General features: G+C 40.3%; 52 protein-coding genes and 1 pseudogene (1 of these 53 running past the window's edge). 46 read left to right on the forward strand and 7 right to left on the reverse strand.

Going from position 1 to position 57671, the window contains the following annotated elements; all coding sequences use genetic code 11:
• Positions 1-879, reverse strand: an 879-nt coding sequence (locus AC2YHV_RS19860) for a hypothetical protein (protein ID WP_487373898.1), incomplete at its 3' end; no start/stop codon positions are given.
• A gap of 644 nt (positions 880-1523) precedes the next feature.
• Between AC2YHV_RS19860 and AC2YHV_RS19865 the strand changes: the two genes are divergently transcribed.
• Together AC2YHV_RS19865 and AC2YHV_RS19870 are read left to right on the forward strand one after the other, a co-directional pair.
• Positions 1524-2765: a hypothetical protein gene (locus AC2YHV_RS19865; RefSeq protein WP_487373899.1), complete on the forward strand. Its 1242-nt coding sequence runs from the start codon at positions 1524-1526 to the stop codon at positions 2763-2765.
• A 43-nt stretch (positions 2766-2808) separates the two neighbouring features.
• On the forward strand, positions 2809-3537 hold the full coding sequence (locus AC2YHV_RS19870) for a GT-D fold domain-containing protein (RefSeq protein ID WP_487373900.1): 729 nt from the start codon (positions 2809-2811) through the stop codon (positions 3535-3537).
• Between the two features lie 112 nt (positions 3538-3649).
• Here the strand turns inward: AC2YHV_RS19870 and AC2YHV_RS19875 are convergent, their stop codons facing one another.
• A complete protein-coding gene (locus AC2YHV_RS19875) occupies positions 3650-4084 on the reverse strand; it encodes a M67 family metallopeptidase (protein WP_487373901.1) in 435 nt (144 codons plus the stop codon).
• 315 nt (positions 4085-4399) lie between these two features.
• A complete protein-coding gene (locus AC2YHV_RS19880) occupies positions 4400-5509 on the reverse strand; it encodes a BMQ_0737 family morphogenetic spore coat protein (protein WP_413022207.1) in 1110 nt (369 codons plus the stop codon).
• Positions 5510-5728: 219 nt separating this feature from the next.
• Between AC2YHV_RS19880 and AC2YHV_RS19885 the strand changes: the two genes are divergently transcribed.
• The 9 genes and pseudogenes from AC2YHV_RS19885 to AC2YHV_RS19925 form a co-directional block, all read left to right on the forward strand.
• Complete coding sequence (locus AC2YHV_RS19885; protein WP_063576068.1) at positions 5729-6067, forward strand: DUF1360 domain-containing protein; 339 nt, start codon at positions 5729-5731, stop codon at positions 6065-6067.
• Positions 6068-6852: 785 nt separating this feature from the next.
• Positions 6853-7839, forward strand: a complete 987-nt coding sequence (locus AC2YHV_RS19890) for an NAD(P)-dependent alcohol dehydrogenase (RefSeq protein ID WP_063576069.1) — start codon at positions 6853-6855, stop codon at positions 7837-7839.
• A gap of 143 nt (positions 7840-7982) precedes the next feature.
• Complete coding sequence (locus AC2YHV_RS19895) at positions 7983-8507, forward strand: GNAT family N-acetyltransferase (protein ID WP_063576070.1); 525 nt, start codon at positions 7983-7985, stop codon at positions 8505-8507.
• Positions 8508-8700: 193 nt separating this feature from the next.
• A complete protein-coding gene (locus AC2YHV_RS19900) occupies positions 8701-9261 on the forward strand; it encodes an HPP family protein (protein ID WP_057277470.1) in 561 nt (186 codons plus the stop codon).
• Between the two features lie 168 nt (positions 9262-9429).
• Positions 9430-10113: an L-serine ammonia-lyase, iron-sulfur-dependent subunit beta gene (gene sdaAB, locus AC2YHV_RS19905; protein WP_487373975.1), complete on the forward strand. Its 684-nt coding sequence runs from the start codon at positions 9430-9432 to the stop codon at positions 10111-10113.
• A gap of 1279 nt (positions 10114-11392) precedes the next feature.
• The gene (locus AC2YHV_RS19910; RefSeq protein ID WP_487373902.1) at positions 11393-13651 is read left to right on the forward strand and encodes a metallophosphoesterase; all 2259 of its coding nucleotides are present in this window, start codon (positions 11393-11395) and stop codon (positions 13649-13651) included.
• Positions 13652-14411: 760 nt separating this feature from the next.
• Complete coding sequence (locus tag AC2YHV_RS19915; protein WP_487373903.1) at positions 14412-15860, forward strand: sensor histidine kinase; 1449 nt, start codon at positions 14412-14414, stop codon at positions 15858-15860.
• On the forward strand, positions 15857-16543 hold the full coding sequence (locus AC2YHV_RS19920; protein ID WP_487373904.1) for a response regulator transcription factor: 687 nt from the start codon (positions 15857-15859) through the stop codon (positions 16541-16543). Before AC2YHV_RS19915 ends, AC2YHV_RS19920 begins: the two co-directional genes overlap by 4 nt.
• A gap of 270 nt (positions 16544-16813) precedes the next feature.
• A pseudogene (locus tag AC2YHV_RS19925) lies at positions 16814-17287 on the forward strand (ankyrin repeat domain-containing protein); the annotation flags it as partial.
• On the opposite strand, the gene AC2YHV_RS19930 reads toward AC2YHV_RS19925, so the two are convergent.
• Positions 17279-17500 carry a hypothetical protein gene (locus AC2YHV_RS19930; protein WP_487373905.1) on the reverse strand — a complete coding sequence of 74 codons (222 nt, stop codon included), beginning with the start codon at positions 17498-17500 and terminating at the stop codon, positions 17279-17281. The pseudogene AC2YHV_RS19925 and the gene AC2YHV_RS19930 overlap by 9 nt on opposite strands.
• Positions 17501-18083: 583 nt before the next feature.
• Between AC2YHV_RS19930 and AC2YHV_RS19935 the strand changes: the two genes are divergently transcribed.
• From AC2YHV_RS19935 to AC2YHV_RS20045, 23 genes are all read left to right on the forward strand, one after another.
• On the forward strand, positions 18084-19112 hold the full coding sequence (locus AC2YHV_RS19935) for a TRAP transporter substrate-binding protein (protein ID WP_487373906.1): 1029 nt from the start codon (positions 18084-18086) through the stop codon (positions 19110-19112).
• A 37-nt stretch (positions 19113-19149) separates the two neighbouring features.
• Positions 19150-19722: a TRAP transporter small permease gene (locus AC2YHV_RS19940; protein WP_487373907.1), complete on the forward strand. Its 573-nt coding sequence runs from the start codon at positions 19150-19152 to the stop codon at positions 19720-19722.
• Positions 19719-20996: a TRAP transporter large permease gene (locus tag AC2YHV_RS19945; RefSeq protein WP_098185428.1), complete on the forward strand. Its 1278-nt coding sequence runs from the start codon at positions 19719-19721 to the stop codon at positions 20994-20996. Before AC2YHV_RS19940 ends, AC2YHV_RS19945 begins: the two co-directional genes overlap by 4 nt.
• Positions 20997-21056: 60 nt before the next feature.
• Positions 21057-22103: a TRAP transporter substrate-binding protein gene (locus tag AC2YHV_RS19950; RefSeq protein ID WP_487373908.1), complete on the forward strand. Its 1047-nt coding sequence runs from the start codon at positions 21057-21059 to the stop codon at positions 22101-22103.
• Positions 22104-22127: 24 nt separating this feature from the next.
• On the forward strand, positions 22128-23378 hold the full coding sequence (locus AC2YHV_RS19955) for a nickel pincer cofactor-dependent isomerase, group 22 (protein ID WP_487373909.1): 1251 nt from the start codon (positions 22128-22130) through the stop codon (positions 23376-23378).
• Between the two features lie 64 nt (positions 23379-23442).
• A complete protein-coding gene (locus tag AC2YHV_RS19960) occupies positions 23443-25647 on the forward strand; it encodes a dihydroxy-acid dehydratase domain-containing protein (RefSeq protein WP_487373910.1) in 2205 nt (734 codons plus the stop codon).
• A gap of 61 nt (positions 25648-25708) precedes the next feature.
• The gene (locus tag AC2YHV_RS19965; protein WP_063576083.1) at positions 25709-26476 is read left to right on the forward strand and encodes an IclR family transcriptional regulator; all 768 of its coding nucleotides are present in this window, start codon (positions 25709-25711) and stop codon (positions 26474-26476) included.
• A 31-nt stretch (positions 26477-26507) separates the two neighbouring features.
• Positions 26508-27395: a fumarylacetoacetate hydrolase family protein gene (locus AC2YHV_RS19970; protein ID WP_487373911.1), complete on the forward strand. Its 888-nt coding sequence runs from the start codon at positions 26508-26510 to the stop codon at positions 27393-27395.
• 11 nt (positions 27396-27406) lie between these two features.
• Positions 27407-27706, forward strand: coding sequence for a UxaA family hydrolase (locus AC2YHV_RS19975; RefSeq protein WP_098936600.1), 300 nt, complete (start codon positions 27407-27409; stop codon positions 27704-27706).
• A gap of 4 nt (positions 27707-27710) precedes the next feature.
• Entirely contained in the window at positions 27711-28868 is a 1158-nt protein-coding gene (locus tag AC2YHV_RS19980) for a UxaA family hydrolase (RefSeq protein ID WP_487373976.1), read from the forward strand.
• 22 nt (positions 28869-28890) lie between these two features.
• Entirely contained in the window at positions 28891-30360 is a 1470-nt protein-coding gene (gene gucD, locus AC2YHV_RS19985) for an alpha-ketoglutaric semialdehyde dehydrogenase GucD (protein WP_487373912.1), read from the forward strand.
• A gap of 66 nt (positions 30361-30426) precedes the next feature.
• The gene (gene dgoD / locus AC2YHV_RS19990) at positions 30427-31575 is read left to right on the forward strand and encodes a galactonate dehydratase (RefSeq protein WP_487373913.1); all 1149 of its coding nucleotides are present in this window, start codon (positions 30427-30429) and stop codon (positions 31573-31575) included.
• 17 nt (positions 31576-31592) lie between these two features.
• Complete coding sequence (locus AC2YHV_RS19995; protein WP_487373914.1) at positions 31593-32504, forward strand: dihydrodipicolinate synthase family protein; 912 nt, start codon at positions 31593-31595, stop codon at positions 32502-32504.
• Positions 32501-33448 (forward strand): hypothetical protein, encoded by a 948-nt coding sequence (locus AC2YHV_RS20000; protein WP_487373915.1) that lies wholly within the window; start codon positions 32501-32503, stop codon positions 33446-33448. The genes AC2YHV_RS19995 and AC2YHV_RS20000 overlap by 4 nt, the downstream gene beginning before the upstream one ends.
• Before the next feature lie 34 nt (positions 33449-33482).
• The gene (locus tag AC2YHV_RS20005; RefSeq protein WP_487373916.1) at positions 33483-34442 is read left to right on the forward strand and encodes a C-terminal binding protein; all 960 of its coding nucleotides are present in this window, start codon (positions 33483-33485) and stop codon (positions 34440-34442) included.
• A 14-nt stretch (positions 34443-34456) separates the two neighbouring features.
• The gene (locus AC2YHV_RS20010; RefSeq protein WP_487373917.1) at positions 34457-35320 is read left to right on the forward strand and encodes a fumarylacetoacetate hydrolase family protein; all 864 of its coding nucleotides are present in this window, start codon (positions 34457-34459) and stop codon (positions 35318-35320) included.
• A gap of 21 nt (positions 35321-35341) precedes the next feature.
• Complete coding sequence (locus tag AC2YHV_RS20015) at positions 35342-36298, forward strand: sugar kinase (RefSeq protein WP_487373918.1); 957 nt, start codon at positions 35342-35344, stop codon at positions 36296-36298.
• A gap of 13 nt (positions 36299-36311) precedes the next feature.
• On the forward strand, positions 36312-36944 hold the full coding sequence (locus AC2YHV_RS20020) for a bifunctional 4-hydroxy-2-oxoglutarate aldolase/2-dehydro-3-deoxy-phosphogluconate aldolase (protein WP_098185453.1): 633 nt from the start codon (positions 36312-36314) through the stop codon (positions 36942-36944).
• A gap of 161 nt (positions 36945-37105) precedes the next feature.
• A complete protein-coding gene (gene larE / locus AC2YHV_RS20025) occupies positions 37106-37921 on the forward strand; it encodes an ATP-dependent sacrificial sulfur transferase LarE (RefSeq protein WP_430755749.1) in 816 nt (271 codons plus the stop codon).
• On the forward strand, positions 37918-38688 hold the full coding sequence (gene larB, locus AC2YHV_RS20030) for a nickel pincer cofactor biosynthesis protein LarB (protein ID WP_487373919.1): 771 nt from the start codon (positions 37918-37920) through the stop codon (positions 38686-38688). The genes larE and larB overlap by 4 nt, the downstream gene beginning before the upstream one ends.
• Positions 38669-39661, forward strand: a complete 993-nt coding sequence (larC, locus tag AC2YHV_RS20035) for a nickel pincer cofactor biosynthesis protein LarC (RefSeq protein WP_487373920.1) — start codon at positions 38669-38671, stop codon at positions 39659-39661. Before larB ends, larC begins: the two co-directional genes overlap by 20 nt.
• Positions 39658-40134 (forward strand): nickel pincer cofactor biosynthesis protein LarC2, encoded by a 477-nt coding sequence (gene larC2 / locus AC2YHV_RS20040; protein ID WP_098864364.1) that lies wholly within the window; start codon positions 39658-39660, stop codon positions 40132-40134. Before larC ends, larC2 begins: the two co-directional genes overlap by 4 nt.
• Entirely contained in the window at positions 40131-40769 is a 639-nt protein-coding gene (locus tag AC2YHV_RS20045; protein ID WP_487373921.1) for an urease accessory protein UreH, read from the forward strand. Before larC2 ends, AC2YHV_RS20045 begins: the two co-directional genes overlap by 4 nt.
• Positions 40770-41115: 346 nt before the next feature.
• Here AC2YHV_RS20045 and AC2YHV_RS20050 read toward each other — a convergent pair whose 3' ends face one another.
• Positions 41116-42033, reverse strand: a complete 918-nt coding sequence (locus AC2YHV_RS20050) for a DMT family transporter (protein WP_098864366.1) — start codon at positions 42031-42033, stop codon at positions 41116-41118.
• 387 nt (positions 42034-42420) lie between these two features.
• On the opposite strand from AC2YHV_RS20050, the gene AC2YHV_RS20055 reads away from it, so the two are divergent.
• The 8 genes from AC2YHV_RS20055 to AC2YHV_RS20090 all read left to right on the forward strand — a co-directional run bounded on the left by AC2YHV_RS20055 (position 42421) and on the right by AC2YHV_RS20090 (position 50563).
• Positions 42421-43377: a sugar kinase gene (locus AC2YHV_RS20055; RefSeq protein WP_063590996.1), complete on the forward strand. Its 957-nt coding sequence runs from the start codon at positions 42421-42423 to the stop codon at positions 43375-43377.
• A 26-nt stretch (positions 43378-43403) separates the two neighbouring features.
• Positions 43404-44414: an ureidoglycolate dehydrogenase gene (gene allD / locus AC2YHV_RS20060; protein WP_487373922.1), complete on the forward strand. Its 1011-nt coding sequence runs from the start codon at positions 43404-43406 to the stop codon at positions 44412-44414.
• Positions 44415-44423: 9 nt separating this feature from the next.
• Positions 44424-45443, forward strand: a complete 1020-nt coding sequence (locus AC2YHV_RS20065) for a zinc-binding alcohol dehydrogenase family protein (RefSeq protein WP_063576100.1) — start codon at positions 44424-44426, stop codon at positions 45441-45443.
• Between the two features lie 15 nt (positions 45444-45458).
• Positions 45459-46079, forward strand: a complete 621-nt coding sequence (locus AC2YHV_RS20070; RefSeq protein ID WP_034307107.1) for a bifunctional 2-keto-4-hydroxyglutarate aldolase/2-keto-3-deoxy-6-phosphogluconate aldolase — start codon at positions 45459-45461, stop codon at positions 46077-46079.
• A 12-nt stretch (positions 46080-46091) separates the two neighbouring features.
• The gene (uxuA, locus tag AC2YHV_RS20075; protein WP_487373923.1) at positions 46092-47168 is read left to right on the forward strand and encodes a mannonate dehydratase; all 1077 of its coding nucleotides are present in this window, start codon (positions 46092-46094) and stop codon (positions 47166-47168) included.
• Positions 47165-48001: an SDR family oxidoreductase gene (locus AC2YHV_RS20080; protein WP_057277500.1), complete on the forward strand. Its 837-nt coding sequence runs from the start codon at positions 47165-47167 to the stop codon at positions 47999-48001. The genes uxuA and AC2YHV_RS20080 overlap by 4 nt, the downstream gene beginning before the upstream one ends.
• A gap of 159 nt (positions 48002-48160) precedes the next feature.
• Positions 48161-49162: a LacI family DNA-binding transcriptional regulator gene (locus AC2YHV_RS20085; protein WP_487373924.1), complete on the forward strand. Its 1002-nt coding sequence runs from the start codon at positions 48161-48163 to the stop codon at positions 49160-49162.
• Positions 49163-49321: 159 nt separating this feature from the next.
• Positions 49322-50563: an MFS transporter gene (locus tag AC2YHV_RS20090; RefSeq protein WP_487373925.1), complete on the forward strand. Its 1242-nt coding sequence runs from the start codon at positions 49322-49324 to the stop codon at positions 50561-50563.
• Positions 50564-50632: 69 nt separating this feature from the next.
• Here AC2YHV_RS20090 and AC2YHV_RS20095 read toward each other — a convergent pair whose 3' ends face one another.
• Positions 50633-51502: an AraC family transcriptional regulator gene (locus AC2YHV_RS20095; RefSeq protein WP_487373926.1), complete on the reverse strand. Its 870-nt coding sequence runs from the start codon at positions 51500-51502 to the stop codon at positions 50633-50635.
• Positions 51503-51700: 198 nt separating this feature from the next.
• On the opposite strand from AC2YHV_RS20095, the gene AC2YHV_RS20100 reads away from it, so the two are divergent.
• The 4 genes from AC2YHV_RS20100 to AC2YHV_RS20115 all read left to right on the forward strand — a co-directional run bounded on the left by AC2YHV_RS20100 (position 51701) and on the right by AC2YHV_RS20115 (position 56840).
• Positions 51701-53206 carry a UxaA family hydrolase gene (locus AC2YHV_RS20100; RefSeq protein WP_487373927.1) on the forward strand — a complete coding sequence of 502 codons (1506 nt, stop codon included), beginning with the start codon at positions 51701-51703 and terminating at the stop codon, positions 53204-53206.
• 44 nt (positions 53207-53250) lie between these two features.
• The gene (locus tag AC2YHV_RS20105) at positions 53251-54264 is read left to right on the forward strand and encodes a zinc-binding alcohol dehydrogenase family protein (protein WP_487373928.1); all 1014 of its coding nucleotides are present in this window, start codon (positions 53251-53253) and stop codon (positions 54262-54264) included.
• A gap of 277 nt (positions 54265-54541) precedes the next feature.
• Positions 54542-55813, forward strand: a complete 1272-nt coding sequence (locus AC2YHV_RS20110; protein ID WP_487373977.1) for a tagaturonate reductase — start codon at positions 54542-54544, stop codon at positions 55811-55813.
• A 322-nt stretch (positions 55814-56135) separates the two neighbouring features.
• Complete coding sequence (locus tag AC2YHV_RS20115) at positions 56136-56840, forward strand: TerC family protein (RefSeq protein ID WP_057277507.1); 705 nt, start codon at positions 56136-56138, stop codon at positions 56838-56840.
• A gap of 194 nt (positions 56841-57034) precedes the next feature.
• Here the strand turns inward: AC2YHV_RS20115 and AC2YHV_RS20120 are convergent, their stop codons facing one another.
• Positions 57035-57671, reverse strand: the 3' portion of a protein-coding gene (locus tag AC2YHV_RS20120) for an aldehyde dehydrogenase family protein (protein ID WP_487373929.1). Its footprint extends 845 nt past the window's final position; 637 of the gene's 1482 nt are visible here — the last part of the coding sequence; its start codon lies beyond the right edge, outside the window; the stop codon is at positions 57035-57037.

Genomic DNA, 57671 nt, shown 5'->3' on the forward strand with positions numbered 1-57671 from the left:
TTGGCTAATCTTTGAAATGTAATGATCAATTTCTTTCTTATATTTTTTTATATCTTTTTTATGATGCTCTTCCTTATCTGAAAGTGCTTTTTCTAAATGATTCATCTCCACTTTATATTGCTTTTCTTGATCGTATAAAAGATCAATGGTTTTAGTAAGCTGATTCATTTCATTTTTATAATTCATTTCTTTTTCGTTGAGAGATTGAATGGTTCCTCTTAACTCTTGAATTTCATTTTTGAAAATATTTTGCTCGTGAAAATAAAACATAACTTTCTCAACTAATTTCTCAATCTCTAAATTTATGCTTTGTACATCTAAGTTAGTTATTTTTTTATTGACTGGGGCAAGAAGGGATTCCACCTCTGTAAGCCCATCCGCCATTTTTTGAAAACCATCGTGGCTTTTATATTCCTCATTTTTAACATATTGTTTTTGAGCAGACTCATAATCTTTAACTTTCTTTTGAAGAGAAGCAATTTCACTTTGTAATAATTTATTCTTATCTCCAAGAGTTTTTATGTCGTTATTTTTCTTTTCGTCGTTTGATTTGGATTCTTTAAAGTACTGTAGTTCAGCCTTATATTTCTTAATTTCTTCTTCCAACTTCTGAACCTTGGTTTCTGCACTCTTCCTTTCATGTTCCTTCCGATTAATTAGATCTTGATATGTTCTTTGTTCATTTATCATTTCTTCATTGTGTTTTATTAGTTTTCTTATTTTCTTTTTACTATAATCGACTTCGTATTCATTAACTTTTGATTTGTATAGGGAAAGTTCAGATCTAAGATGAATGATCATTTGCTGAAGTTGAACTGGAGTTATTTTATTCAATTTACTTTTTTGAATTTCATTGGCTTTTTCATCATCTGTGTACAAAATAACCACTCCTTATTTTTGATCACGTGTGAACAGGCGCAATCTCCAGCCATTACTAATAAGGAATCAATTAGACAGGTTGAGATTGAGCGACTGTAAATGACCAAGAAGTTCCTATGCGGAGATGTTTATCAAGATTTTTATGGGTGTGGAGTACCGTTCGTCAGAGTGTTGGTGTTGCTTCATGATTAGGAACACTGCGACATCCAAATCATTGTAGAGTAATGGTAAACAAAAGAAAATTCCTCCTCATAAAATGATCATCTTGACCGAAAAATCTTTGATTTCAATTTTTCAATATTCATGTGACTGGTTTTAATCAAATACTGATCCCTTTATAAATGATTCCATAATAGTTATATGTACCGTATTTCAAAAAGGTGATTATATTTATCACCTTTTGATTCCCCTCATAAAATTCATTTACATGGATGGAGGCACTACATTTCCTTTTAATATGGTATACACAAAATTACACAAGGAATTAGAGTTTGCCGAGTGTATTCTTTATCATTTCTTCATTCCTCTTACATATTATAAATATTGGGTGATATAAGGGTTGTGGGAAAAGAGCCGTACGGTATTAATTAATCCTATTAAATAGTAAAGCTGCTACCAGGATTAACAAAAAGGGGGATACATAAATGGACATTAAAGTAGAAGTGGGAGATAAGGGGGCAGGAACCATCCCCTATGAGTCTCTCCCGGCATTTACTTATCTTTTTAGGGAATTGGGTTTTGAAGTGCAGCCAGATACTGAAAATCAGAAAGTACAATTATGTTCTGCATTGCATGGTAAAAGGATTGTCATTTCATCCGACTATGATGTTAAATATAACACCTTTAGAAAGCACCTTCTAGAAAGGAAGGTGTTGGAGTATATTCAAACATTCCTATCTGCCTGCGGGGCAAAGGTGATTATTATGGATGAAAAGAATGAATCAGAAAGGGCTGATTTTCATGTATACTTTTCACTCTTTGAAATTCCAGGAATAAAAGAGCCCATTCTTGAATTAGTTCATAATTCAAAATCTGCTAATAAAAAGTTATTGGATATTTTTCAATATGAATGTAAAAGGACTGGAACAAAATTTAAATCTAATGAGGTAGTCAGAAACGCAAATAACCCTTTTATTAATATACAGATTATGTATCCTGTTTTTACGGATGAAGATTTTTGGGGGAAACTTGGTGAGAAATATGCGATGTCCATAACTATAGGAATATTGGCTAGATTTCACGAAAGCTCACCTTTATCTGTTTTGTCATTAGTTCCAATTGAAATTTTCTCAAACTTGTTTATTCGTTCTGAAAAAACTGGGATAAATTTAGAGCCTGCCATGCAAAAAGAAAAAAGTTTACCAGAAAAGAAAAAGTTTTTATTAAAGAAACCAACTATTACTAAAAGAAAAGAAGCAGAAGTGTTTTTAGATTATCATATTTTTATTGAAAAACTTGAAGAACGTAACAAAATCAAGCTTATTGGAAATCTTCATATTAAAAATATAGGTACGGAGGTTTTGCGGAATCCAGTTATCTGTCTGCGTTCCAGACCTTCAGAAAGTATAAAAATATCTGGGCAAATATTGCCGCCCAATGTTGCCGAAACTTTGGGGGTCATGAAAAATGAAGAAACAAAAGGTTGGCAATATATGAATGAGGATTGGTTTGAAGAAATGGAGAAGGGTGAAACCTGGATATGTCCAATTCAATCTAAACATATAAACCCTAGGCAAACAGAATCTTTAACTAACTTACAAATAAGCGTCCTTCAACCTGAAGAAAACAGCAATATTCGTGTAGAGGCTTTTGTATTTTTTAAAGAACAAGATCTGGAAATCAGTTCAAGCAATCAAATTTCCTTATTATTAACGAAGAAACAATAAGGTGATAGATTTAATGGCATAGGAAACCGGGGGTGGGAGTGGGGTGATTGAAGGAAATTATCACTTTGAGAAATACTTATTAGATAATAGGAAAGTGATAAAATTATTGGACCAAGCGATAAAACAGAATAGAGGCTTTTCCCTTGCTCGTTTTGGAATCGGTGAAATAAGCTATTTAAGCTATCCAGCCAATGAATTACTTGTACAGGAATTTAAACGGTATGAATCTTATGCGGGCGTATCCAATGTACCAGAGATAATCAGGAGGGAGTTGGTCAGGTCATTGCGGGATGCCGATATTGCTGGGTTGATAGCTCCTTGGCGGCTGGATCCTTGGGCAAAACAAACACGAACTGTACTTGAACAACTTAAGTTCATGCCTTCAAAAGTATGTTGTGCTTGGATCATGCAGAGCCTCTTGGAAGAGGGGATATTATGGTCATGGCTGAGTAATAAGAAGGTATTCCTTGTTGGACGCCGTTCAAAAGAAGCAGAAAACGTCTTTAAAGAACAAGGCGTACAAATTACTGGCAGTATAGGTTTAAATGGATATGACGAGTTAATTAGAGTACAAAATGAGCTCCAGTCTAATCAGGAGTGGGAAATAGCATTAATTTCCGCTGGGATCCCGGCAACCATTTTAGCTCCAAGAATTGCAAAATTGACCCAGAAGGTTGCCATTGATTTCGGGCATGCCCTTGATATGATTCTTGATGGAGAAGAATATAAACTTTCCGACTTAGTAAAAAAGTGGAATGATCAGATTTCCTAAATTGGAAAACAAAAATTAATTTAACATTGTAGGGAAATAAAGAAAAAATAATACTCGCAAATTCAACCTTGAATTCATAAAGGAAGAGGTGCGAGTATCTTATTCACTAAATTCAGTTTACGAATTTTAATTGTATCGGAAAGACTTTTTTTCCTGTTAGTTGGAAACATTTTAATTCAGGGGTCGAGTTTGCAAACGAAATAATAAGGTGACCTACCTCTGGGTAGTTATTTAAAGTAATATCTCCTTCAGACGGATAAGCACTATCTGTTGGGTGGGAATGGTAGATACCGATAAAATCTTCATTCCTCCTATCGATAAGTTCAAATACATGACGCATTTGATCTAAATCCATCGAGAAGGAAAAGGAGCTCCTATTTACATTTTCCATTGGCCAAATTGTTTCTGCAATCCCATTTCCCCCTGAAAGCAGTCCACAGGCTTCATAAGGAAGTTCTCGTTTACAATGAGAAATCAATTTTTGCCTAACATGATTGGTCATGTAAAAAGTACCGGATATTACACCTTGATCATTTGTTTTTTCCACAACAACCTTTTGCCCGTACTGGCCGAACCTGGAGGGCTGAGGGAGTGAATTGTTGATGTTGTTGAGCGGGCTGCGGGTTAGGCATTCCTAATTTTCTTCTTACTTTACGTCTTAGCTTATCAGATGCCATTTTTTTCTCTCCTTTTATAGGTATGCTCTATAAATATGAAAACATGAATCTATATGTAACCTAATAATTAATAAATGGGTGGCCTAAAATGCGGGATACATTTATTAAGTGTTGAAGTAAATGATGGAATTAGACTTACTTTACAAAAAAAAACCGAGAGATTAATATCCCTCGGGTTTTTAGTATTATACAGGGAAACGATCGCAATCTCCTACTTCAACCTCTAAACCTGGGTTAGCTACTTCTGTCAGAGCAATAGTAACACTTGTAGTTGCACCAGTTATTACAAGTGTAGCAGTATCTCCTAGTGGATCAATATCACCAAGAGTTAGTGTGAATGTTGCGTTTTCTGGTGCACCTCCGGCAGGTGTTATAACACCGGTGCCAGTTGCAGTAAGCCCAGTTACAACTCCAGCAGCATTTGTAGCACATGTAGGCTGAGCAAAATCATTGGCTGTAAACGTGAAGCTTTGGTCAATATCTGCATCAGGTGTTCCAGTTGGAGTAGGGGTAGGTCCTAATGTATCAATGTAGGTAACTTGAATCCTGCTACCAGCAAGGGTACATTGGTCGCAAACCAAGGCAGTCAAATCTAAGTTTCCTGTTGTTGGACCACCTAGACCGTCCTCAAATACAAGGATGGATGCTTCGCCAGTAAAGTCTGCTGAACCTTGACAGTCGCAGTTCAATGTCGGGAAGAAGGTTGGGCATTGTTGCGGGAATCGTGGTGTTGGGCACACGAAGCCTTCTTCTTCAATTGGAATGACAGGACGCGGTCCACAGAACTTAGCCTCGACCTCAAGCTTAACTTCAGCCTCAACTTGAACATCTTTACACATGGTCACATCAAGTACAACCATATCTCCAAGCATTTGATTTAAAACAACTGTACATTGAACATCGAAAATATTACAGTTGATTTCTGTTCCCTCTGGGAAACATAGGATTACTTCATCCATGAAACTAACAGGCACTACGAAATTACAACCTGGTAGTGGTTCTCCATTGCAAAAGAATTGAACGCGGATATGGACATGGAAGGCAAGGGAAACAATTTGGGCACCTGGGACACTAGGAATGTTAGCTGGAGTGGCTCCGATAAAATCACAGCTTCGTGTACCAACTACTTCCGAACAAGTAGCTGTTATAGTGTTACCTTCATGACGTGCATCTTCAATTGCTGCAAAGCATTCCTCAGGTATTTGAACTTTATTGCGATCACGATTTGTTAGAACAACCCAGTCATATACTTTTGTAACACGAATACATTCAGGTCCGATGGGGTTCGGTACCACTTGTCGGCCCTGAATAGATTTGACGTTCCTTTTTTTCATCAAACATCTTTCCCTTCAGTATCAGGTTTTGAACACATTAACATACTATGGGGATATCTTTTTATGGGTACATTTTTCTTAGAAAATGGGCTAATAAAATATTATGAATGTATAAATGTATATTTATATAATCAAAATTCTAATCATAAAATCTTAAAAGAAAGATTAGGAGGTGAATAGGTGTTGGCTATTGAATGGCTTGATTTTTTTATTTTAATATTGGCTACCTTCCGGTTAACTCATTTAATTGTATTTGACGATATCACTTCATTCATCAGAAAACCTTTTTTGACTGCCACCATCCAAGAAAATGCCTCTGGACAACTGGAGGAAATCATTGAAATAAAAGGATCGGGGCTTCGTTATTTCATAGGTTCGCTTTTAAGTTGCTATTGGTGTGTAGGGTTTTGGTGTTCCGTCATTACTGTACTTATTTATTATTATTTACCTGCCGCTTTTCCACTCCTATTGGTCTTTGCTGTTGCGGGAGCTGCTGCTTTTATTGAATCTAAATCATGAAAGTATAATCGTGTAGGGTAAGACAATTAAAAGCATAATGAACTTTATGTATCGATATTCAGACTAATAGTATATGCTGAACATCATATAAATGCTTAATGGACAGAGAGGCTTATATATTCTTGGGTTTTAGATCAAAATCAATCCAAAACTGTTGTAGATTGATAGCAAGTACGAGGGCCATTACATTTTAATTTTAAGCATCAGGGAGCAAGCGATTGATTAAAATCCATTCAGAAACGAATGGATTTTTTCTTATAATAATAGGAATTGAAATGGAAATATAAATTGGAGTAAAACTTCATTAAATACATGTAAGTCGAGATGATGGGGGTGAGCCGATTATTAGGCATATGATGCCGAAGAAATCTTTAGCCAGTTCGATCCGCTGAAAATAGGAATAAAACCATATTCTTAGAACACAGTTTCTCCTGCGGAAAATGTTAGAACTCCCCATACAAAAGATGAAGATAGATTAATATGTATGGGATTAAGCCAGGAAATGCTCAGGGAGGTACTTATCGCGACTTTTTAGTTAACTCGACCTAAGGTGGCTGAGTTCTTATTAGAGGCATGAAGATAAATGAAGGCGAGTAAGCTAATGTGAACGCGTTTAAAGAGATTATTCAAAAGTTGATAGCTTTTGGAGAGTATGTATCCGGAATAATCATTTTCCATTTCGACAATTCGGTATTCTTTATTCAACGAATGGAGCAGGATAGTTCAAGTACAGTTATTGAAGGTTAGTAAATTTTAAGTGAATATAACGAATTGGAGGAGGATTAATGAAAGCAATCGTGTACACCAAGTACGGTCCCCCTGACGTTCTTCATTTGAAAGAGGTAGAAAAACCGGATCCTAACGAGAATGAAATACTGATAAAAGTAAAAGCGGCAACGGTAACAATGGGGGATATTCGGTCACGGAGCTTTACAGTTCCCCTCTCTGTTTGGCTGCCAGCTCGGTTTATTATGGGATTAAGACGTCCCAAGAAAACCATATTGGGCTTGGAGTTATCTGGAGAAGTTGAGTCAGTGGGCAAAGATGTCAAGCTGTTTAAAGCAGGTGACCAGATTTTTGCCGCTTCCCAAGCGAGTTATGGTGCTTATGCCGAGTATAAGTGCTTGCGTGAAGACGGGCCCGTTTCCATAAAACCTAATAATTTATCTTTTGAGGAAGCCGCAGCCATTCCAATCGGGGCACGTACAGCATTGTTTTATCTTAGAAAAGCTAACGTTCAGAGTGGTCAAAAGGTTCTTGTCTATGGTGCTTCAGGGAGTGTAGGAAGTTATGCAGTACAAATTGCCAAGTATTTCGGAGCAAAAGTTACAGGGGTTTGCAGTACCGCGAATGTAGAATTGGTAAAATCTCTTGGAGCCGATAAGGTCATCGATTACACTTTAGAGGATTTTTCCAGAGATGGTGAGACCTATGATGTTATCTTTGAAGCGGTAAACAAGAGTACGTTTTCAGCTTGTATGAAATCGTTGAAGAAGGACGGAACCTATCTAAATGTCACTGTACCGGTACCTGGTGTTCGAATGCTATGGACTAAATTGACAACCGGCAAGAAGCTGATATTGAGTCAAAATTCACCAGAAACTCCCGAAGCTCTAAACTTCCTCAAGGAGCTTGTTGAAGCAGGGAAGTTAAAAGTGATCATTGACAGATGTTATGCGTTTGAAGAATTAGTTCAAGCCCATAGGTATGTTGAGAAAGGACACAAGAAGGGAAATGTCGTAATAACTATGGAACATAATGAGGAATCCTGATGGGTAAAACAACGAAGCCCTTAAAAAGATAAGGGTGTGTTCTAAATTATAAGGCAGGCGGTTTAGGAAGTATTGGGTACGGGTGTTATTGAGGTGCGCCGCTGGTACGATATAGATCTAATTATAGCAAAGGGAGTGAAAAAATGTTTCCGATTTTAGAAACAAAGCGGTTGGTCTTGAGAGAATTGGTTGAAGGTGATGCAGCAGATCTTTTAAAATGTTTTTCCAATCCAGATGTATTAAGATATTATGGGCAAACTCCATTAACAAATACAGATCAGGTGAAGCAAATCATTAGGAATTTTTCAAAGAGTTACGAAGAAAAACATGGAATTAAATGGGGAATTGAATGGAAAGGAAAGGAGGGCATTATTGGAACGATTGGATTTCAAGAATGGTCTCATGAACATAAAAGAGCAGAACTGAGCTATGCACTTTTTCCGAATTATTGGGGTAATGGTTATGCAACAGAAGCTGTCAGTAAAGTGATTTCTTATGGTTTTAAAGAGCTTGAACTAACGCGTATTGGAGCAATTGTTTTTATTGAAAATAAAGCATCCAACAAATTGTTGATCAATTTAGGTTTCAAAAAGGAAGGGATATTAAGAAATTATATGTACCAAAATGATGTTTCATTTGATACTAATCTATACTCTCTTTTACTGTAAATCCTTAATGGTATGCCAATGAATATTGAAAGGTTCACAGACAAAAAAGTGGGGGATGATAACTGTTTTACGGGAATCAATAAATGAATATTCAGATATATATTTAAAAATTCATTGTTTTCCTGTAAGATAACAATATATAAAAAACCTGTGACTTGTCGATTACTTAGAAAACGTGAGGAAAATAGAAATTATGGAATTCGAAAAAAGTGTTGAAAAAAGTTGGAGCAATCAACAAAACATAGCTCTAACAGCATATTTAAAGAAAATGAAGGGTGAAGCTAGGGAAAAGGATAGAATTGATTATATCGATTCCTTTGTTTCAGCTATGGGTGGGCTCATTGCTATAATCATTATTAGTTTTATAGCTGTCTATTTAGGGTATCCGATGGCATTAGCTCCTCTTGGGGCGAGCTGTGTCATTGTTTTTGGTGCGCATAAAAGTCTCTTGTCACAACCCCGTAATGTTATTGGAGGACATATTATCTCTACAACAATAGCTCTTATCATTTGGAGCATCTTTGGTAAAAGCTTATTCATTATCGGTCTCGTATTGGCAATTGTATTAATTATAATGACTTTTACAAAAACTGTTCACCCGCCCGCAGCAGCTAGTGCCCTTGTTTCGATCAATTCTCAAGCTGGTTGGGGATTCCTGACTTCAATTGTAATAGGCACTTTATTATTAGTTTTTATATCGATGATATATAATAATTTATTTCAAACAAGACAATATCCAAAACACTGGTTATGAAAATTTATATCACATGCTTTTATGTGACTGTTTTGGCTCATCCTTTATTGTTCTAACTGCCTTAATTCAATAAGCGGGGAGCTGCTTTTTCTTACTCTAAGAGTTAAAAACCTTACTTACCATCTTATTACATAAAAGTAACGTATGATAATGATTTACTAAAGCTTGATGGGCAGTGGGCCGGCAAAATACCAAAGTGCGTATGAAATCATCGGGCCCGTAATGGTTGGCCCTTCGAGTTCTCATACAGCCGGGGCTGTTCGGATCGGGAATATTGCCCGCCAGCTTTTAAATGAAAATCCAATATATGTAAAGTTCTCGCTGATGGGCTCTTTTGCCGAAACCTATCAAGGCCATGGTACAGACCTAGCTTTATTGGCCGGTGTTCTTGGGCTATCTACCATGGATGATGGCATTCCAAATGCAAAAAAAATTGCTGAGGAAAATGGCTTACAATATGAATTCACGAAAAGGGTGCTTGGAAGCTATCATCCGAATACCGTTCTCGTAGAATTGACAGGGGGCGCACGTACTGTAAAGGTTTTGGCCAGCTCTTTAGGCGGTGGAAAAGTGGAGATTCAGGAATTCGATGAATATCCATTTAAATTTTCAGGAGAACGGCCAACACTTGTGATTCGTCATTCCGATCAAAAAGGGGTTATTGCAGAATTATCGGATATTCTTTATCAAAAAGGGATCAATATAGCACGTATGGCCAATGAACGTTCCAAAATCAATGGTGCTGCCATAACGGTTTGTGAAATCGACAATATAATCGAAGACACTTTCTTATCTTTATTAAAAAGAGAGATTCCGATTATTGACGAAATTGTCTTGGTTCAAACTAAGTAGTTACCTGCAATCGTATTTTCGCTGATTCAAAAAAGCATGGTATGCGATTAAACTTTCCGAACCCCTTTTGAAATTCCTTTGAAATTCCTTTGAAATTTTGACCAAAAGTTAAGTGATTTGGGCTCTTCGAGCCACAATGTTAAGCCATTTTAGGACCTTGCCATGTCCAAGTGGCCATCTTTTTTAAATTAATGGCAGCCTCCATTTTACGAACCAAATGGTTCGGTGCACCAGTTGATCTAAAGTAATCATTTCAAGTTGATCTCGCTGAATAGAATCATGTTTAGAAAGCATCCTCATCACCTCAAGTTTTAATACTTCAATTTCAAAACAAAAATGACTCCGGGCAAAAGTGTTCTATCTAAAAGGTAAGATAAAGTTGATTGGAACGGAAGGTACGAGACTCCTGCGGGAAAAGCGCGTCTAGGGGAGACCCCACAGGCGAAAGCCGAGGAGGCTCCCCGACCGCCCGCGGAAAGCGAGTGCCTGGAGTGGAAATCAACGTCTAAATTGTACAGGCCATAAAAATAGACAAACTCGATTTTCATCGAGTTTGTCTACAGTCTGGGCATTCGGAATTCATTCCGAATGCCTTTTTTCAATAAACTGAAGCAATAGGGAATCGACTGTATAGAAGCTTTTTCTGCTGTAGGGCCCCTTTTATAACCTATTAATAACGACCAGTGTTCGCAGAAATAATGAGAGCACCAATTGAAGAATAAATACCTGCTTTGGCCAAAGCATTATAAGGATTTAAATTCCATAATTGTGCAGTATATCAGAACGTCTGACCTTTCATGATCCAACCGTTACCACCGGAACTGGCACAACTTGTAAATGCTCTCTTTGTTGTGCCATTAAAACTATCCACCCAAACATTTGCATAATAATCATACGGAGCAGCCGAATAAAACTTTAGGTATCCCCAAGCGGTATGACAATACGCACTTCCTTTTAGCTGCACATAACCAATTTTCACACCGTTTTTATAAATATATTCTGTTTCATAGGTGATTGGACTTTTATTCACACAGCATGTCGAATAGTTATGTAGTATAGGAATAGTACTCCATTCCCATTAATGGAACGAATACTGGCCATAGGCCTTTTTTTGATTTATTAATATATAAATTACATTGTTCTTATATTTTATTAATAATGCAAAGGTAGTATTTTAATTGGTAATTACCTAAAAATTATAAATTGAGGAGGATATTTGTCTATTTTCAAAATGATTACATAATGTAAGTGGCTAAACGATAAATAGGAGGAATTGATTTTGAAAGCGAAAAATAAAATTGCTGCAATGTTGACAGTTGTAACGGTAGGAGTAACAACTTCTTTATCAAGTGTACAAGCATTCTCGGAATCTTCAAATTCAGAAAATAAACGTAAACCGGAGCTCGTTTTTCCTGTAATCAGTGATGTACATATTGATGATGGATCAACTGCTGATATGAACAAGTTTAGAACAGCCATGGATCAATTAAACAAAGCTGCGCCTAAACAGGATGCTTTTGTGGTCGTTGGGGATTTAACGGACTATGGATACGCTACTGAATATGATAAGTTCTTCTCCATTTATAATGAGAAGAAACAAGCTGATGTCCAATCCATGTTTACAATGGGAAACCATGATTATTGGAATGGACTTTCCGTTGAAAAAGCACAAGATCGTTTTCTCGAGAAATCAGGAATGGATTCCCTTTACTATCATAAAAAAGTAAATGGATATGATTTTATTTCGTTAAGTCCAGAAAATGGTAATACGCATGGTCTATATTCTGTTAATCAAATTAACTGGCTAGGTGAAAAGTTAGCTGCAGCAGAAAAAGAGAATCCGGACCAACCAATCTTTGTTTTTCTTCATCAACACATTAAAGACACTGTATATGGAAGTGACTTGTGGGGGACTCAGGAAAACAAAGAACTTTTATATGATACGTTAAAGAAACATCCACAGGTTATTACATTTTCAGGCCATTCTCATTATCCACTTGAGGACCCGAGAACGATTCATCAAAAAGACTTTACGTCTGTTGGCACGTCTTCTGTGAGTTATTTGGAATTAGAACCGGGTAAACTTCAAGGGTTTCATCCAGAAGGATATCGGGATATTAGTCAAGGAATGATTGTAGAAGTATATAATAATGAAGTTATCATTAAAAAACGTGACTTTCATAAAGACGATTGGACAGGAAAACCATGGGTAATAAAAAATCCTTCTAAAAAAAATAAATTTAAATATACAGACGACCGAGATCAGTTGTCACCGTCTTTTGCAGGTAAAGACAAGGCTTCGATTGTAAAAGAAAAATCGACACTAAGAAGTTTAAATGTGACATTTCCCCAGGCGAAAGATAACGTGCTCGTACATTCTTATCACATAACGGCCAAAAACAAGGAATCAGGGGAGCTAGACGCAGATTTCACCGCATTTTCTGAATTCTATCTTGATCCTGTGCCAAAGAATTTAGAGTTCCCTGTAACCGGACTTAAGCCAGGAACAGATTATGAAATTAAGGTACAAGCACTGGATTCATTTAATAATAGCAGTAAAAAGGTGTTACTGGCTGATGGTCAGACAAAAGCACTGGAAATGGTCTCTGCGCAAGCTTCTCCATCATTGGTAACGACAGGTGAATCGACTACACTCCAAGTAAAGATGAAAAACTTTGGAAATGATAGTGTAAAAGGAAAAATTAAAGTTGATGCACCTGAAGGGTGGAGTGTGGAGCACAATGAACTTGAATATGAGCTTTCAGGATCTGAAGAAAAGAATTTGCCAATAAAAGCTATACCTAGTAAAGAAAGTTCCGGTTCTTCACAATTCACGATTACTGCTTACGAGGGAGGCCAAATAATTGGTTCCAAGAATATAAATATATTCGTCAACATGATGCTTGGAGAAAGTTTTGACCAATTGGACTCTGCATTAAAGCCAGCAGTGAATGAAAACATTCCAAGTTCCATTCTAGGTTGGAGCCATACAGCTCCTAACGGATGGTCGGTTACAAATAGCTCGAATATGCCAGCTGGTACAGAGGAGTGGCAAGGGTGGAGCTTCACAACAAAGGAATTTTGGACAAAAGCGGAAGACCAAGATCGTAGCAAATTTGAACTTGGACAAGGTGTTATAGCAGTAGCGGATCCTGATGAATGGGATGATAACGGTTCACCAGCATCAAAAGGCTTTTTTGATAGTACATTAACTTCCCCTTCTGTAAAAGTTGAGGGTGCAAAAGATCTATTCGTAGGATTTGCTTCTCACTATAAACAAGAAGGAACACAAACAGCTGAAGTAACTGCTGTCTTTGATAATGGGGAAAAACAACAAGTTCTCGTTTATGACAATAAAGCAGCTTCGGATAATAAAAATGGACATGTTTTGAATAAGTATGAAGTTAAATCGATTAAGGTTCCTGAAGATGCATCTTCTATGAAATTACAATGGAGAATGCATAATGCGAAAAATAATTGGTTTTGGTCGATTGACGATATTAGATTGGATGACCAAATGATCATCTTGCCAAATTAATAAGAAGAACAGGTGAACTTTTCTTGAAATTTATAAAAAGCGGACTTTCCTTAAGGGGAAGTTCGCTTTTTTCTATGTCTTACAAACTCGGGACAAATAGTAAACTCATAAACCTTCATGATCTTTTTCGTGTGCTTGATAAAGGTTTCGCCTAATTAATTTCGTATTTTTAATGAAAATACTGAAGTGCATCTATATATAATTCTTGGATGATTTATAAATAATATCATTATTATAAAAGGTGTTTAAAAAAATTTTTAACAAAAAATAAGCTTAGCCGGGACCCGGCTAGATGCTTGCGTCGAGGAAGCTTGATAAACAGTCGGCGAAAAGGCGCTGATTTCGGAAATCATCTGAAACTTTCATAAATTAAAAAACCACAGGTACACTAAATAAAGACTTGGTTATACAGCATGATTTTTAATTGTTTAATACTGAAAACCCAATGGATTGAAGAAAATATGGGTCACCCCTGCCTAATAATTGGCTATTCGATACCCCGATAGATGTTTGCGGCGGGGAGGTTGACAGACAGTAGGCGGTAAGGAAGGCGGATTTTAGCATGTAGTTTTTCAAATAAAAAAATATAGATCTAAAATAGAATAGGATTTTTTCCAAGTATTTTAGAAAATTTTAAGATTTGTGTGATATTTTTTTTTAAGTTCTAAGAAAATTATTCATGGAAATGCAGGAACCGCAGATAAACGGTGAACTCTTCTATAAAAGAGAAAACGAGAGACCGATACGGGGTGAAAAATATTTGTCAATTAAAATGAGGTTTCTGTTGTCCTATGTTGGCGTAATTCTTATTTCCATCACTTTATTTTTAGCAGCTGGATTTTTACTTATTTTTGCAATAACAGGTGATGTAAAATCAATAGAGCATCTATATAAAAACTCTTATCTCCAAAAACCTTTGACTGCAGCAGAAGAAAGTGTGTTTCTCGATTTAAAGCTTTTGGCAAAAAATAACCCTGAACAGCTTCTGAACGAAGAGCAGCTGAAGAAGCTTGAACATGGTGATATTGAGATTGTCGTTAGAAAAGTTAATGACATTGAGTATGCGTCCCCCGCACTTGATAAGCTAGGCTTGGTTCAATCACTTCCCATGTTCGAAGAAACGAACATCAATACACGGGACACAATCAAAATGAAAGACTCTTTTTTCACTTATGTGAAGTTTGATTTTTATTTTTCGGATAAAAGTGAAGGAAGCATTTTTGTCATGAGAAAGGCAAGTTCCTATGCCGAGCTGATTCGGGAGTCATTTCCCATTTTATTCTTCCTATTGTTATTATTGTTTGTAATGATTATTGGACTTTTAAATTATTTAGTTTCAAGAAGCATCATCAAACCTATCTCAATACTTAAAGAGGGAGCGGAGCGGATAAAATCAGGAGATTTAAACTTTGAAATCGAAGCGACTTCGAATGATGAAATCGGACAATTGAATAGGGAATTTGAGGAAATGAGAAAAAAGTTAAAAGAGTCCATAAACCTCCAGCTTCAGTATGAGGAAAATCGCAAAGAACTTCTTTCCAATATTTCTCATGATTTGAAGACACCCATCACTTCGATTGTGGGTTATGTTGAGGGGATAAAAGACGGGGTAGCGAACACCCCGCAGAAAATGGATAAGTATTTATCGACGGTATACCTGAAAGCAAGGGATATGGATTCATTGATAGATGAATTGTTTTTATTTTCAAAGTTGGATTTGAAAAAGGAACTATTCACTTTTGAAACGATCAGAATGGATAAATATTTGAAAGACTACGTAGAAGAGCTTCAACTGGATTTACTTCAACAAGGAATCCAAATTGAACTTCAACAGCTGTATAAACCGATATACGTGTCAGCGGATAGAGAGAAACTGAAACGCGTATTGGCCAACCTGATCAGCAATTGTGTAAAGTATATGAATAAAGATGAAAAACACATTTCCATTTCTCTGCATGAAGGACTATATGATGTAGTTGTACAAGTAACAGATAATGGTTATGGAATAGAATCTTCCGCTTTGCCTTATATTTTTAACCGCTTTTATCGGGCTGAGCAATCTAGGAATTCCCTGACAGGTGGAAGTGGTTTAGGACTTGCAATCGCAAAAAAAATTATCGACGAGCATGGAGGAGATATCTGGGCTACCAGTGAGATAGGAAAAGGTACAAGTGTTTTCTCTTCCATAAAGAAAGGTGAGGAAATGTGAAAAAGATATTACTTATTGAAGACGAAGTCAGTATTGCAGAATTGCAAAGGGACTATTTGGAAATTAGTGATTTTAGTGTCGATATTCAACATACTGGTGATTCAGGTCTCCAACAGGCCCTTCAAGGAAATTATCATTTAATCATTTTGGACATCATGCTTCCGGGGTTAAATGGCTTTGAGATATGCAAACAAATACGTGCTGTCAAAAAAATCCCGATTTTGCTTGTATCTGCGAAAAAGGAAGATATTGATAAAATTCGGGGGCTTGGACTAGGAGCGGATGATTATATTACAAAGCCCTTTAGTCCAAGTGAACTAGTTGCAAGAGTGAAAGCGCACTTAGCGCGTTATGAACGTTTATCAGGAAGTCACCCCAAATCTAATTCAATCTATGTTCATGGAATTTCAATAGATAAGTCAGCACGCAGGGTTCACATAAACGGGGAGGTGGTCCCGTTTACAACAAAGGAATTCGATACTTTAGTGTTTTTTGTCATGCATCCTAATCAAGTATTAAGTAAAGAGCAGCTCTATGAAAATATTTGGGGATTGGAATCAGCTGCGGATGTTTCGACTGTCACTGTCCATATCAGGAAACTACGTGAAAAAATTGAAAGAAATCCTGCACATCCTAAATTTTTGGAAACTGTTTGGGGAGCGGGGTATCGCTTTAATGTTTAAATAGTATATTTTATGACCCGTCACGAAGGTGACGGGATTTTTTTATAAAACCTTAAGAAACTTTATGAGTAAGTTAATCATTTTTTAAGAAATTGTTTAGAGGGAGTTTAAGATTAAGCTCTAATATAATGGAGACGGATTGAGAAAAGAACTAAAAATAAAAGGGAGAAAAATAATCATGCAAACTCAAACACATTTATAGCACAAGTCATTTTGGTGCATCAAGATGACGGAAAATCGATTTGGGCAGATGAAAGGATGGTGTGTTTCATGTGGAGACGGCTAACGATTGTCATCGGATGCCTATTCATCCTTCAAGGGTGTGCCTTAGATAGCGAAAGAGAGCCAAATAATCAGCAAAAGGAGTCAGAAAAGGGAATGAATGAATTACTGATTCAAGCAGTAGAACGAAAAGAAACGGAAGGAATAAGGAGTTTGATTGAGGAAGGTGCAGATATTAATACACAGGACTCGGCAGGGCGAACCGCCACTATGATTGCGATTTATAACAACGATGCAGAGTCTGCAAAAATCCTTATTGAAGCAGGTGCAGACGTCAACATTCAGGATGAAATGAAAAATAGCCCCTTCTTGTATGCCGGTGCTGAAGGTTATCTAGATATAGTTAAACTTACGATTGAGGCAGGTGCCGACCCATCCATAACCAACCGTTATGGAGCAACGGCTTTAATCCCTGCTTCGGAACATGGATATGTAGAGGTTATTAAAGAACTCCTAACTAAATGTAGAGGTTTCGGATTGATTACTTAAAAATTCAGCATAAGATGTTGGATTTATTCCTTGAGAGATGTTGCTTGCTATGTCTAAGCTGCTCATAGCGATTGTTTTCTCAACCGTATCATTTGTACTTTTATACATTAATAATAAACTTCCAATTAATGTAATGATCATGCCTGTTAAAAGAACAAAACCTATTTTCGCACTGAGTTTATTCATCTTTGTTTATTCCTTCCCCGTGTTATATATTTACCATGTGTTATATATCGGTAATAATTAAATTTATTTAATGAGTCCTTTTTAAAACCCTCGGGTGGAGTTTTTATCCTTCAGATTTCAATCTGTTGTAAGAGGGGTTCATATTGATTTTCCATCCTATAAATATTCTAATATAGAAAAAAACGACTTTTATCTTTCCCGTTTTGTTTCTAAAAATCTCAACTGTAAATATTAATTAGAGAAATGGAGAATTTGTTAAATTGTTAAATTGTTATAAAATTCAAAAAATGGTTTGACATTAATAAAAATGGGAGCTTATAATCAACGTAAGATGTAAAATTCGAAAACTGAGTTTTATATTATAGAACAAATTAATCGTTAATTTTAGTAAGGTAATGGCTTAAAAAGTGAATCAACTTGTGAAACGTAATGAGAAGTGAAGTGTTTTTTCCTCACTCCGAATAAAACAAAAACCAAGTTTTATATTATAAAACGATTTGATTTTTGCTTATACAAGGGTGAGTAGAAGTTTTAAAGATCAGCCTTAAATGATAACGCTTACAAAAAACGGGGAGGGTTTTTATTGAAAAAAAATAAGCTATTTGTATTTTCCACAAGCTTAACTATTGCGATGACATTCCTTTTATCAGGATGTGGTGGAGGTGAGGGAGAAAAAACCAGTGGATCTGGAGTTGAAAAGAAAACTATAAAAGTGGCACATTATTTTGCTGAAAATCATCCTCAAAACATTGCTTTGAAAGAAAAGTTTAAAAAATTGGTTGAAAAGGAGAGTAATGGTGAACTAGAGGTTCGGATTTATGCGAACAGTACATTAGGTGCAGAAAAAGAATTTTATGACGGCGTCAGAAACGGAACGATCGAAATGGGTGTTCCAGGGCTAATTATGCAGTCGGACATTCCTAAAATGGGTGTTCCGGAATGGCCCTTCCTATTCAGGGATTACGATCATGTAAAGAAGGTATTGAATGGACCTATCGGAGAGGAATTGACAGAAGAGCTTGATCCAAAGCATGGGGTGACACCGCTCGCATGGAGTGCTAACGGTTTTAGGATGTTTTCGAGTAATCGTCCAATTAAGAGTATGAAAGATTTTGATGGACTTCGACTTAGAATGCCGAACATCCCGAATTACATAAAATTAGGTGAATCATTGGGGGCAAACGTTAGCCCATTGCCTATTTCAGAAGTTTTTACCGCACTTGAACAAAAAGTTGTAGATGCTCAGGATAATCCCATAGCCACACTGAGATCCTCGGGGTGGAATGAAGTACAAAGTGATGTACTAGAATCCAAGCATATGTTCAGCCCCAATATTTACATTATCAATAGCAAATTCTATAAAGGGCTAACAAAAGAGCAACAAAAAATCATTCAAAAAGCAGCAAAGGAGTCGGCAGCATATGAGTTTGAATTGATGGAAAAAAGTTATGAAGATGACAAAGCTTATCTTAAGGATAATGGAATCAAATTCACTACGCCTGACAAAGACTTTTCAGAAAAAATGTTAAAAGCATCTCAACCTGTTTATGATGAGGCCTTTGAGGAAAATGACTGGGCGGAGGAGCTCGTCGGAAAAATAAAAGCAGAATGAAGCAGGCGCTCTAGTTAGTAAAGGGGGAGATGTATAGGTGAATAAAATATCCAGAATCTTGGAAAGTTCGTTGAACATTATTATGGCAGCTGCTTTAGCGATAATGGTCGTACTCGTGTTTGGTAATGTGGTCCTCCGTTATTTCTTTAATTCAGGGATTACTTGGTCAGAAGAAATGTCAAGGTATCTCTTTATTTGGTTGACGTTCCTCGGCGCCATCGGAGCTTTCAAAAACAAAGAACACTTAGGTGTAGACATGGTCATTAAACGGCTCCCGAATAAGATGAAAAAAGTGGTTCTAGTTATTAGTGATTTGATGATGTTATTCGTTCTTATCCTGATCTTGGATGGAAGCTGGAAAATGACTATGATAAACATTGATAGTGCTGCACCGGCCACTGGAATGCCACTGGCATTTGTATATGGGACAGGTATTCTTGTAAGTGTTTCAATGGGAAGCATGATCATTTTCAATTTGTATCGGATTTTCTTCAATAAAATTAAAGACGAAGAATTGGTGATGATAAGTGAGTCTGAAGAGCTAATTTCCCTCCATACTGATGAATTTGAGTCAGATATTAGGATAGTTAAGGAGGAGAAGCAGGGATGATAGGTGTATTCGTCGGATCTTTACTGGGAGCCATGGGACTTGGAATACCTATTGCTTTTGCCTTACTTGTTAGTAGCGTAGTGCTTATGTACTTTCTTGGTATTTTTGATAGTCAAATTATCGCACAAAATTTAATCAGTGGCGCGGATAACTTCCCTCTAATGGCCATACCATTCTTTATGCTAGCAGGAGAGGCGATGAATCGGGGCGGTTTATCACGGCGTATCGTTGAGATGGCAATGAAATTGGTGGGTCATATCAAGGGAGGCCTTGGTTATGTTGCGATCATTGCGAGTGTGTTGTTTGCGAGTTTATCAGGATCTGCTGTTGCCGATACGGCCGCGCTTGGGGCTATATTAATTCCAATGATGGTGAAGTCCGGTTATGATGTGAACCGGTCAAGTGGTTTGATTGCATCAGGTGGTATCATTGCCCCGATCATACCGCCAAGTATTGGTTTTATCATTTTCGGTGTCGCAAGCGGTGTGTCCATTACAAAGCTGTTCATGGCAGGAATCGTTCCAGGTGTTTTACTAGCGGTTGGACTTACGGTTACCTGGGCCATTGTTGCACGAAAAGATAAAGTCGCCGTTAACCCTAGAGCTTCAACAAAAGAAATTCTTACTTCTCTTCGTCAAGGTGTTTGGGCTCTATTCCTGCCCGTCATCATCATTGGTGGATTGAAATTCGGTTTATTTACACCGACTGAAGCGGCAGTGGTGGCTGCAGTCTATGCAATATTTGTCGGTCTTGTAATCTATCGTGAAATGAAAGTGAAAGATTTGTATGAGGTCTTTGTACATGCAGGAAAAATGACGAGCGTTGTCATGTTTCTGGTCGCTGCAGCTCTCGTATCCTCCTGGCTGATAACTGTTGCGGATTTACCTGGTCAGGTGATTGGATTGCTGGAGCCATTTATGGATCATCCATTCCTTCTATTAATAATGATAAACCTATTGGTCATCGTAGTTGGAACTGCTATGGATATGACGCCGACAATCCTTATTCTAACACCTGTATTGATGCCGTTGGTGGTCGCTGCAGGTATTGACCCAGTTTACTTTGGTGTCCTGTTTATCCTGAATAACGCCATCGGTTTACTTACACCACCAGTCGGAACCGTGTTAAATGTCATGTGCGGCATTAGTAAAATCAGTATGGAAGATATCATGAAGGGGATTTGGCCTTTCTTGCTCGTGGAAGTAATTGTATTGATCTTGTTGATTTTGTTTCCTTCCTTAGTGCTTGTTCCTCTAGAATGGTTTACCTCCTAACGGAATGAAACTGCTAGTTCGGTTTGTATGCTGATCTTCATCTTATTTTATAGGAGGAAAATGATAATGAATAATTTGTTTAAACGTTTGGCGGTCGGAGTAATATTGCCAGCAGTACTGTTATTAAGTGCTTGCGGAAGCGGACAAAATGAAAGCGCTTCGGCTGACGGTATTCAGAAAAGAACAATCAAAGCAGGGATCGGAAATAGTAAAATGCATCCACAAGGAAAAGGAATGGAGAAATTTAAAGAACTGGTTGAAGAAAAAAGCGGCGGGAAAATGAAAGTCCAAAACTTTTTTGATGCCACTCTCGGAGATGATCAGAAAATGACAGAAGCTCTTCAAGGCGGCTTACAGGAAGTAACTGTTCCTTCAACCTCACCACTTGTTGGCATGATTAAGGAATTTGGAATTTATGACTTCCCATTTGTCTTTAATAATGAAGAAGAAGCTTATACAGTACTTGATGGTGCAGTAGGAAAAAAACTTTTGGATAAATTACCGGAACATGATTTAGTAGGTTTGGGATACTGGGAAAATGGTTTCCGAAACTTAACCAACAGCAAACACCCTGTTAAAACGGCTGAAGATTTCAAAGGGCTTAAACTTCGTACCATGCAAAATGAAGTGCATTTAGATGCATTTTCAAAGTTAGGGGCGAATCCATCGCCGATGGCTTTCTCAGAAGTATTTACTGCACTGGAAACAGGCACTGTTGATGGTCAGGAGAATCCACTAGCAACAATTCAAACGCAAAAATATAATGAAGTGCAAGAATACTTAAGTCTTACAAATCATGTTTATACACCATTTGTATTCCTTGTAAGTAAAAAGTTCTGGGATGACCTATCAGAACAAGAACAAGAAATCATGAGTGAGTCCGCACAAGAGGCTGGAAAGTATCAACGGGAAGTTAACCAAAAAGAAAATGAAAAGGCACTTAATTATCTAAAAGAAGAAGGAATGAAAATCAATGAAGTAGAACCGGAAGAAATAGAAAAAATGAAGAAGGCCATCCAACCAGTGACGGACGAATATGCCAAGAAATTCGGACCAGATCTTGTAGAGGAAATGATGAGCGAAGTTGAAAAAGTACGCGGTAAATAATCCAAATTGTTTGGAGGAAAGAAAATGGATATTATCTCTGAACTTTTACGTGAAATCCAATTACCGAAAATGGTACAAGTGAGGCAGAAATTTCGTACAACTCAAATCGCTGATGTAGCTGGTGAGGTGAAGAAGGCGATAAAAGAAGCAGGTGTCTTATCAAGAATAAATGAAGAAGACAGGGTGGCAATTGCAGTAGGAAGCAGAGGGGTAGCGGACCTTCCTACATTAGTAAGAGAAACGGTGGCTGCCGTTAAGGAGGCGGGAGGTAATCCTTTCATCGTACCTGCAATGGGAAGCCATGGTGGTGCCACGGCGGAAGGGCAAATCGATGTGTTGCTTCAGCTGGGTATTTCAGAAGAAGCGGTTGGAGCGCCTATCAGGTCATCGATGGAAGTTATTAAACTGGATGAGTTGCCAAATGGCCTCCCTGTCTATATTGATAAACTTGCTTACGAATCGGATAAAATCATAGTCATTAATCGGATAAAACCACATACAGCATTTCGCGGACCGGTTGAAAGCGGACTTATGAAAATGATAACGATCGGTTTAGGAAAGCAAAAGGGAGCCGAAGCTGCACATGCATACAGCTTTAAGTATATGGCGGAACATGTCCCTGAAATGGCTAAGGTTTCCTTGTCAAGAGCTCCTATCATATTTGGTCTTGCGTCGATTGAAAACGCTTATGATAAACCGGCGAAAATCGTCGCAGTTCCAGCGGAGGATTTGGAGGTAGTGGAACCGGGACTGTTGCTTGAAGCAAAATCATTGATGCCGAAAATACATTTCAATTCGATGGACGTACTTATTGTAAATGAACTCGGAAAGGACATTTCGGGGGATGGAATGGACCCGAACATAACGGGTAATTTCGCCACACCATATGCTACCGGGGGGCCAGACGTTAAACGGACCGTTGTACTTGGACTTACTGAAAAAACTCACGGTAATGCGAATGGCATTGGCATGGCAGATATGACGACAAAAGCCGTCATGAAAGAAATAAAATGGGAAAAAGGGTATGCCAATGCACTCACCAGCACAGTCACAGATGTAGTAAAGCTTCCGATGTTTTTGGATACGCAGGAATTGGCTGTAAAAGCTGCCATCAAAACATGCAATGCCTTCGATTTGAATAAAGTGAGAATCGTAAGAATTAAAAACACGCTTGAAATCGGTGAAATTTGGATTTCTGAAAGCATGATGGAAGAAGCTTTAAAGAATGAAGATATAGAGATCTTGTCAGACCCAGAAGACTTGGCACTGGACTAAAAATCTTCTTTACTATTTTCATAGAACGAAAGAAATGATTTGAACTCAGAAAAGGAGTGCTGAAATGACACACCTATATCCACTAATTGATAACGAAATAAACCCTTACCGCGATAATGTGCAGGGAAAAGCAAATGAACCTATTACGGTTGCAGGTCTGTTGGACCGTTCGAAGCTGACGCTAGGCACCACATATGAAGGGGGGAAGCCTGATTGGACGCTTGAAGAAATTTATATGCGGCTCGAGAGGAATGCCCCGCGTATCGCAATAATCGGTGGTTCGTCCGATCATCCGGCCCATATAATGGATTACCAAACGTCAGCACGGGCAGCAATCCGCATTTGGCAAAACGGCGGCGTGCCGTTTCATTTCTCGACACCGGTAATGTGTGATGGCACTGCACAAAACAATCAAGGAATGAGTTACTCTCTCCAGAGCCGAAACGCGGTTGCACAAATGGTTGTCAACCAGCTGGAAGCTCACAGTTATCATGGTGCATTCGTCATTCAAGGGTGTGATAAGCAGCCTCTTGGTGTTGTAAGTGCACTCGCCCATGTTGATCGTGTTCGCCGAAACCGTGGTGAAGCACCCTTTTTCGCAACATTCGCACCTGCTCACGTATTGGAAGGCGGTTCGATTCCAGCTGACGTAATTGAAGAATTGGAAACTCTTGCGAAAAATGCGGAAAGCAAAGGAGCAGCCGATGTAGCCGTAGATTTACGAGATACGATGGCATATATATTGCAATGTTCATCGAATACTGCTTTCCAGGGCGTGTTTGAACGGGCCTATGAACGAGGAATATTGACGAAGGAACAGCATAAATACTTTGAAATGAGACTTGCTGTCGCAACATGTGACGGGCAGGGAGGTGTATGTGCATTTAATGGTACGGGGAATAGTTCACGTCATTTAGTGGCAGGCATGGGTCTCGTACATCCAGCAGTGGAGCTGTTGACCGATCCGCCAACACAACGCCAGATTAACTCGGTGCTTGATAGCTTTGCCGACATGATAAACGAAGAGCGCTACGGCGTGGCCAACATTGTCGCTGCGAACATAAAAAATGCAATCCGTATACACAGCGCATCGGGTGGTTCTACTAACTTAATGATGCATATTGTCGCAGGCATGCTTTATGCAGGATTCAAATTCAGTTTATGGGACCTTGACCGCATTCATCATTCACATCCAATTCCTGACTTATTTGATTACAGTTTGACAGAAGGAAGGGACATTTATTCACTTGCGATGCAGTGTTGCAGCGGGAAAAGCAGAGGAATGGAAACACTTTTTCATGAACTTATTGAGAATGGTGTACCAATGGATCAGGATGCTCCGACTGTCGCAGCAAAAACTTGGAAAGAACGTCTTTCGATCACAAATAGCCTAAAAGCAGTTAATGTTAAGAAAAATCAGGTCATTTTATCCAATCCACGACGTGGATTCAGCGGTGTTGATGTATTAAAAGGAAACTTCTTTGAAAGCGCCGTTGTAAAAATCAGCGGAATGCCGACACCACAGCTTGACCAATTCGACGATAAGCTTGCATTTGTCCTTTATTACGAAAATGAAGATGATGCAAATAAAAGCCTGCTCGATTCAAATCTGCTTTCAAAAATAAAAGAGCAAAAGCTTTTCGAACATAATCTATTGCTAGAATCTCTTAAATACAACAATGAGTCGGAATGGTCTCTTCTAAAAACCGCTACCTATGGGGAATTATTTGACAGGATGGTTGAAGCCGGCACATTGAAAATTGCGGTTATTATCTCAGGGCAGGGGCCAGTGGCATTCGGAATGCCGGAAATGTTTACACCAATGCAACACATCAATGCAAATCGTGTTATGAAAAAAATCGCTACAATCATTAGCGACGGCCGCTATTCAGGAGTCACATATGGAGCTGCCATAGGGCATATGACACCGGAAGCGTATGAAGGTGGCGGCATAGGTTTACTTAAATCAGGGGATGTAATTCACCTTCAGCTTCGTGATCGACGAATTGATTTTGTAGATTCTACTAAACTTCATTCTGGAAAGGTGATTCATGATTTTGCGGATCATTTTAAAGAAGAAAGACAATCATTGGCAGCTGAACGCAAGCAGCGGATGAAAGTTAGACAGAAAATGGTTGCGGCAAGCAACAGGATGTTTGGGCATACAGATGCAGCAAATGGTGTTGTTCCAATCGCTGTCATTGAGGATGCGGTACTTGATTATGAACAAGATATTATAATCCATGAAAAAAAAGTAGAAATAAAGTGAGGTATGCTCGTCATAAATCCGATAAGATAAAGGTAGACAGAATGAAAAGGAGTGAGGAACGATGCCTATCATCCAATCGGTGGAGCGTGCCTTGAAAATATTGGATTTATTTGATGAGCGTGAGCGTGAACTAACTATCACAGAGATAAGTAAGAGAATGAATTTACATAAAAGTACGGTTCATTCACTATTAAAAACCTTACAGGAGCATCACTATATTTCACAAGGCGAAGAAAATGGAAAATACTCGCTAGGATTAAAGCTATTGGAGAGGGGAAGCGTTGTTGTGACCCATCTCGATTTGCGCAATGTAGCAAGAAAACATCTTGAAGGGCTTTCAGCAACAACGAATTTGACGCTGCACCTTGTCATATTGGACGGGCAGGAAGGTGTCTATGTCGATAAAGTTGAAGGTACTGGGGTAACGGTCCTGTATTCCCGTATTGGCCGTCGTGTTCCGATTCATACAAGTGCAGTTGGCAAATCTCTTGTTGCAACCAAAACGGATAGTGAACTGGATTTGCTCTTGGACGGCTATGATTATACGGGACCGACAGAAAAATCGATTAGATCCAAGGAACAGTTTTTAGCCGAAATCGAAAAAGCACGCATTAATGGTTATTCAATGGATAATGAAGAAAATGAACCGGGCATTTTCTGTCTTGCCGTACCGATAAGAGATTATTCAGGAAAGGTAATCGCTGCAATGAGTGTATCGATGCCTGCTTCGAAAGTAAACGAAGAAACACAAGAGTATTATGTACGTCTCTTAAAGGAATGCAGCAATAAAATTTCGCAGGAGCTCGGTTATGAATATCAAAAAATATAAAAAAAGGATTGCCCTAAGGAGGAACTAGCAAATGAGAATTATTCGCTATGTACATGAAAACAAAAAACAACTTGCTGCCGTGACAAACGAAAACAATGTGGTGGACCTTCCATTTACTGATTTTATGTCGTTGATTACAACGGCACGCCATGAAAACAGAACGCCGTTTGACATTGTAAAACAAATTGTCGCTGAAGGGAAAAAGCAGCCATTGGAGGGTCTTCAATTAACAACGCCTATCGACGCGCCGGAAGTATGGGCATCAGGCGTTACGTATAAAAAAAGCAAGGAAGCACGTAACTACGAAGCTACGCAAGGAAAGCTGGACCGCCAAACATTCTATGACAAAGTTTATGATGCAGAGCGTCCTGAGATTTTCTTTAAATCAACTGCAGCAAGAACCGTAGGACCGAATGACCCGGTATATTTGCGTTCAGATTCAAAATGGCAAATTCCGGAGCCGGAGCTTGGTCTTGTCATCGATAAAAAGGGAACGGTGCTTGGATATATCGCAGGTAATGACATGAGCTGCCGTGATATTGAAGGTGAAAACCCGCTTTATCTCCCACAGGCAAAGGTTTGGAAAAACTCTTGTTCCATTGGACCCGCCATCTTGTTAAAAGAGGCTGTTCCAGATCCATACGAGCTTAAAATCATGTGCCGGATTTTTCGAAATGAAGAAAAAGTATTTGAAGGTGAAGCGAAAGTAAACCAACTGAAACGAAAGTTGGAAGAGCTCGTCGACTATTTAGTTTTAGATAATACTGTATTTGACGGATCCGTTTTACTTACAGGTACTTGCGTGGTTCCGCCAAATGAATTTACATTGAAAGGCGATGACCGGATTGAAATCGAAATACCAGGGATAGGGGTATTAAACAACCCGGTCATCCAAAGTAAAGCAGTTCAAACCATTTAAGGGGTGACAAAATGAGCGAGTATAAAACACTTTACCTAAGTAGGGAAGATAGTGTAGCTGTCGCTTTATCCGAAATCCCTGCAAACACATCAGTAGTTGTGAAGTCAGACCTTGAAGAACTTGTCGTACCCATTCTTGAACCGATCCGTTTTGGACATAAGTTCGCAGTCAAGGCCATCAACCAAGGAGAAGACATAATTAAATATGGGGAAGTCATAGGTGCAGCCTCAGCTTCTATTCCCGCTGGTGCACATGTTCATGTACACAATTTAGAAGGCAAAAGAGGAAGGGGTGACAAAATTGCTGAATGAAAAAATGCAGTTTTGGGGCTACCGCCGTCCGGATGGCCGCGTCGGTGTACGGAATCATGTACTGATTTTGCCAACGATAACATGTGCAACTCAAACAGCTCAGCGCGTCACAGAATTGGTGAGCGGAACCGTCACATTCATTCATCAGCATGGCTGTGCGCAAGTGGGCACTGATTATGATCAAACGGCCCGAACCTATGCGGGAATGGGTATGAATCCAAATGTATATGGTGTCATAGTACTCGGACTTGGCTGTGAAACACATCAGGCGCACCGTATTGGGGATGAAATTGCCAAATGCGGTAAACCAGTGAAAACTGTATCGATCCAGGATCATGGAGGCACTCTTCAAACCATTGCCGAAGTATCTAAAATCGCGGTCAAAATGGTCCAGGATGCCTCGATGGTGCAACGGGAATTATGTGATTTTAGCGAGCTGATTGTCGGCACAGAATGCGGTGGGTCGGATGCATGCTCCGGCTTATCGGCGAACCCGGCAGTCGGACGTACTAGCGATTTGGTAGTTCAGCAAGGGGGAACCGCAATATTAGCGGAAACGACTGAACTCATCGGTGCAGAGCATTTGATCACAAACAGGGCGGCAAATGACCAGGTAGCAAAAAAAGCTTATGCGGTTATTAAAATGATGGAAGACCGCTCGATTCAAATGGGCGTAGACATCCGCACCGGAAATCCAAGTCCGGGAAACATTGAGGGAGGTCTCAGCTCACTAGAAGAAAAATCCCTGGGGGCAGCGACAAAATCAGGTACAACCAGATTGGAAGAAGTCATTGATTATGCCCAGGTACCCACAAAAAAAGGGCTAGTATGGATGGATACGCCTGGCCATGACATTGAGCAATTGACGGGTATGGTCGCAGGCGGTGCCCAAATCGTTCTCTTTACAAGTGGAAGAGGCACGCCGACTGGTTCTCCTATTTCACCCGTCATAAAAATCTCGACTAATACACCAATGTTTGACAGGATGAATGAAAATATGGATTTAAATGCTGGTACGATCGTTGATGGTTTAGAAACCGTTGATGAAGTGGGCAGGCGCATCATGGAAGAAATTCAACATGTTTCTAACGGGAAACTAACAAAAGCGGAGATATTAAAGCAGCATGACTTTGGTATATGGAGAATTGGACCGACATTCTAAAACGAAAAAGGAGCTAAAGACTATGATATCAACTACATTTGCAACGAAAACATATAAAAATTTCATTAATAATGAGTGGGTGAATGCATCTTCTGGAAATACAATCCAAAGCATTAATCCTGCGGACAAAGAACCGGTTGGCTACGTACAAAGCTCAACCGAAAAAGACTTGAATAAAGCTGTAGCCGCAGCGCATAAGGCAAAAAGGGATTGGCGCAGGCTCGGCCAGTCTGCACGTGGGCAAATCCTTTTCAAAACGGCCAATATATTGGAAGAAAATCTAGATGAAATTGCCGAAACCATGACTCGCGAAATGGGTAAAACGTTACCTGAAGCAAAGGGTGAAACGGCACGGGGTGTTGCAATCCTGCGTTACTATGCTGGGGAAGGAATGCGGAAAGACGGCGATGTAATACCATCATCCGATAAAGATGCTCTAATGTTCACGAAACGCAGCCCACTAGGTGTTGTCGGGATAATCACGCCATGGAACTTCCCGGTAGCAATACCCATCTGGAAAATGGCTCCTGCTCTTGTATATGGCAACTCAATCGTATGGAAACCTGCTACGGAGGGAGCCGTTACGGCAGCGAAAGTCATGGAATGCTTCACAAAAGCAGGCTTCCCTGAGGGCGTAGTGAATTTTATTACCGGTAAAGGATCGATCATTGGACAAGGACTCATCGATCATCCGCTTTTAAATGCGATCACATTTACCGGTTCTGAAAGTGTCGGTCAGAGCGTCGCAAAATCAGCTTCCGCCCGCGGGATAAAATATCAGCTTGAAATGGGTGGCAAGAATCCAGTCATCGTAACGAAAGATGCAAACATCGACCAAGCTGTCGAGGCGGTCATCAGCGGTGGATTTCGTTCTTCCGGCCAAAAATGCACAGCTTCAAGCCGTGTTGTCGTTGAATCGTCAGTCTATGATGAATTCAAACAAAAACTGGTAAAGGCAGCAGGGGAAATTACAGTTGGCAACGGTCTTCAAGAGGGTATTTGGATGGGCCCATGTGCAAGCGAAAGCCAGTTCAAAACGGTGACAGAGTACATTGAAAAAGGCAAGCAGGAGGGCGCAAAACTCATACATGGCGGGGAGATATTAACTGGCGGAGACTATGATAGGGGCTTTTTCATCACACCAGCGATTTTTGAAGACGTGACGTCCGAAATGGAAATTGCACAGGCAGAAATTTTTGGACCAGTTATCGCGCTTATGAAAGCAACAGATCTGGTCGAAGCGATTGACTTGGCAAATAATACGAAGTACGGATTGAGTGCATCAATCTTCACATCAAATATTAGTTCAATTTTGGAATTCATCGATGAAATTGAAGCAGGTCTTGTCCGTATTAACGCAGAAAGCGCGGGCGTAGAGTTGCAAGCCCCATTCGGAGGCATGAAGGCATCAAGCACGGGTTCGCGAGAGCAAGGTGAAGCGGCGAAAGAATTTTATACGGCCATAAAAACGGTTTTTATTAAAGGTTCTTAACAAGTATAAGGGAGGTTTCCATGTTTGAAAATCTCTCTTTCTTCAAAAAACATTGCGAGGTGCTTGATGAAAATCATAAAAATTTCTTTATACAAAGTTCCGCCCCGCTGGCTGTTTTTAAAAATCGATACGGATGAAGGCATTTCCGGATGGGGAGAGCCTGTCGTGGAAGGCCGTGCTGAAACGGTTAAAGCAGCAGTTAACGAACTGACTGATTATTTGATAGGGAGAAATCCGAACGACATTGAAGATATCTGGCAAACGCTTTATCGAGGTGGATTTTACCGCGGTGGCCCAATTTTAATGAGTGCCATTTCCGGCATTGAGCAGGCATTATGGGATATAAAAGGAAAATACTTCGATATTCCTGTATACCAAATGCTCGGCGGCAAAGCACGTCAAAAAATTAAAGTGTATTCATGGGTCGGAGGAGATCGACCTGTGGATGTCGTTGCTGCCGCAATTGAAAAACAGAAAGAAGGCTTCCTTGCTGTCAAAATGAACGCATCAGAAGAAATGAATTACATAGATAGCTTTTCGAAAGTAGAAGCGGTCATCGAACGCGTTGCTTCAATCAGGGAAGCGGTTGGCAACGACTTTGGCATCGGTGTGGATTTTCACGGGAGGATTCATAAAACGATGGCAAAAGCGATTGTAAAAGAACTGGAACCTTACCGTCCCATGTTCATTGAAGAACCGGTGCTCCCGGAAAACAATGAAGCACTTCGTGAGATTGCCTGGCATACTACGTGTCCGATTGCGACGGGAGAAAGAATGTATACGCGCTGGGGCTTTAAGCAGCTACTTCAAGATGGTTATGTCGATATAATTCAGCCGGATCTGTCTCATACAGGTGGTATTTTAGAAGGGAAAAAAATTGCCGCCATGGCAGAAGCGTATGATGTAGCCATTGCGCCGCACTGCCCGCTCGGTCCGATGACACTCGCTTCATCCATTCATCTGGACGCAACGACACCGAATTTCATTATTCAGGAGCAAAGCCTTGGTATTCATTACAACGAAGGCATGGACATTCTCGATTATATGAAAAATCCAGAATTATTCGACTATGAAGATGGTTATGTGAACATTCCTGATAAACCGGGTCTTGGTGTGGTAATCGATGAGGAAAAAGTGATGCAGGCAGCAGAGACCGGACATGATTGGAAGAACCCAATTTGGCGAAATGAGGACGGGAGCATCGCTGAATGGTAATAAAAGGAGGAAAAATAATGGACTTTCATGGCATCATTCCACCGGTAGTCACCTTATTTGATGAAACGGGGAACTTGGATTTGGAGTTGAACAGAAGGTATATCGACCTATTAATCTCACGGAATATTGACGGTATTTTGTTGATGGGCAGTTCAGGTGAGTTCTCCTCACTTACAACTGAAGAAAGGAAATTATATGTACGCGAAATGTTAAAGTACATTAACGGAAGAGTGCCAGTTATGGTCGGAGTCGGGCATACCGCATTAAAAGAGGTGCAAGAACTGACTTCTTATGCAGAAAAGCATGGAGCGAACGGTGTTCTCGTAGTCAACCCATATTACTGGAAGCTGTCTGACGAGCAATTATACCGACATTTTTCCAGTGTGGCGAACCATACTAATCTGCAAGTTTTCATTTATAACATCCCGCTCTTGACAGGTCAAAACTTATCCATCGAACTGATTAAAAAATTAGCCGAAGATCATTCAAACATTGCAGGTATTAAAGAGACGGTCAGTGATTTCGGCCACCTTCGTCAAGTGCTGGCTGAAGTGAAGAAAGTTCGCAGTGATTTCAAAGTCTTCTCCGCTTTTGACGAGCATTTGCTTCCGGCCCAAATGATTGGAGCAGCGGGAAGCATTAATGGAAGCGCGGTCTTTGCCCCGGAAATATCCGTACATTTATATGAATCGTATCATAAAGGAGATCTCGCTGAAGCCCAGAAAAATCATCAAGTGATTTCAAAACTGATGGATGTGTACAATTACGGTCCGACATTTTTTACAGCCATGAAGGAAGCTGTTCATCAGCGCTGGTTTGACGTTGCTGCTGGTCACCGTGCCCCATGCGATGTATACCCTGCTGATTTGAGTGACAAAGTAGCTGCTCTCTTAAAAAATATAGATATGAAAGAAGGCGTCCAAAAATGAAAGAATCACGCGACTTGCTCGAAACGTTAGGCTACCCATCTACTGATCTTAAAGAACTTCCTACATCAACGAAAACATTTCCAGACGGTGCTCAATACCGCATTGAACTGCCAAGTGTAGAAGGTCCAGCGGCCCTAAAAGAAACATTGAAAGAAATTGACCGGCTTGGTTTGACTATTCACCGGATATCCCAGGGCAGCGGCATCATGCTTCAAACGGATGAAGAAATTAAAGAAATGTGTGAAATGACAGCAGAGCGCGGTATGGAGCTCAGTTTGTTTGTCGGTCCCAGGGGTTCTTGGGATGTCAGTGCGGGGCCGCTTACGCCAGGAGGTAAATCCCAGGGAATCCGCCATGAAGGATCGGACCAGCTTGTTTATGCCATGGAAGACTTGAAAAGAGGAGCTGCACTTGGTCTTCGCGGTGCGTTAGTCGCAGATGAAGGACTCCTACTTTTAACGAAAGAAATGAAAAAACACGGACAGCTTCCGAAAGAATTTGTTGTTAAAGTATCGGTTCAAATGGGTTCAGCCAATCCAGTATCCGTTAAATTAATGGAAGACATCGGAGCGGATACCTACAACGTACCACCTGCATTAACGCTGTCCAAACTTGCAGCGATCCGACAATCAATAAACATTCCCATTGATTTATATGTTGAAGTTCCGGATACCTTCGGAGGCTTTCTTCGCTATTATGAAATACCAGAAATTATCCGTGTATTGGCGCCAGTATACATTAAATTTGGTCTGCGCAATCATCCTGATGTATACCCTTCAGGGAAACAATGGGAAAGTACGAACATCTCACTCGCTCAAGAACGTGTACGCCGTGCCGCAATTGGCATTCAAATGATCGAACGATACTATCCTGAAGCAATAACATCGAAACTCGGTGCAGAAGGACTCGGCATTGCAAAAATTGAAAAGGCAGCAGCGAAATAGATGTCTGGTCTTACTATAAAGGAGTGGAGCCCGAATGACCTTTAAAATATTATTAACGGATTACGAATTTGAACATTTGAAATATGAAGAAGAGATTTTTCAAGAAAGCGGTCTGGAAATCAATTTCATCAAAGCGCAATGCAAAACTGAAGAGGAAGTAATGGAGCATGCAAAAGAAGCGGATGCAATTTTAAATCAATATGCTCCTATCTCAAGACGAGTCATCGAGTCGCTCGAAAACACGAAAATCATTTCCCGCTATGGTGTTGGCGTCAATACAATTGATCTCGATGCCGCTAAGGAAAAGGGGATTACTGTCGCCAATGTACCGGATTATGGCATGGAAGAAGTATCGAATCATGCATTGGCACTTTTACTTTCTTCGGCGCGGAAAGTGACACTGTTAAACAAGGAAGTGAAAAAAGGTAACTGGGACTTTAAAGTGTGTGTCCCGATTCACCGTTTTAACGAACAAACGGTTGGGGTTCTCGGCTTTGGCCGGATTCCGCGCCGTTTCATTGAAAAGGTGAAACCGCTCGGCTTTAAAACCGCTGCTTATGACCCTTTCGTATCGGCTGTAGACATGGCTGCTGTCGGGGTTCAAAAAATGGATCTCGACGAAATTATAGGCGAAGCCGATTATTTGTCGATCCATGTGCCCTTAATTGATGATACATACCACCTGATCAATGAGGAGCGCCTTAAACAGATGAAGAGTAACGCGGTCATCATTAACACGGCACGCGGACCGATAATCGATGAAAAAGCACTTTCCAATGCACTTGAAAAAGGGATCATTTCAGGTGCTGCACTTGATGTGACAGAAAATGAGCCTGTCAGCATCGATAGCCCGCTACTCACAATGGACAATGTCATCATTACGCCTCACAGCGCCTGGTATTCTGAGGAAGCGATGGTTGAACTTCGTCAAAAAGCAGCAAGAAATATCGTTCAGGTCTTAAAAGGGGAAAAAACACCATACGCATTAACCTAAGAAAGGGGAAAAAAATGAAAATAGCGACTTTTTCCGTGCAATCCGAACAGCACATCGGTCTAGTTCAAGATGATCAAATAATTAGTTTAACGGCTCTCTGTCCAGAGGAATTTCCTGCATGCATGAAAAGATTTATAGAACGAAGCAGCGAGTTGCGCACACGTGCTGAACACTTAATCGAGCAACGGATAAATGAGGATGCAATATTCAAAACGTCAGATGTGAAAATCCTGCCGCCAATCGCAAAGCCGGATAAAATCATTTGCGTAGGACTTAACTATTTTGATCATTGTAAGGAAACGGGGATGGAGCCGCCTGCTTCGCCAGTCATTTTTTCAAAATATTCGAATGCGATTACAGGTCATAATGATCCGATTGAAATCCCGATTAATTCAATAGAGGTCGACTTTGAAGCAGAGCTTGCTTTTGTCATTGGAAAAGAAGCGAAACGTGTGTCAGAAGAAGAGGCGGATGACTACGTCTTTGGCTACACGATTATGAATGATATCAGCGCCCGAGATTTGCAATTTCAGGACGGTCAGTGGTCAAGAGGCAAAACGGCGGACACATTTGCTCCATTTGGTCCTGTTATCGTTACAAAAGATGAAGTGGGTGATCCTCACAATCTAGCGATTTCGCTTGAATTAAACGGTGAAATTATGCAGGATTCAAATACAAGCAACCTAATTTTTACGGTTCCGAAAATCATTTCATTTTTATCACAGTCCATGACACTAATGCCAGGTGATTTGATTGCAACTGGCACGCCACCAGGAGTTGGAATGGGAAGGAATCCAAAAATCTGGTTGAAAAACGGTGACCGGATGAACGTCAGCATTGAGAAGATCGGTACGCTTTCTAATCACGTAATAGCATGACAAGAGAAAGAAGATGATGACATGGATGTTGTAACCATCGGAGAAACGATGACAGTGTTTACCCCGAATGAAGAAGGTCCGCTTCGCCACGCCAGATCTTTTTCGATGAAGTTTGCCGGTGCGGAATCCAATGTCGCGATCGGGTTAAGCCGACTCGGTCATAGCTCACGCTGGATTAGCCGTCTCGGTGATGACGAATTTGGCAATGCCATGCAATCGTTCATTCGCGGAGAAGGCGTTGATGTCTCTTATGTAACAAGAGACCCTGATGCGCCTACCGGGGTCTTTTTTAAAGAATTCAGACGGCTGAATGATACCCGGGTTTATTATTACCGGAAAGATTCGGCAGCTAGTAAAATGACCGCGGAATTACTAACTGATCTTGCCATCCAAGATGCCGCTTATCTCCATATTACGGGGATTACCCCTGCACTAGGGAATTCTTGTCAGTCGCTCTTGGATAAAGCGGTCCGCATTGCTAAAGAAAACGGAACAAAAATCGTCTTCGATCCGAATATTCGTTTGAAAATATGGGGTGATGAAAATGAAGCACGTCACATCATAACAAAGTACGCCTCGAAAAGTGATATCGTCATGCCTGGGGTGGCCGAAGCCGAATTTTTATTCGGCTCCCATACTCCGGAGAAATTTGCCGATCATTTTCATGAACTCGGTGTCGAAACAGTTTTACTTAAATTGGGCAAAGAAGGCTCTTTGATTTCAGCTCCGTCTGTACCGAAAACATACATTCCTGGATTCTATGTGGAACGGGTCGTGGATCCCATCGGTGCTGGGGATGCTTTTGCATCCGGTGTACTTTCAGGACTGCTTGATGGACTGCCGCTAGATGAAGCTGCAAGGCGTGGAAATGCCATGGGAGCAATGGCAACGATGGTAAATGGCGATGTTGAGGGTTTGCCGGCCCGTGCCGACCTCGCTTTGTTCATGAGTGGCGGCACAGAGGATGTAACGAGGTAGAAAGGTGGAAAAAATGACTAAACTTGAAGAACTTAAACATGGGAAGCTGGTCGGCGTCATCCGCGGTGCACGCCCCAATCAAATTATACCAATCGCCCGGGCCCTGAAAGAGGGCGGCATCCGAACGCTAGAAATAACAGTGGAAACACCCAAAGTGTGCCATTTGATCGAAAAAGTGAAAGAGGAGTTCGGTGATGATATCATAGCGGGTGCCGGTACAGTATTGGATCCTGAAACGGCCCGTGCGGTCATCATGGCAGGGGCTGAATTTATCTTTTCTCCAACCGTCAATGTCCAAACGATTAAACTGGCGAAGCGCTATGGCGTTATTAGCATCCCTGGTGCGCTCACACCAACCGAAATATTGACTGCTTACGAGCATGGAGCTGACATTATCAAAGTTTTCCCGGCAGATGCACTAGGGGTTAGCTACTTTAAAAATCTTAAAGGACCGCTTCCTCATATTCCCCTTATGCCAACAGGCGGGGTCAACCTTGACAACCTCGCGTCATTTTTTAAGGCAGGGGCCATCGCGGCGGGAGTAGGCGGTTCATTGATCAATCCTGCGAAATTGATTACAGGTGAAGATTACACCAGGCTGACAGAAACGGCAAAAAAATTCTCGGCTATCGTACAAAAAAGCTAAAGCCGTCCAGCGCTTATATGAATATCATTTCAATAAGCGCTGGGAATGAAAGTACGACTGCTTTATTTCCTCCTTTTCAATTTTTTTGTAATCCATCAAGGGTGTGATAATGCTGGTGGGCAGTGGATAAATTCAGATAAACCAGAAAGGGGAAAAGTGATATGTTACTAGAAAAGTACAGAAATCTGCAGGATATTCTTCAAAAAATGGAGTCGGTTGTGGTCGCTTTTTCAGGAGGGGTGGACAGCACGTTTTTGTTAAAAGTCGCTATTGATACTCTGGGTTATGATAATGTGTTAGCCGTTACAGCGGATTCGGAAACCTATCCATCGAGTGAGTTGAAAGAAGCCATTATGCTATCAAAATGGATTGGTGCCAACCATCGTGTCATTCAAACTTCGGAGTTGGCCATTCCTGGATATAAAGAAAACAATCAGAATCGCTGTTACTTTTGTAAAAGTAGTTTATTTGACCACCTGCTTCCTATTCTTGAAGAATATGAATTTAATAATATTATTTATGGAGTTATCGCTGACGATGCTAACGAATTTCGTCCAGGCATGAAAGCAGCTAAAGAAAAAGGAATCAGGGGACCTCTTCTAGAAGCCGATTTATTCAAAGAAGAAATAAGAGTATTGTCCAAGCAAGCCGAATTGCCAACCTGGGATAAACCGTCATTTGCTTGCCTATCCTCACGAATAGCATATGGCGATATCATTACGAAGGAAAAATTGACCAAAGTTGATAAATCAGAGGCTTACATAAAATCACTGGATATTCATCAGGTAAGAGTAAGGACGCATGAGGATACTGCCCGAATTGAAGTTGAACCCGATGATATGCCAAGAGTGCTTCAATACCATGCGGCGATCACGAAACGGCTGAAGCAATTTGGTTATAAGTATGTATCAATGGATCTCACGGGCTATACAAGCGGAAGTATGAATATGGCGCTTAAAAAGGAAGAGATGTCATGATTGACGATATTTTGGAGCAGGTTCAAAAGGGTTCATTGACAGTTGCGGAAGCCAAGGGAAAACTTGCATCCTATGAAAATTTAGGGTTTGTAAAAATCGATCATCATCGGAAAAGGAGACAAGGCTTTCCCGAAATTGTGTTTGGGGAAGGGAAAACAGCTGAACAAATTTTAACGATTGTCCAATCACTGCGGACAAGGAATGATTCCGTGCTTGTGACTCGTATTTCTCGGGAAAAAGCGGTATTTGTACAAAAAGAATGTAATGATTTTGAGTATAACGAGATTGCACGGACACTTGCTTGGGTTAGAGAAAAGCCGAAATCCGTTGATTCATATATTGCAATTGTATGCGCCGGGACATCAGATTTGTCTGTTGCTGAAGAAGCAGCCGTGACGGCCGAAACTCTAGGTATTCCTGTCAGGCGTATATACGATGTTGGCGTTGCTGGGCTTCATCGCCTCCTTGACAATATAGACGAAATAAGGGGTGCTACCGTATCAGTTTGTGTCGCGGGAATGGAAGGGGCACTTCCAAGTGTGTTAGGAGGCCTTGTCACGAATCCAATTATTGCTGTGCCGACAAGTATTGGTTACGGTGCTAATTTTAACGGTTTATCGGCCCTTTTATCAATGCTCAATTCATGCGCATCTGGTGTAAGTGTGGTGAACATCGATAATGGCTTTGGTGCAGCCTACAATGCAGCGATTATATACAAGCTTGTACATAAAAAGGAGGTCAATTGTGATGAGGACTTTATATTTTGACTGCTTTTCCGGCATAAGCGGAGATATGGTTATTGGTGCGTTGATTGATGCAGGTGCAGACCCTGTACAAATGGAAGAAGAGTTAAAAAAGTTGAACATGGATGAAGAATATAATCTGTCATGGGGGAAGGTCGTCAAAAATGGCATTACGAGTACTAAATTTGATGTCATTCTTACCAGTAAATCAGACCAAACACATGAACATAGCCACAGCCATGAACACGAGCACAGTCATGGACACAGTCACAGTCATGAACACGAGCACAGACATGGACACAGTAACAGTCATGAACCTGAGCACAGTCATGGACACAGTCACAGTCATGGACAAGATCACAGTCATGGACACAGTAACAGTCATGGACAAGATCACAGTCATGGTCACAGTCACAGTCATGAACACGAGCACAGTCTTGGACATGAACACAACCATAGCCATGTACCTCACAGCCATCCCGGCAGCCGTACCTACAAACAAATTGTAGAAGTTATCAATGAGGCGAACTTTATTGAATCGGTAGCTAACATGTCACTCGCCATTTTTAAGAAGATTGGTGAAGCGGAAGGGCATATACACGGGCTTCCACTGGAAAAAGTACACTTTCATGAAGTAGGGGCGGTAGACTCGATAATAGATATAATCGGGGCTGCAATTTTAATCGATCAGCTAGGTATTGAATCAGTTCAGTCATCAGCCATTCCAACGGGATCTGGACATATACATATTGATCACGGAATATATCCTGTTCCTGCACCTGCCACTCTTGAAATATTAAAGGGGGTACCGATTGCCTCAAACGATATTCGTTCTGAATTAGCAACGCCGACCGGTGCTGCCATCGCTGCGGTTTTAGCTGGAAATTTCGGCTCGCTTCCACCCATGACTGTCGAATCGATTGGCTATGGTGCGGGCACAAAAACATTCGAAAATCATCCGAACGTCCTTCGAGTTATCATAGGGGAGACTCAATGAACCGCCCGCCTGATCATGAGCATCTTGATGAACAAATGGTGAAAATGGAAGTGAATCTAGATGATATTTCCGGTGAATGGCTGGGGCATGTAATGGATTTGTTGTTCGAATCAGGAGCAAATGATGTATTTTATACGCCAATCTATATGAAAAAAAATCGACCGGGAGTGTTATTGCAGCTTCTTTGTTCACAGCAGGTGATTTCGAAAATGAAGAAGATATTATTTGCTGAAACGACGACTCTCGGGATACGCTACTATCCACTTACCGTGCACAGGCTCGAACGATCATTTTTACATGTACATACACAATGGGGAAAAGTGACGATGAAGAGGGGTATTCATGAGGGATTGACCTTGCAGCAGGCACCTGAATATGAAGATTGCCGTAAAATTGCCTTACAGAACAATATACCTCTTAAAAGGGTGTATGAAGAAGTTTGGAAGTGTCTCGGGGAGGTCAAAGAGAAATGAGTTTGGTGTCGATTCTTACATTAGGATTCCTATTGGGGATAAAGCATTCGTTAGAACCGGATCATGTTATTGCCGTAGCAACGACGGCAGGAAACACGAAAAAATTATCCCGTTCCACTCTAACGGGGGTGTATTGGGGGATAGGCCATACAAGTACGCTGTTTCTTATAGGTGTGCTATTCATTTGGATGAAGGGGGAAATTCCAGAGTCGTTAAGCATGACACTGGAATTCGGCGTTGGCATTATGCTTGTTATGCTAGGGGCGAGAAGTTTATTTAAAGCACGCCCTGATATTAAGAACGAGAAAGATAGATTTCGTCCTTATTTGGTGTCTGCTTTAATTGGTTTCGTCCATGGTCTCGCTGGCAGTGCCGCAATGGTCATTTTAACGATGTCGACCGTAACCGGTATTGGCGAAGGATCTATCTATATCATTATATTTGGTGCAGGGACAATTATTGGCATGCTGTGCTTTACTACCATTCTAGGCATACCGTTTGCTTTGAATGGGAAGGACATCGTTTTAAACCGAATCTTCATCAAAATGGCGGGAGCTATAAGTTTTGCATTCGGAATTTATTATATATACAAATTGGGTGTAGCAGAAGGCTTGTTTGCGCTCTGGGCTAGTTGATTTATTTTATAAGCATGATATTTGACTGTCTAAAACGAATAGTCAGTCTTTTTTATTATATAAGTTCATCAAACCAAGCTTGGTTCCTCAGAAAGAAAAGGACACAACCGACAATAAGCTTGTCTTTACTGGAACACTTCAATGGACATGTTCATGCAAATTTCCGGGTATATTGTAACAGATATGAATCTCCAATTATTATTCAGCAATTATTTGTAGTTGAAAGAAGGGAAGGACAATAAAAATAAGACCCCATGATACTGCCATTTTTATAAGAATGGCAGTGTCGTAGGATCTGTTATCATGTTACAAAGAAAGTCTCGAAATCTAAGTTCTGCTCCGGCCGTTAGGCAGATAAACGTTTATTTTTCTTTTGGAGAATCCATATTTCAATTGCACCAGAGCCAAGCAATACTCCTGAAACAATGAAGATAAGTCCGATGAAATGTGCAGGCACAAGGGCTTCATTAAGGAAAAATGCTGCCCCTAACAAAGAGAATAAGGTGTTTAAGTTAAGAAATATGGATGATTCGGCTGCGCCTACCTTACCAATGGCATAATTATAGCTCATGTGCCCGAGGGCGGTGGCAAAAATAGCGGAGAAAAAGAAAGCTCCCCAGATGGATGGCGGTGCGGTTGCCAGGGAAGATAAGCCCTCTGGTTCCTTCCATAAGCTGATAGCAAAAAGAATAAAAGACCCGATCAGCATCATGTAGCCGGTTAATAATCGTGGATCCATTGTTTTTGAGGCTTTATTAATGAGGATGAAACTCAATGCCTGTGAAAGAATGGAAAGCAAAATATCCACATCCCCAAGATTAATAGAATGAATTCCTCCGCTTCCTGCCATAACGGTAAAACTCACACCCAGGGAACCGCATATAAAGCCAAGCAGCTTGATTAACGTAGGTTTTTTTCGAAAGAAAATCATGGTCAAAATGACAGTCAATATTGGCCCCATGCCCAAAATCAATCCAGCATTCGAGGCGGAAGTCTTCGTCAATCCCTCAGCTAAAAAATAATGATGAAAAACGACACTCAAAAGTGCTCCTCCAAAAACGTAAAAAAGTTCACTTTTTTTAGGAAGGCGTATTAGTCCAAAGAAGAAAAGGATAATAATGACGATAAGAGAAGCAGTAAAAATTCTCATAGATGTTATCGTTACGGGCTGCGTATGCGCAACTAAAATTTTAATAACTGAGACATTTAACCCCCATGTAATCATTATTCCGGTAAGTAAGATGTATATTTTCAAAAAACTCATTCCAAACAACCTTTCAAACTTATTTAACAATTGATATATTATACAACTTTCTCCCAAATTAATAGCAAAGAGTAAATTTGATCGAAAAAAATCTGAAACTGTCAATCATTTAAAGATGAAACAGTTCTTGTTCATTTTCCATAATAAGGTTTATTTATCGTAAATTTAGCTGAAATATCATATGAAATAGTATCGAATAAAAATAAAATTACAAATTATCAAACTTTTCTATTGTTTTTGATAGGGTTTTCATTTACAATTTCCTTATGATTTACCAAACCGGTTTAGTAATTAACTAAATCGATTTAGCTAATAAGCATAATGAAAGTGATATGATCAAATGTTTTTGTTTCCATTTGTGAATGTTCGCAAGAAGGAGGTACTGAATTGTCATCAAAATATGGTGTTTTAACGCTGGGCGACGCCATGATCACGCTAAATCCGGAAGAGACAGGACCTTTAAGATTCGTTAACCGTTTTGAGCGAAAAGTAGGAGGCGCTGAACTGAATTTTGCGATTGGCTGTGCAAGGCTAGGTTTGCGGTCAAAATGGATAAGCCGTTTAGGCAAGGATGAGTTCGGTAAAGTTATTTATAATTTCGCTCGTGGGGAAGGCGTGGACATGAGTGATGTGGCCTATGTAAATGGATATCCAACATCTCTTAACTTTAAAGAGATTCGGGAAGATGGTTCCGGAAAGACATTTTATTACCGCTATCAATCTCCCATTTTAACTTTAAAGCCTGGAGATATAACAGAGAAGATGTTTGAAGGGATTGATATAGTCCACCTTACTGGAGTATTTTTGGCTATAGATCCGAAAAATGTCAACATTGCCAAGAGGGTAATGGAAATTGCAAAACAAAAAAATATACCTGTTTCTTTTGATCCGAATATCCGCTTAAAGCTATGGTCCATCGAGGAAGCAAGGTCAGTTTACTATGATATTTTTCCATATGTTGATATTTTGCTTACAGGTTTAGATGAAATAAGATTGATCATCGGTACTGACTCAAAAGAATCTTTGGCTGAATTCGCGAAGGTGAATGCTATTGATCAGCTTGTCATTAAGGACGGGAAACAAGGTTCAAAACTATATACCAAAAGTGAATGGCATGAAAAAGAAGCTTTCCCTGTAATACCTGTAGATACAGTTGGTGCGGGAGATGGTTATGATGCCGGTTATATTTACGGATACCTTAATGGTTTATCAATTGATGAAAGATTGGCATTCGCAAATGGTGTAGGAGCTCTTGTCACCACTGTTGCAGGGGACAATGAAGGATTACCATATTTGGATGAAGTAATGCCTTTCATACAGAATGAGATTGTAATAGAAAGATAGTAGGCTGAAAGAAATGGGGAGAGAAAATGGCAACAGTAACGATACAAGCCGAGGAAGCAAAACGATTAGTTATACAGCAGCTGACCAAAGTGGGTTTGAATGAAGAAACTGCCGGGAAAATTGCGGAAGTATTGGTTCATGCTGATCTCAGAAATGTCAATTCCCATGGTGTTTTGCGAACAGAGCATTATGTGAACCGTTTACAGGCAGGGGGTATAAATCCCAAAGCCCAGATTTCCTTCCAAAAGACAGGGCCCGTTACCGGTGTAGTTGATGGAGATGATGGATTTGGGCATGTGATCAGCGACGTGGCCATGGACCATGCAATCGATATGGCGAGAGAAAATGGCGTGGGCATGGTGACTGTTTTTAATAGCAGCCATTGCGGAGCACTAAGTTATTTCGTTCAAAAAGCCGCTGATGCAAAGTTGATTGGCATCGCGATGTCACATACCGATAAAATTGTGGTCCCGTTCGGGGGAAAAACATCATTTCTTGGTACCAACCCAATCGCTTACGGAGTTCCTGCCAAAACGAAGAAACCCTATATTCTTGATATGGCTACATCCAATGTTGCATGGGGGAAAATTCTCCAGGCACGCGAAGAAGGAAAGGAAATCCCTGAAGGATGGGGTGTCGATGAACATGGAGCTGCAGTCACGGATCCGAATAAAGTCGTTTCCCTTTCCACTTTCGGAGGCCCGAAAGGCTATGGTCTATCGGTAATTGTAGATGTGTTTTCTGGATTAATGGCCGGTGCGGCATTTGGCCCGCACATTGGGAAAATGTATGACGATCTTGATAAGAAACGGAAGCTGGGGCATTATTTTTGTGTAATTAATCCTTCATTCTTTACTGATACTGATATATTTTTAGAGCAAATGGATCAAATGATTGAAGAGCTGAAACAGGTTGAACCTGCTCCAGGGTTCGATCGCGTATATGTACCGGGTGAGATTGAACAAATCAATGAAGAAAAAAACCTGAAACATGGTATTACGATAGCATCAAGTGTATATGAATTTCTTACAAAGTAGGTGGGAGAAATGAAAGCGGTTCAAGTACGGAAAGCTCATGAACTTATCATACAAGAAGTGGAAAAACCACGGATTTCGAACTCGACGGATGTCCTTGTAAAAGTAAAAAGAGTCGGGATTTGTGGATCGGATATGCATATTTACCATGGTACGAATCCTCTTGCTACGCTACCGCGAGTCGTCGGGCATGAAGTAGCGGGAGAAGTTGTGGAGATTGGACAAGGCGTCGTGGGCATAAAAGTTGGGGACCATGTTGTTATTGAGCCCATCAGTTACTGCGGGAAGTGTTACGCCTGCCGCAAAGGCCGCCAAAATGTTTGTGAAAAACTGTCCGTTTTTGGCGTACATGAAGATGGTGGTATGAGAGAATGGTTCGTCCTTCCCGAGAAACAATTACATGTTGTGGATTCCGCGTTGGCTTGGGAAGAAATAGTATTGGCTGAGCCATATACAATCGGAGCACAGGCCGTTTGGAGAGGTGAAGTGGAGGAAGGGGAAACAGTGCTTATCCAGGGAGCTGGGCCTATTGGGATTTGCATATTAAAGATGGCAAAGCTTCAAGGAGCATCAGTGATGATCACGGATTTAAGTGAGGAACGTTTGGAATTCGCTAAAGAAAGCGGCGCTGATATCATTGTCCATGCGGGAAAAGAAGATGTTCAAAAACGAGTGGAAGAATGGACGAATGGAGAAGGTGCCAACGTGGTCATTGATGCAGTATGCTTGCCGATGACATTTGAATTGTCCTTTGATGTCGTATCAACGGCGGGCCGGATTGTCGTACTCGGTTTTGATGAACGGCCTGCATCAGTTTCCCAACTGCCAATCACTAAAAAGGAAGTCTCGGTTAAAGGATCTAGGTTGCAAACCAATCAGTTCCCAAAAGTAGTTACACTTTTAAATGAAGGAAAAATCAGACAAGAAGGTTTAATTACCCACACATTTTCGCTGGATGATATCCAGGAAGCATTTAATTTTGTGGAAAATCATCCCGAACAAGTTCGAAAAGCGATCATCGTTTTTAATTAAAGGGGGGCAGGATTTATGGACAAACATTCAATCATTCATCGAATAAAGGAAACGAAAGTTGTAGCTGTTATCCGGGGACAGGATGCAAAGGAAGCGGCACAACTGTCTAAAGCAGCTGTGGAAGGCGGTGTTCGGGCAATAGAATTGACTTATACAACACCGGGAATTGAAGAAGCTTTCAATGAACTGCAGAATACGGATGCACTCTTAGGAGCAGGATCGGTACTTGATTCTGAAACGGCTCGACATGCGATTTTAGCTGGTGCCAATTTTATCGTCAGTCCCTATTTTGTCAATGGAGTAGCCGAACTTTGTAATCGATACGGCATTCCCTATATGCCTGGTTGCATGACGATCAAAGAAATGGCTACGGCAATGGAAGCAGGTTGTGATGTTTTGAAGTTATTTCCGGCAAACCACTTTGAACCTTCTTTCATCAAGTCGGTTAATGGTCCACTGCCTAATGTAAGAATCATGCCAACCGGCGGAATTAATTTGGATAACATGAAGGACTGGCTGAATGCAGGTGCGGTGGCAATCGGGATCGGCAGTGATTTGAACAAAGCCTATCAAAATGGCGGCTATGAAGCAGCAGTGGAATTAAGCGGAAAATATATGCAAAAGATTGCGGAATGACGGAGGTGCATGATGAACATTACATTTAGATGGTATGGGAAAGACAATGATACCGTTACATTGGAGCACATTAAACAGATTCCTGGTGTGAAAGGGATAGTTTGGGCACTACACCAAAAACCTGTTGGTGAGGTATGGGAAAAGGAAGAAATTAAAGAAGAAATCGAATATATCCAATCATTTGGTTTTCACACGGATGTTGTAGAAAGTGTAAATATCCATGAATCGATTAAATTGGGTAACGAAGACCGCATGATATATATTGAGAAATACAAAGAGACGATCCGAAATCTCTCGGAAGCTGGAGTGAAAGTCATTTGCTATAACTTCATGCCGATTTTTGATTGGACTCGTACGGAAATGTTCCATCCTTTGGAAGATGGCTCAACTGCCCTATTTTATGAAAAGGCGAAAGTGGATACGTTAGAACCGCAAGATTTGATTCGTACTGTGACGGAAGCTTCCGATTTAACTTTACCAGGTTGGGAACCAGAAAAGATGGATCGAATTTCTGAATTATTCGAAGCTTACAAAACTGTCGACGAAGAGCAGTTATGGGCGAATCTTGAAATATTCCTAAAAGAAATATTACCTGTTGCCGAAGCTTGCGGCATTAAAATGGCTATTCATCCGGATGATCCGCCATGGTCCATTTTTGGCTTGCCAAGAATCATCACCGGAGAATCGAGCTATGAAAAACTGATCTCGATTTCGGACTCACCGTCGAATGCATTTACCATGTGTACTGGATCGATGGGGGCAAACCCTGAAAATGATATGGTCCAAGTGGCTAAAAAGTATGCAAACCGTTCGCCTTTCTCCCATATTCGAAATGTGAAGATTTATGAAAATGGTGACTTTGTGGAAACGTCCCATCATACCCAGGATGGATCCATCAATATACAGGGCGTCGTGGAAGAATTGAATAAGCAGAATTATACTGGTTATGTCAGACCAGATCATGGCCGCCATATTTGGGGTGAAGATTGTCGCCCAGGTTACGGTTTATATGACCGAGCATTGGGAATCATGTATTTGCTCGGATTATGGGATGCATATGAAGCTGGTAAATCAGGTGGGAAATCATGATTCCCATCCATGAAAACTTATCGAATAGGGTGGCAGTGATCACTGGAGGCAGCGGTGTTTTATGTTCGAAAATGGCTGTGGAATTGGCCCGTCATGGTGTCAGGATAGCTATATTGAACAGATCGGCCGAAAAAGGGCAAGAAGTGGTCGAACTCATTGAACAAAAAGGGGGCACTGCGATATCCATAGCAGCAGACGTTTTGGATAGAGCCTCATTGGAGAATGCAAGAGGAAAAATAATAGAAGCGTTCGGAAGAGTGGATCTATTAATAAATGGAGCTGGAGGCAATCATCCTGATGCCATTACAGCTCCAGAGAAATATGGGGAAGAAGCGGAAGGGAAATCCTTTTTTGATTTAGACGAAAATGGTTTCTCCCAGGTTTTTGCCAGTAATTTCACCGGTACATTTTTGGCCAGTCAGGTTTTTGGGAAAGAGTTATTGCAAGTGGAGGCACCGGTTATCGTAAATGTATCTTCCATGAGTGCCTACGCTCCGATGACTAAAGTGCCAGCATACAGTGCGGCCAAAGCTTCGATAAATAATTTTACGATGTGGATGGCTGTACATTTTGCCGAAGCAGGTTTACGGGTGAATGCCATTGCTCCAGGATTCTTTTTGACGAAGCAAAATCGGGATCTTCTGCTTAATGAAGATGGCAGTCTGACAGCAAGGTCTAATAAAATCATTACTTCAACACCCATGAAGCGTTTTGGGCAGCCAGAAGACTTACTTGGAACGTTGCTTTGGCTCGCTGATGAATCCTACTCGGGCTTTGTCACAGGAATTACGGTACCGGTCGATGGTGGTTTCATGGCATACTCCGGCGTCTGAATTCAGCTCCTATAAAAAGGCAAACAAGTTAACGTGATAAATTAGTTCCATGGTATGGGAAAATGACTTTTTTACTGCATCAGAAGGTGATTGTAAAGCTTTACTTATTATAATAGAATATTCCTTATATATTGAAATCACACGACAGGGATGAATGAAATGAAAACCATTACAATTACTGATGTCGCCAATCACGCGAAAGTATCAAAAAGCACAGTTTCCCAATACCTGAACAAACGCTATGAATATATGAGTGAAAAAACCAGGAAAAAAATTGAAGAAACAATCGAAGAGTTAAACTATCAGCCTAATATAATAGCGCGCAGTTTAAAACAAAAATCCACTTTTACCGTTGGGGTAGTGGTTGCCAATATCCTTCACACGTTTTCAACGCAAGTTATTAGAGCGATAGAAAACTACTTTTATGAACAAGGGTTCCATATTATCGTATGCAATGCGGATGACAATCCTGAAAAGGAAAAGAATTATATTGAAATGCTAAGAGCTAAACAAGTGGATGGGATCATCATTTTCCCCACAGGGGACAATCTTGATTTATATCAACGTATGAAGAGTGATCAATTCCCGATTGTTTTCATGGATAGGACGATTGAAGAATTGAATATTGCTACAGTCATGCTCGATAATCACCTTGCTTCCAAGTTAGCGGTCGATCGGTTTATTGAAAAGGGTTTTGAAAACATTGCAATCATAACCACTTCAATAATACGCGATATCAGTCCTCGAATCGAACGGATCAAAGGGTACAAGGATTCACTCGCGTCACATGGGATACCATTCAATTCAGAATATATTAAAACTGTGAATGCAGATGAAATTCCGCTTGCGTTTTCAGAATTTTTCGAATTGGAAAAGCCGCCTCAAGCCATTTTGGCAGGAAATGATATCGTGCTTAATGAAGTATTGCGTTATATGAAACAGCACGAAATCCATATACCTGATGACATAGCGGTCATAGGAATCGATGATGTTCCTTATGCCAGTTTCTATACACCGACCATCACAACGGTTAATCAGCCGGCCATTGAAATGGCAAACTTGGCAGCAGAGTTACTGCTTAGTCAAATCAATAAATCAGGAAAAGAGGATACAAGCGTGCATCGCTTGAAACCGACTTTGCTTTCAAGGAATTCTTGCTAGATTCGGATGTAAGAATTCCTGTGAAAAAGAAAGCGCTTTTTTTACGGGGATTCTAAACCGATTTAGTTTTTGGGTCATATAGGTTTTACTCTTGGTTATTAAATGGAAACGTTTCCAAAAATGCTGCTGCATTTATAGAAACGTATAGGGGGGTTCTTTATGTTTTCAAATGGTAGAGGAATGGTTATCGTTTTCTTGTTCTTGGCAGGGGTAATAAATTATCTGGACCGATCTGCACTATCCATTGCAGCTCCGTTCATCCAAGATGATTTATCCCTAACAGCCACACAGATGGGAATTATCTTTAGTAGCTTTTCCGTTGGTTATGCCGTATTTAACTTCCTTGGAGGCATGGCGTCCGATAAATGGGGAGCGAAGCTTACGCTTTTCGTGGCGATGATCGTTTGGTCTTTATTCAGTGGTGCGCTTGTACTTGCTGTCGGTTTTGCCAGTATGATCGTCATCCGCATCTTGTTTGGGATGGGCGAAGGCCCTCTTTCGTCAACCATCAATAAAATGGTGAATAACTGGTTCCCGTCAAATCAACGGGCATCTGTCGTTGGTCTGACGAATAGCGGGACTCCGCTTGGTGGCGCAATCGCAGGTCCAATAGTTGGATTCATTGCCATCTCTTATGGATGGAGAGTTTCTTTCATTGCCATAATGGTAATTGGTCTTATATGGGCGATTTGCTGGTGGAAGTTCGTTAAAGAAAAACCAGAAGAGTCAAAGGAACAGAAGCATACAGGAAAATCTTATGTAGCGGCAACATCGGAAGGAAAGGTGAAATTCACCTTTTATTTAAAACAAAAAACGGTTTTATTTACAGCTCTAGCCTTTTTCTCCTACAACTATATTCTCTTCTTTTTCTTAACTTGGTTCCCAAGCTATTTGGTGGATGCACGCGGGCTAAGTGTAGAAAATATGAGTATCATTACAGTGATTCCTTGGATTTTTGGATTCATCGGACTAGCTTTGGGTGGATTCGTGTCAGATTTCTTCTATAAAAAATTCGCACAAAAAGGTGTTTTATTCTCACGTAAGCTAGTGCTAGTAACATGTTTGTTCTTATCGGCGTTATGTATCGGTTTTGCTGGACTTGTATCCACAACAGTCAGTGCAGTAACGCTTGTCGCACTTTCCGTCTTCTTCCTATATTTGACTGGTGCCATTTACTGGGCCATCGTCAACGATGTCGTCGACCCTGGTAATGTTGGTTCTGTTGGAGGTTTTATGCATTTCTTGGCAAATACAGCAGGAATCATCGGACCGACGTTAACAGGATACATTGTCGATACCTCAGGCACATACACAGTTGCATTCTTGCTTGCAGGTGGATTGGCAGTTGTTGCATCGCTAGCGGTCATCCGTTTTGTACGACCGATAGTAAAGCCTGCGTAATAGATTGTTAGAATGGAAGTGTCTCCCAAAGGGAAGACACTTCCATTTTTTCATTTGTATTAGGCATGCCTAGCGGACCCTATTTTCTTTTCGAAATGTAGCTGGTGTCTTTTCATTGTATTTCTTAAAGGTACGATAAAATTGGGGCATGCTTTCAAAACCACACATTTCGGCAATATGGGCAATGGTGTGATTCGTTTCCAGTAAAAGTTCCTTTGCCTTGATGATCCTTTTCGTGTTTAGATACACGACTAACCCAATTCCAGTCGTTTCCTTAAAAACCCTGCTAAAATGTGCGGGACTGACCAAAGCTTTTTGTGCAAGTATCGTCAGCGTCAATGGTTCATCCATATGTTCATTCATATAGATTAAAATATCTTTCATCCATTCTGAACTATAGCTCTTGCCCTCGGATAATTCTTGTTTGCCATTTATCCGGATACGGTATAAATCAAGTATGATCTGATGAACGGTCAGCAAACAAGCATGCCTCGAGCCTATCGATCGGCTATTCGTTTCTTGCAGGATAAGTTCTAGCTGTTCTTCCATCTTTACTTGTTTCTTTTGCGGCAATGATATTTTATAGTTCTTACTCTTTTTTGTCAGATCAAACAAATGTAAATATGAAAAAGAATCATCAACCATATCTTTATATATTAATGTGGGACTGAAAAAGATAATGGTGGAGGTAACAGGGTCGTCCTTATTCGGTAAAGCCCTATGAATGGTATTATTCGGGATCAGGAATACATCCCCTTGCTGCATATCATAAAACACATCACCGATAAAAAAGGTCCCTTTACCGTTATAAACATAAACAATTTCATAATGGTCATGCATATGATCGGACAATTCATTCTGGGGACTTTTCGTATCTTGATAGACAAAAGAAAATGGGAAGAGTAAATCATGATTTAATGCATTATGGATTTTTTTCATTTGTTCATCTCCTGAAAGTATAATACAACAAGAATGAGTATATTTATAGCAAAATACGCAATTAATATTTCAAAAATTGATGTTAAAATTAATGGAGGATTTGAAAATTTAAAAAAATCAAGGGAAAAATGAAAGGGCTTTCGGAATGGATTTACGTTACCTTTAGAACTTCTTCACTCATGATAAGGAGGGAACAAAATGAATAAATTTGTTCAATTGCATTCAAACGATGATGTTGTTATTTCCTTGGAGGGGATTCAGAAAGGACAGAGCCTCCAGATTCAAACAAAAGATAGGGGAATGATCCATATCAAGGCACGTGATGACATTCCTAAAGGGCATAAAATGTTAGTGAATCCGGTTAAGCGAGGGGAGGACGTAATCAAATTTGGCTACTCGATCGGAAAAGCTAAAGAAGATCTCTCCATTGGAGATTGGGTTCACACCCATAATCTGACATCCGGTTTGCATGGCATATTGGATTACTCCTATCAACCTAGCAGACAAAAAACAAAAGAACCCAGTCAAAATCATACCTTCCAAGGATATATCCGTGAAAATGGGGAAGTGGGTATCCGGAATGAAATCTGGATCATCAATACGGTAGGCTGCATCAATAAAACATGTGAACTTCTCGCCAAAATGGGCAGTGAGCAATTTAAAGATCGTCAAATCGATGGAGTTCATCACTTTTCCCACCCCTACGGTTGTTCTCAATTGGGAGATGATTTGACCCATACGCAGAAACTATTGGCAGCCTTGGCTCAACATCCAAATGCAGCAGGGGTTTTAGTTGTGGGATTAGGGTGTGAGAATAATCAAATCGAAGCATTTAAAGAAGTCATAGGCGAATTTCCTCCAAGTCGGATTAAATTTTTAAAAGCCCAGGAGGTTCAAGATGAATTGGAGAGCGGCTTACGTTTAATGGGGGAACTAGTGGACTATGCAGAAGGGTTCGTACGCCAGAACGTACCAGTTTCAAAGTTGAAAATAGGCTTGAAATGCGGTGGTTCCGATGGTTTTTCAGGCATTACTGCTAATCCATTGGTTGGTGCGGTTTCCGACTTAATTGTGGAAAATGGCGGGACCACGATATTGACAGAGGTTCCTGAGATGTTTGGAGCGGAAACGATATTGATGAACAGGGCGAGGGATGAAGAAACCTTTAAGAAAATCGTTGGCCTTATAAATGATTTCAAACAGTATTTCATTCGCCATGATCAAGAAATTTATGAAAACCCTTCACCTGGAAACAAGGAAGGCGGCATAAGTACACTGGAGGAAAAATCACTTGGATGTACACAAAAAGGGGGCCATGCCACTGTAGTGGATGTAAGCCCATATGGACAACGAGTAGAGAAGCATGGTTTGAATTTAATCAATTCTCCTGGAAATGACCTGATTTCGGTGACGGCTTTGGCAGCAGCCGGCGCACATATCGTTCTATTCACTACGGGAAGAGGAACACCATTCGGCGGACCGGTGCCAACTGTAAAAATAGCCACGAATTCGGATATAGCCGATCGTAAAAAGCACTGGATTGATTATAATGCCGGCCGGTTGATTGAAGGTCAAAAGATGGATGAATTAAAGGACGATTTATTCCATTACATTCTTGAGCTTTCATCCGGTAAAAAGAAAACGAATAATGAAAAATTCGGATATAGGGAGATTAGCATCTTTAAAGAAGGTGTCATTCTCTAATAGTACAAGGTTTCTATTAAGCTATAAAAAAGGAGTGTTAATCAGTGAAAAGTATCGTTTGTGAACAACCTTTTGAATTTAAGATGATACAGTCGGAAAAACCCGTACCAAACTCAGGGGAAGCTTTGATTCGTGTGCGGCGTATAGGTATATGCGGTACGGATATCCATGCCTATGGAGGCAATCAACCCTTTTTTAGCTATCCCCGAATACTTGGCCATGAATTATCCGGTTATATTGAGTCCATACCGGAAAATGAATCTGGGCTTAATGTCGGGGATCAGGTATCGATCATCCCCTATATGGAATGTGGAGAATGCCTGGCTTGCAGAAGTGGAAAAACGAACTGCTGTACGGATATGAAAGTGTTGGGTGTACATGCTGAAGGCGGCATGAGTGAGTGGATTACGGTTCCTTATAATCATGTGGTGAGAACCGAGGGTCTCACACTTGATCAATCCGCAATGATAGAGCCTTTAAGTATCGGGGCTCACGCAGTTAGGCGCGCCGCTATTCATAAAGGGGAATTTGCACTAGTGATTGGTGCTGGACCAATTGGCTTGGGAGTCATGGCATTCGCTAAAGAACAGGGTGCAAAGGTGATCGCAATGGATATAAATGATGAACGCCTTGCGTTTGCTGGCAAATGGGCAAATGCCGATTATACTTTGAATGTTTTGGAGAATCCAATGGAGAAATTGGCCCAATTGACGAATGGAGATATGCCAAGCGTGGTATTTGATGCGACAGGTAATGCTAAGTCAATGATGGAGTCTTTTAAATATCCTGCTCACGGCGGAAGATTGATTTATGTAGGTTTAGTTAAAGCGGATATTTCCTTCAATGATCCTGAATTCCACAGTAAAGAGCTTACATTAATGGGAAGCCGCAATGCAACAAGGGATGACTTTGATTATGTCGTGAATACGCTGAAAAATGATTTGTTGGATATGAGCCAGTATATTACACACCGCACACATTTGGATGAAATGATCAATCAATTTGAAGGATGGTTAACTCCTGAAGCTAAAGTGATCAAGGCGATTGTCGAAATATAAGCAGTATGCTGTTAAATCGCACTCTGAATTGGATATTTCAATAAGAAAGGAATTCTTTGATCATGAACATAAATAAAAGTCCACTAAAGCGTTTGAGTAAAGATACAAAAGCTGTCCAATCCTCACATAAAATGGATTTCCCCATAAAAGTATTGCAGATTGGTGAGGGGAATTTTCTTCGGGGCTTCTTTGATTGGATGATTCATGAGTGTAATAAACATGGTCATTCAAGGGAAGCATTGCAGTTACCCAGCCCCGCCGTGCCGGGAAAGGGAAAATAGAGGAAGTGAAGCGGCAAGATGGACTGTATACATTAATGTTACGTGGTTTTCACCAAGGGAAGAAAGTGGAACATACAGAGATCATTTCCGTTTTTTCAAAGGTAATTGATCCATATGAAGAATGGATGGAATTTTTAGCACTTTCAGAAAATCCTGAATTGGAATTTGTAGTTTCCAACACGACTGAAGCAGGACTCAAATACCAGCCGATTCCTTTGGAAGAAGGAAAGCCGATGGAATCTTTTCCAGGAAAGCTGACTGCTTTTTTGTATCATCGCTATCTGCATTTTAACGGGGATGCGAAAAAGGGACTGATCATGCTTCCATGTGAGCTTTTAGAGAGAAATGGTGATTCATTGAAGCAATATGTTCTTAAGCATAGCAGGGATTGGGATTTACCAAAGCCATTCATGGAGTGGGTGGACCGGGACAACCTATTCCTAAACTCGCTTGTAGACCGTATCGTTACAGGATTTCCAGCCAATGAGTCGGACACCCTATTTGCTGAATGGGGATACAAGGATACTCTGCTAAATACGGCAGAACCCTACCATTTATGGGCTATTGAAGGTGACCCTTGTATCGATCAACGTCTTCCTTTACAACAATCCGGATTGAATGTGCATTGGGTAAAAGATTTGACACCTTATCAAATGAGGAAGGTAAGGATACTTAATGGTTCACATACCTTGTTGGCTCCTTTAGGCATTTTATCTGGATTGGAAGAAGTAAAACAGGCAATCGATCATCCGGAATTCAACCAATTTCTAAGCAATGCCATCGAAAAGGAAATAATTCCTTCATTACCTTTTGATCAAAATGAGATGATGCAATATGGGGAAAGTGTTCTTGAGCGATTTAAGAATCCTTTTGTACATCACCTCCTGGCCGATATCTCGCTGAACAGCATTTCGAAGTTCAAGGCTCGTCTCCTTCCTACCTTAGAGGAATATCATGAGGCGAAAGGCACGCTGCCCGACTGTATCGTAAGAGGTTTTTCGGGCCTGATCCGATTTTATAGGGTTAATGAAATGAAGGGGAGTTATATTGGTAAAAGCTTTGCGGGTAAAGACTATGTCGTTAAAGATGATATAAAGACAATTGAATTTTTCCAGGAACAATGGCTTCGTTATGATAAAGGGGAAGTCCCGCTTAGACAATTGATAGAGGCAACCTTAAGTAATCAATATCTATGGGGGAAGGATTTGAGCGATATCCCGAACCTAGGAAATGAAATATGCCAATATCTAGAAGGGATGATCGACTAAAATAATCCGTTGAAAGGATATGGACAAGGTTAAGTTCATGAATAACATTACTATCTATTATTTTTTTCTTTATTTTATTTGTATTTTTGGTATACTGAATTAGTGATATTTTTTCTTGGTAGTTTCCTAATGGAAAGATATTAAAAGAATTACATATTCTTTATTCCCGTGAAGGGGAGTAGCGTCAGGGATAACCTGAAATAAAGTCGTCATTACGTGGGAACCCCACCGGCTTTATTGGCCTAATTCATTTAGTGCTTAGCGAGACCTTTGCCATTTATGGCAGAGGTCTCTTTATTTTTGTAAAAAGGAGGAATTTGTGTTGGATTTTTTATCAGGTGAATTCATTTCAGGACTTTTAGCGATCATTATGATAGATTTGGTTCTAGCCGGTGATAATGCGATCCTTATTGGATTGGCTGCAAGAAAGCTTCCAAAAGAACAGCAAAAAAAGGTGATAATATGGGGAGCGGTCGGGGCAATAGTGATAAGGATCATTGCAACGCTGCTAGTTGTTTGGCTATTAGAGGTGCCAGGACTGCATTTAATAGGGGGATTACTTCTTGTATGGATTGCTTATAAGCTCCTTATCGATGAAGAAGAACATGATGTGAAGCCTGCAGACTCGATGTGGGCTGCCATAAAAACCATCATTATTGCAGATGCATTGATGGGATTGGACAATGTCCTAGCGGTTGCAGGTGCTTCTCATGGTAATTTCATTTTAGTGGTGATCGGTTTACTTGTATCAATTCCAGTAGTGATGTATGGAAGCACTTTGATCCTGAAACTGATCGAACGCTTCCCATTCATCATAATAATTGGTGCGGGAATACTAGGCTGGACAGCTGCTAAAATGATCGTAGCTGAACCTTTCATGCACGACTACTTTGCAAATCCCTTCATTAAATATGGATTTGAAGCGATAGTGGTGATTGGAATCCTGTTTGCCGGGATTTCAAGACAGAAAAATATTGAAAAAGAAAAAGCAAACAGAGAAAAAATGCAAATCGAACGTAATGGATAATCGATACAAAGAGACCTTTCGGATGAAAGGTCTCTTCTTTTTGTCTATGCCATATAAGTACAAAACAAAACAAGAAAAGGGACGTACCAAAGTCCACAATTTGGTACGTCCTTTTGCGAATTAGCAAACAATAACATCCACTTCAATCATGATATCTTTGCCAAATGAGCATATGGAGCGTTCACTCTGTTATTTTAGTTTAAGTTAATCCAGACACTTTTGACTTCCGTATAATTATCCAAAGCATAACTGCCCATTTCCCGACCGATTCCACTTTGTTTATACCCGCCAAATGGAGAAGCTGCATCAAATGCGTTATAGCAGTTTACCCAAACTGTACCTGCTTTTAATTCATTAGCGACATAATGGGCTTTTTTTACATCCTGTGTCCATAAACCTGCAGCCAATCCATATTCTGAGTTATTTGCCCGGTTTATTACATCATCCAAATTGTCGAATGGCATCGCAGCTACAACTGGACCGAAGATTTCCTCTTTAGCGATTGTCATTTCGTCTTCAACACCTGCAAAAATTGTAGGAGTTACAAAATAACCCTCTCCTTGTCCGTAATTACCCCCGGTAACCACTTCAGCTCCTTCAGACTTTCCTTTTTCAATATAACCGCCGACTCTTTCCATTTGTTCACTGGATACCAAAGGCCCTATCTGGGTAGATGGATCAAGACCGGCCCCTTGTTTAATGTTTTTTGCATGGGACACTAAGTCTGCTACCACGTTATCATAGGATTTCTTTTGAATGTACAGGCGGGAACCGGCACAGCAAACTTGTCCTTGATTAAACATGATGCCCATTAAAGCTCCAGGAATGGCT

It is taken from the genome of Peribacillus sp. SRI_006 (assembly GCF_057586375.1).

What these genes read in the sequence shown, in the direction of transcription:
- AC2YHV_RS19865 (WP_487373899.1), top strand. Translation starts at nt 1,524, where the DNA reads ATGGACATTAAAGTAGAAGTGGGAGATAAGGGGGCAGGAACCATCCCC.
- AC2YHV_RS19890 (WP_063576069.1), top strand. Translation starts at nt 6,853, where the DNA reads ATGAAAGCAATCGTGTACACCAAGTACGGTCCCCCTGACGTTCTTCAT.
- AC2YHV_RS19895 (WP_063576070.1), top strand. Translation starts at nt 7,983, where the DNA reads ATGTTTCCGATTTTAGAAACAAAGCGGTTGGTCTTGAGAGAATTGGTT.
- AC2YHV_RS19900 (WP_057277470.1), top strand. Translation starts at nt 8,701, where the DNA reads ATGGAATTCGAAAAAAGTGTTGAAAAAAGTTGGAGCAATCAACAAAAC.
- sdaAB (WP_487373975.1), top strand. Translation starts at nt 9,430, where the DNA reads ATGGGCAGTGGGCCGGCAAAATACCAAAGTGCGTATGAAATCATCGGG.
- AC2YHV_RS19930 (WP_487373905.1), bottom strand. Translation starts at nt 17,500, where the DNA reads ATGAATAAACTCAGTGCGAAAATAGGTTTTGTTCTTTTAACAGGCATG.
- AC2YHV_RS19945 (WP_098185428.1), top strand. Translation starts at nt 19,719, where the DNA reads ATGATAGGTGTATTCGTCGGATCTTTACTGGGAGCCATGGGACTTGGA.
- AC2YHV_RS19950 (WP_487373908.1), top strand. Translation starts at nt 21,057, where the DNA reads ATGATAATGAATAATTTGTTTAAACGTTTGGCGGTCGGAGTAATATTG.
- AC2YHV_RS19955 (WP_487373909.1), top strand. Translation starts at nt 22,128, where the DNA reads ATGGATATTATCTCTGAACTTTTACGTGAAATCCAATTACCGAAAATG.
- AC2YHV_RS19960 (WP_487373910.1), top strand. Translation starts at nt 23,443, where the DNA reads ATGACACACCTATATCCACTAATTGATAACGAAATAAACCCTTACCGC.
- AC2YHV_RS19965 (WP_063576083.1), top strand. Translation starts at nt 25,709, where the DNA reads ATGCCTATCATCCAATCGGTGGAGCGTGCCTTGAAAATATTGGATTTA.
- AC2YHV_RS19970 (WP_487373911.1), top strand. Translation starts at nt 26,508, where the DNA reads ATGAGAATTATTCGCTATGTACATGAAAACAAAAAACAACTTGCTGCC.
- AC2YHV_RS19975 (WP_098936600.1), top strand. Translation starts at nt 27,407, where the DNA reads ATGAGCGAGTATAAAACACTTTACCTAAGTAGGGAAGATAGTGTAGCT.
- AC2YHV_RS19980 (WP_487373976.1), top strand. Translation starts at nt 27,711, where the DNA reads ATGCAGTTTTGGGGCTACCGCCGTCCGGATGGCCGCGTCGGTGTACGG.
- gucD (WP_487373912.1), top strand. Translation starts at nt 28,891, where the DNA reads ATGATATCAACTACATTTGCAACGAAAACATATAAAAATTTCATTAAT.
- dgoD (WP_487373913.1), top strand. Translation starts at nt 30,427, where the DNA reads ATGAAAATCATAAAAATTTCTTTATACAAAGTTCCGCCCCGCTGGCTG.
- AC2YHV_RS19995 (WP_487373914.1), top strand. Translation starts at nt 31,593, where the DNA reads ATGGACTTTCATGGCATCATTCCACCGGTAGTCACCTTATTTGATGAA.
- AC2YHV_RS20000 (WP_487373915.1), top strand. Translation starts at nt 32,501, where the DNA reads ATGAAAGAATCACGCGACTTGCTCGAAACGTTAGGCTACCCATCTACT.
- AC2YHV_RS20005 (WP_487373916.1), top strand. Translation starts at nt 33,483, where the DNA reads ATGACCTTTAAAATATTATTAACGGATTACGAATTTGAACATTTGAAA.
- AC2YHV_RS20010 (WP_487373917.1), top strand. Translation starts at nt 34,457, where the DNA reads ATGAAAATAGCGACTTTTTCCGTGCAATCCGAACAGCACATCGGTCTA.
- AC2YHV_RS20015 (WP_487373918.1), top strand. Translation starts at nt 35,342, where the DNA reads ATGGATGTTGTAACCATCGGAGAAACGATGACAGTGTTTACCCCGAAT.
- AC2YHV_RS20020 (WP_098185453.1), top strand. Translation starts at nt 36,312, where the DNA reads ATGACTAAACTTGAAGAACTTAAACATGGGAAGCTGGTCGGCGTCATC.
- larE (WP_430755749.1), top strand. Translation starts at nt 37,106, where the DNA reads ATGTTACTAGAAAAGTACAGAAATCTGCAGGATATTCTTCAAAAAATG.
- larB (WP_487373919.1), top strand. Translation starts at nt 37,918, where the DNA reads ATGATTGACGATATTTTGGAGCAGGTTCAAAAGGGTTCATTGACAGTT.
- larC (WP_487373920.1), top strand. Translation starts at nt 38,669, where the DNA reads ATGAGGACTTTATATTTTGACTGCTTTTCCGGCATAAGCGGAGATATG.
- larC2 (WP_098864364.1), top strand. Translation starts at nt 39,658, where the DNA reads ATGAACCGCCCGCCTGATCATGAGCATCTTGATGAACAAATGGTGAAA.
- AC2YHV_RS20045 (WP_487373921.1), top strand. Translation starts at nt 40,131, where the DNA reads ATGAGTTTGGTGTCGATTCTTACATTAGGATTCCTATTGGGGATAAAG.
- AC2YHV_RS20050 (WP_098864366.1), bottom strand. Translation starts at nt 42,033, where the DNA reads ATGAGTTTTTTGAAAATATACATCTTACTTACCGGAATAATGATTACA.
- allD (WP_487373922.1), top strand. Translation starts at nt 43,404, where the DNA reads ATGGCAACAGTAACGATACAAGCCGAGGAAGCAAAACGATTAGTTATA.
- AC2YHV_RS20065 (WP_063576100.1), top strand. Translation starts at nt 44,424, where the DNA reads ATGAAAGCGGTTCAAGTACGGAAAGCTCATGAACTTATCATACAAGAA.
- AC2YHV_RS20070 (WP_034307107.1), top strand. Translation starts at nt 45,459, where the DNA reads ATGGACAAACATTCAATCATTCATCGAATAAAGGAAACGAAAGTTGTA.
- uxuA (WP_487373923.1), top strand. Translation starts at nt 46,092, where the DNA reads ATGAACATTACATTTAGATGGTATGGGAAAGACAATGATACCGTTACA.
- AC2YHV_RS20080 (WP_057277500.1), top strand. Translation starts at nt 47,165, where the DNA reads ATGATTCCCATCCATGAAAACTTATCGAATAGGGTGGCAGTGATCACT.
- AC2YHV_RS20085 (WP_487373924.1), top strand. Translation starts at nt 48,161, where the DNA reads ATGAAAACCATTACAATTACTGATGTCGCCAATCACGCGAAAGTATCA.
- AC2YHV_RS20090 (WP_487373925.1), top strand. Translation starts at nt 49,322, where the DNA reads ATGTTTTCAAATGGTAGAGGAATGGTTATCGTTTTCTTGTTCTTGGCA.
- AC2YHV_RS20095 (WP_487373926.1), bottom strand. Translation starts at nt 51,502, where the DNA reads ATGAAAAAAATCCATAATGCATTAAATCATGATTTACTCTTCCCATTT.
- AC2YHV_RS20100 (WP_487373927.1), top strand. Translation starts at nt 51,701, where the DNA reads ATGAATAAATTTGTTCAATTGCATTCAAACGATGATGTTGTTATTTCC.